This is a genomic window from Acinetobacter chengduensis, from assembly GCF_003664645.1.
GTDB classification, from domain to species: domain Bacteria; phylum Pseudomonadota; class Gammaproteobacteria; order Pseudomonadales; family Moraxellaceae; genus Acinetobacter; species Acinetobacter chengduensis.
On record NZ_RCHC01000018.1, the window covers coordinates 1 to 57,671 of the forward strand.

At 40.1% G+C, this 57,671-nt stretch carries 56 protein-coding genes (1 of these 56 running past the window's edge); 41 read left to right on the top strand and 15 right to left on the bottom strand.

The annotated features are described in order from the left end of the window. Window positions 1-391 precede the first annotated feature (391 nt). The 7 genes from D9K81_RS14130 to hisC all read left to right on the top strand — a co-directional run bounded on the left by D9K81_RS14130 (window position 392) and on the right by hisC (window position 7,416). Window positions 392-1,846 (top strand): RNA polymerase factor sigma-54, encoded by a 1,455-nt coding sequence (locus D9K81_RS14130; RefSeq protein WP_120375567.1) that lies wholly within the window; start codon window positions 392-394, stop codon window positions 1,844-1,846. A 162-nt stretch (window positions 1,847-2,008) separates the two neighbouring features. Beyond that, window positions 2,009-2,341, top strand: a complete 333-nt coding sequence (gene hpf, locus D9K81_RS14135; protein WP_120375568.1) for a ribosome hibernation-promoting factor, HPF/YfiA family — start codon at window positions 2,009-2,011, stop codon at window positions 2,339-2,341. A gap of 135 nt (window positions 2,342-2,476) precedes the next feature. Beyond that, a complete protein-coding gene (ibaG, locus tag D9K81_RS14140) occupies window positions 2,477-2,728 on the top strand; it encodes a BolA family iron metabolism protein IbaG (protein WP_067761938.1) in 252 nt (83 codons plus the stop codon). Between the two features lie 7 nt (window positions 2,729-2,735). After that, window positions 2,736-3,992, top strand: a complete 1,257-nt coding sequence (gene murA / locus D9K81_RS14145; protein WP_120375569.1) for a UDP-N-acetylglucosamine 1-carboxyvinyltransferase — start codon at window positions 2,736-2,738, stop codon at window positions 3,990-3,992. Then, window positions 3,992-4,693 (top strand): ATP phosphoribosyltransferase, encoded by a 702-nt coding sequence (gene hisG / locus D9K81_RS14150; RefSeq protein WP_120375570.1) that lies wholly within the window; start codon window positions 3,992-3,994, stop codon window positions 4,691-4,693. Before murA ends, hisG begins: the two co-directional genes overlap by 1 nt. 193 nt (window positions 4,694-4,886) lie before the next feature. Then, window positions 4,887-6,188, top strand: a complete 1,302-nt coding sequence (hisD, locus tag D9K81_RS14155; RefSeq protein WP_171406941.1) for a histidinol dehydrogenase — start codon at window positions 4,887-4,889, stop codon at window positions 6,186-6,188. Between the two features lie 130 nt (window positions 6,189-6,318). Then, a complete protein-coding gene (hisC, locus tag D9K81_RS14160) occupies window positions 6,319-7,416 on the top strand; it encodes a histidinol-phosphate transaminase (RefSeq protein WP_120375572.1) in 1,098 nt (365 codons plus the stop codon). Between the two features lie 95 nt (window positions 7,417-7,511). On the opposite strand, the gene D9K81_RS14165 is transcribed toward hisC, so the two are convergent. Beyond that, window positions 7,512-8,849 (bottom strand): anthranilate synthase component I family protein, encoded by a 1,338-nt coding sequence (locus tag D9K81_RS14165; protein WP_120375573.1) that lies wholly within the window; start codon window positions 8,847-8,849, stop codon window positions 7,512-7,514. Between the two features lie 251 nt (window positions 8,850-9,100). Here D9K81_RS14165 and filA point away from each other — a divergent pair, with 251 nt between their 5' ends. The 6 genes from filA (at window position 9,101) to filF (ending at window position 17,488) form a co-directional block, all read left to right on the top strand. Next, the gene (gene filA, locus D9K81_RS14170; RefSeq protein WP_121523454.1) at window positions 9,101-10,138 is read left to right on the top strand and encodes a putative pilus system protein FilA; all 1,038 of its coding nucleotides are present in this window, start codon (window positions 9,101-9,103) and stop codon (window positions 10,136-10,138) included. Between the two features lie 201 nt (window positions 10,139-10,339). Beyond that, on the top strand, window positions 10,340-11,173 hold the full coding sequence (gene filB / locus D9K81_RS14175; protein WP_120375575.1) for a putative pilus system C39 family peptidase FilB: 834 nt from the start codon (window positions 10,340-10,342) through the stop codon (window positions 11,171-11,173). Window positions 11,174-11,228: 55 nt separating this feature from the next. Continuing rightward, window positions 11,229-12,398, top strand: a complete 1,170-nt coding sequence (gene filC, locus D9K81_RS14180; protein WP_120375576.1) for a putative pilus system protein FilC — start codon at window positions 11,229-11,231, stop codon at window positions 12,396-12,398. 12 nt (window positions 12,399-12,410) lie between these two features. After that, a complete protein-coding gene (gene filD, locus D9K81_RS14185) occupies window positions 12,411-14,075 on the top strand; it encodes a putative pilus system OmpP1/FadL family transporter FilD (RefSeq protein ID WP_120375577.1) in 1,665 nt (554 codons plus the stop codon). Between the two features lie 14 nt (window positions 14,076-14,089). Continuing rightward, window positions 14,090-15,451 (top strand): putative pilus assembly protein FilE, encoded by a 1,362-nt coding sequence (gene filE, locus D9K81_RS14190; RefSeq protein ID WP_171406942.1) that lies wholly within the window; start codon window positions 14,090-14,092, stop codon window positions 15,449-15,451. A gap of 21 nt (window positions 15,452-15,472) precedes the next feature. Then, window positions 15,473-17,488: a putative pilus system protein FilF gene (gene filF / locus D9K81_RS14195; protein ID WP_120375579.1), complete on the top strand. Its 2,016-nt coding sequence runs from the start codon at window positions 15,473-15,475 to the stop codon at window positions 17,486-17,488. Between the two features lie 95 nt (window positions 17,489-17,583). On the opposite strand, the gene D9K81_RS14200 is transcribed toward filF, so the two are convergent. After that, a complete protein-coding gene (locus D9K81_RS14200) occupies window positions 17,584-18,132 on the bottom strand; it encodes an NUDIX hydrolase (RefSeq protein ID WP_120375580.1) in 549 nt (182 codons plus the stop codon). A 125-nt stretch (window positions 18,133-18,257) separates the two neighbouring features. Between D9K81_RS14200 and D9K81_RS14205 the strand changes: the two genes are divergently transcribed. The 7 genes from D9K81_RS14205 to fghA all read left to right on the top strand — a co-directional run bounded on the left by D9K81_RS14205 (window position 18,258) and on the right by fghA (window position 24,254). Further along, a complete protein-coding gene (locus tag D9K81_RS14205; RefSeq protein ID WP_106986006.1) occupies window positions 18,258-18,857 on the top strand; it encodes a CoA pyrophosphatase in 600 nt (199 codons plus the stop codon). 12 nt (window positions 18,858-18,869) lie between these two features. Continuing rightward, on the top strand, window positions 18,870-19,403 hold the full coding sequence (locus D9K81_RS14210; RefSeq protein WP_120375581.1) for a gamma carbonic anhydrase family protein: 534 nt from the start codon (window positions 18,870-18,872) through the stop codon (window positions 19,401-19,403). Between the two features lie 143 nt (window positions 19,404-19,546). Continuing rightward, window positions 19,547-20,212 carry a tRNA (adenosine(37)-N6)-threonylcarbamoyltransferase complex dimerization subunit type 1 TsaB gene (gene tsaB / locus D9K81_RS14215; protein WP_120375582.1) on the top strand — a complete coding sequence of 222 codons (666 nt, stop codon included), beginning with the start codon at window positions 19,547-19,549 and terminating at the stop codon, window positions 20,210-20,212. Window positions 20,213-20,224: 12 nt separating this feature from the next. Next, entirely contained in the window at window positions 20,225-21,049 is an 825-nt protein-coding gene (locus tag D9K81_RS14220; RefSeq protein WP_120375583.1) for an undecaprenyl-diphosphate phosphatase, read from the top strand. Next, complete coding sequence (locus D9K81_RS14225) at window positions 21,043-21,870, top strand: class I SAM-dependent methyltransferase (protein ID WP_120375584.1); 828 nt, start codon at window positions 21,043-21,045, stop codon at window positions 21,868-21,870. The genes D9K81_RS14220 and D9K81_RS14225 overlap by 7 nt, the downstream gene beginning before the upstream one ends. A gap of 116 nt (window positions 21,871-21,986) precedes the next feature. Next, complete coding sequence (locus D9K81_RS14230) at window positions 21,987-23,390, top strand: C13 family peptidase (protein ID WP_120375585.1); 1,404 nt, start codon at window positions 21,987-21,989, stop codon at window positions 23,388-23,390. Window positions 23,391-23,420: 30 nt separating this feature from the next. After that, a complete protein-coding gene (gene fghA / locus D9K81_RS14235) occupies window positions 23,421-24,254 on the top strand; it encodes an S-formylglutathione hydrolase (RefSeq protein WP_120375586.1) in 834 nt (277 codons plus the stop codon). An 82-nt stretch (window positions 24,255-24,336) separates the two neighbouring features. On the opposite strand, the gene D9K81_RS14240 is transcribed toward fghA, so the two are convergent. Continuing rightward, window positions 24,337-24,624 (bottom strand): DUF2218 domain-containing protein, encoded by a 288-nt coding sequence (locus tag D9K81_RS14240; RefSeq protein WP_120375587.1) that lies wholly within the window; start codon window positions 24,622-24,624, stop codon window positions 24,337-24,339. A 178-nt stretch (window positions 24,625-24,802) separates the two neighbouring features. Between D9K81_RS14240 and rpe the strand changes: the two genes are divergently transcribed. The 9 genes from rpe (at window position 24,803) to D9K81_RS14285 (ending at window position 31,891) form a co-directional block, all read left to right on the top strand. Beyond that, complete coding sequence (gene rpe, locus D9K81_RS14245) at window positions 24,803-25,489, top strand: ribulose-phosphate 3-epimerase (RefSeq protein ID WP_120375588.1); 687 nt, start codon at window positions 24,803-24,805, stop codon at window positions 25,487-25,489. Between the two features lie 495 nt (window positions 25,490-25,984). Then, the gene (locus D9K81_RS14250) at window positions 25,985-26,467 is read left to right on the top strand and encodes a hypothetical protein (protein WP_147395924.1); all 483 of its coding nucleotides are present in this window, start codon (window positions 25,985-25,987) and stop codon (window positions 26,465-26,467) included. A 45-nt stretch (window positions 26,468-26,512) separates the two neighbouring features. Next, entirely contained in the window at window positions 26,513-28,363 is a 1,851-nt protein-coding gene (locus D9K81_RS14255) for a copper resistance system multicopper oxidase (protein WP_120375590.1), read from the top strand. Next, the gene (locus D9K81_RS14260; RefSeq protein ID WP_120375591.1) at window positions 28,350-28,688 is read left to right on the top strand and encodes a hypothetical protein; all 339 of its coding nucleotides are present in this window, start codon (window positions 28,350-28,352) and stop codon (window positions 28,686-28,688) included. The genes D9K81_RS14255 and D9K81_RS14260 overlap by 14 nt, the downstream gene beginning before the upstream one ends. After that, the gene (locus D9K81_RS14265; RefSeq protein WP_120375592.1) at window positions 28,675-29,658 is read left to right on the top strand and encodes a copper resistance protein B; all 984 of its coding nucleotides are present in this window, start codon (window positions 28,675-28,677) and stop codon (window positions 29,656-29,658) included. The genes D9K81_RS14260 and D9K81_RS14265 overlap by 14 nt, the downstream gene beginning before the upstream one ends. Window positions 29,659-29,894: 236 nt before the next feature. Continuing rightward, the gene (locus D9K81_RS14270; RefSeq protein ID WP_120375593.1) at window positions 29,895-30,212 is read left to right on the top strand and encodes a DMT family transporter; all 318 of its coding nucleotides are present in this window, start codon (window positions 29,895-29,897) and stop codon (window positions 30,210-30,212) included. A gap of 88 nt (window positions 30,213-30,300) precedes the next feature. Further along, entirely contained in the window at window positions 30,301-30,618 is a 318-nt protein-coding gene (sugE, locus tag D9K81_RS14275) for a quaternary ammonium compound efflux SMR transporter SugE (RefSeq protein ID WP_120375638.1), read from the top strand. 141 nt (window positions 30,619-30,759) lie between these two features. Then, entirely contained in the window at window positions 30,760-31,428 is a 669-nt protein-coding gene (locus D9K81_RS14280) for a nuclease-related domain-containing protein (RefSeq protein ID WP_120375594.1), read from the top strand. A gap of 97 nt (window positions 31,429-31,525) precedes the next feature. Further along, window positions 31,526-31,891, top strand: coding sequence for an SseB family protein (locus tag D9K81_RS14285; protein WP_120375595.1), 366 nt, complete (start codon window positions 31,526-31,528; stop codon window positions 31,889-31,891). A gap of 51 nt (window positions 31,892-31,942) precedes the next feature. Here D9K81_RS14285 and D9K81_RS14290 read toward each other — a convergent pair whose 3' ends face one another. The 7 genes from D9K81_RS14290 to D9K81_RS14320 all read right to left on the bottom strand — a co-directional run bounded on the left by D9K81_RS14290 (window position 31,943) and on the right by D9K81_RS14320 (window position 38,953). Further along, entirely contained in the window at window positions 31,943-32,875 is a 933-nt protein-coding gene (locus tag D9K81_RS14290) for a tRNA dihydrouridine synthase (protein WP_121523458.1), read from the bottom strand. 153 nt (window positions 32,876-33,028) lie between these two features. Then, window positions 33,029-35,527 (bottom strand): hypothetical protein, encoded by a 2,499-nt coding sequence (locus D9K81_RS14295; RefSeq protein WP_121523460.1) that lies wholly within the window; start codon window positions 35,525-35,527, stop codon window positions 33,029-33,031. Window positions 35,528-35,544: 17 nt separating this feature from the next. After that, on the bottom strand, window positions 35,545-36,177 hold the full coding sequence (locus D9K81_RS14300; protein WP_120375598.1) for a PilW family protein: 633 nt from the start codon (window positions 36,175-36,177) through the stop codon (window positions 35,545-35,547). A gap of 3 nt (window positions 36,178-36,180) precedes the next feature. After that, a complete protein-coding gene (locus tag D9K81_RS14305) occupies window positions 36,181-36,591 on the bottom strand; it encodes a type II secretion system protein (RefSeq protein ID WP_171406943.1) in 411 nt (136 codons plus the stop codon). Next, window positions 36,563-37,084, bottom strand: a complete 522-nt coding sequence (locus tag D9K81_RS14310; protein WP_120375600.1) for a prepilin-type N-terminal cleavage/methylation domain-containing protein — start codon at window positions 37,082-37,084, stop codon at window positions 36,563-36,565. Before D9K81_RS14310 ends, D9K81_RS14305 begins: the two co-directional genes overlap by 29 nt. Window position 37,085: 1 nt before the next feature. Beyond that, window positions 37,086-37,502, bottom strand: a complete 417-nt coding sequence (locus tag D9K81_RS14315; RefSeq protein WP_120375601.1) for a type IV pilin protein — start codon at window positions 37,500-37,502, stop codon at window positions 37,086-37,088. A 641-nt stretch (window positions 37,503-38,143) separates the two neighbouring features. Further along, window positions 38,144-38,953: a cytochrome C assembly family protein gene (locus D9K81_RS14320; RefSeq protein WP_120375602.1), complete on the bottom strand. Its 810-nt coding sequence runs from the start codon at window positions 38,951-38,953 to the stop codon at window positions 38,144-38,146. 138 nt (window positions 38,954-39,091) lie between these two features. Here D9K81_RS14320 and ffh point away from each other — a divergent pair, with 138 nt between their 5' ends. Both ffh and D9K81_RS14330 read left to right on the top strand, forming a co-directional pair. Further along, a complete protein-coding gene (gene ffh, locus D9K81_RS14325) occupies window positions 39,092-40,495 on the top strand; it encodes a signal recognition particle protein (protein ID WP_120375603.1) in 1,404 nt (467 codons plus the stop codon). A 195-nt stretch (window positions 40,496-40,690) separates the two neighbouring features. Then, entirely contained in the window at window positions 40,691-41,272 is a 582-nt protein-coding gene (locus D9K81_RS14330; RefSeq protein ID WP_227602090.1) for an RBBP9/YdeN family alpha/beta hydrolase, read from the top strand. Between the two features lie 102 nt (window positions 41,273-41,374). On the opposite strand, the gene D9K81_RS14335 is transcribed toward D9K81_RS14330, so the two are convergent. Further along, window positions 41,375-42,109: a type III pantothenate kinase gene (locus D9K81_RS14335; RefSeq protein WP_120375640.1), complete on the bottom strand. Its 735-nt coding sequence runs from the start codon at window positions 42,107-42,109 to the stop codon at window positions 41,375-41,377. A 12-nt stretch (window positions 42,110-42,121) separates the two neighbouring features. After that, window positions 42,122-42,877 (bottom strand): biotin--[acetyl-CoA-carboxylase] ligase, encoded by a 756-nt coding sequence (locus D9K81_RS14340; RefSeq protein WP_120375604.1) that lies wholly within the window; start codon window positions 42,875-42,877, stop codon window positions 42,122-42,124. 29 nt (window positions 42,878-42,906) lie between these two features. Between D9K81_RS14340 and D9K81_RS14345 the strand changes: the two genes are divergently transcribed. From D9K81_RS14345 to ligA, 5 genes are all read left to right on the top strand, one after another. Beyond that, the gene (locus tag D9K81_RS14345; protein ID WP_120375605.1) at window positions 42,907-43,719 is read left to right on the top strand and encodes a sulfite exporter TauE/SafE family protein; all 813 of its coding nucleotides are present in this window, start codon (window positions 42,907-42,909) and stop codon (window positions 43,717-43,719) included. Between the two features lie 177 nt (window positions 43,720-43,896). Then, on the top strand, window positions 43,897-44,592 hold the full coding sequence (locus tag D9K81_RS14350; protein WP_120375606.1) for a GntR family transcriptional regulator: 696 nt from the start codon (window positions 43,897-43,899) through the stop codon (window positions 44,590-44,592). Window positions 44,593-44,602: 10 nt separating this feature from the next. Beyond that, entirely contained in the window at window positions 44,603-48,055 is a 3,453-nt protein-coding gene (smc, locus tag D9K81_RS14355) for a chromosome segregation protein SMC (RefSeq protein WP_120375607.1), read from the top strand. A 1-nt stretch (window position 48,056) separates the two neighbouring features. Next, window positions 48,057-48,977, top strand: coding sequence for a cell division protein ZipA C-terminal FtsZ-binding domain-containing protein (locus tag D9K81_RS14360; RefSeq protein WP_120375608.1), 921 nt, complete (start codon window positions 48,057-48,059; stop codon window positions 48,975-48,977). 93 nt (window positions 48,978-49,070) lie between these two features. Then, window positions 49,071-51,107: an NAD-dependent DNA ligase LigA gene (ligA, locus tag D9K81_RS14365; protein ID WP_120375609.1), complete on the top strand. Its 2,037-nt coding sequence runs from the start codon at window positions 49,071-49,073 to the stop codon at window positions 51,105-51,107. Window positions 51,108-51,159: 52 nt separating this feature from the next. On the opposite strand, the gene D9K81_RS14370 is transcribed toward ligA, so the two are convergent. Then, on the bottom strand, window positions 51,160-52,221 hold the full coding sequence (locus D9K81_RS14370; protein ID WP_120375610.1) for an SDR family oxidoreductase: 1,062 nt from the start codon (window positions 52,219-52,221) through the stop codon (window positions 51,160-51,162). A 242-nt stretch (window positions 52,222-52,463) separates the two neighbouring features. Beyond that, window positions 52,464-52,778 (bottom strand): hypothetical protein, encoded by a 315-nt coding sequence (locus tag D9K81_RS14375; protein WP_120375611.1) that lies wholly within the window; start codon window positions 52,776-52,778, stop codon window positions 52,464-52,466. 355 nt (window positions 52,779-53,133) lie between these two features. On the opposite strand from D9K81_RS14375, the gene rlmF reads away from it, so the two are divergent. Together rlmF and ftn are read left to right on the top strand one after the other, a co-directional pair. Beyond that, on the top strand, window positions 53,134-54,108 hold the full coding sequence (gene rlmF, locus D9K81_RS14380; protein WP_120375612.1) for a 23S rRNA (adenine(1618)-N(6))-methyltransferase RlmF: 975 nt from the start codon (window positions 53,134-53,136) through the stop codon (window positions 54,106-54,108). 372 nt (window positions 54,109-54,480) lie between these two features. Then, window positions 54,481-54,945: a heteropolymeric bacterioferritin subunit Ftn gene (gene ftn, locus D9K81_RS14385; RefSeq protein WP_120375613.1), complete on the top strand. Its 465-nt coding sequence runs from the start codon at window positions 54,481-54,483 to the stop codon at window positions 54,943-54,945. Window positions 54,946-55,065: 120 nt separating this feature from the next. Here the strand turns inward: ftn and D9K81_RS14390 are convergent, their stop codons facing one another. Next, on the bottom strand, window positions 55,066-55,629 hold the full coding sequence (locus D9K81_RS14390) for a peroxiredoxin (RefSeq protein ID WP_120375614.1): 564 nt from the start codon (window positions 55,627-55,629) through the stop codon (window positions 55,066-55,068). Window positions 55,630-55,761: 132 nt separating this feature from the next. On the opposite strand from D9K81_RS14390, the gene D9K81_RS14395 reads away from it, so the two are divergent. From D9K81_RS14395 to bioA, 3 genes are all read left to right on the top strand, one after another. Continuing rightward, on the top strand, window positions 55,762-56,091 hold the full coding sequence (locus D9K81_RS14395) for a DUF6176 family protein (RefSeq protein WP_120375615.1): 330 nt from the start codon (window positions 55,762-55,764) through the stop codon (window positions 56,089-56,091). A 123-nt stretch (window positions 56,092-56,214) separates the two neighbouring features. After that, window positions 56,215-56,946 carry an alpha/beta hydrolase family protein gene (locus D9K81_RS14400; RefSeq protein WP_120375616.1) on the top strand — a complete coding sequence of 244 codons (732 nt, stop codon included), beginning with the start codon at window positions 56,215-56,217 and terminating at the stop codon, window positions 56,944-56,946. Between the two features lie 84 nt (window positions 56,947-57,030). Beyond that, window positions 57,031-57,671, top strand: the 5' portion of a protein-coding gene (gene bioA, locus D9K81_RS14405; RefSeq protein WP_120375617.1) for an adenosylmethionine--8-amino-7-oxononanoate transaminase. 664 nt of this gene lie beyond the right edge of the window; the window shows 641 of its 1,305 coding nt (coding positions 1-641); the start codon lies at window positions 57,031-57,033; the stop codon falls past the right edge of the window.

The window sequence follows — 57,671 nt, forward strand, 5'->3', positions numbered from 1 at the left end:
GGGGGAAATTAGCGGGATAAATGTAAATAAAAAAGCAGGATAGAGAATAAAAAGAGAAGAAAAATTAGGGTTTAAAATTAGAAAATGAATCAAGAAAATGGCTTTTATCACATAGAAATATCTTATCTAAAGGGGGGTAAGTATTTAAACGTGAGTATTTGTTCATATACCTTGCATCCAAAGCTGATATCTTTAAATTTTTAATTATACTTATAAGTCAATATATTTTAAATTTATTATAATATATCAATAATTTAATTATACTTATTTAAGTTATGGTTAAAATACACCCTGTTTGATTTTTGTATGTTTTTTAGTAAAAGTATGCTATAAAAAATTAAACGGCATAAAAATTGCTTATAACACGCGATATTTATAGAGGGAAACAAAGATGAAGTTATCGGTTGGAATGAAGGTTGCAAACTCTCTGTCGCTCACGCCTCAGTTGCAACAAGCCATTCGTTTACTTCAACTTTCGAGTTTAGAACTAGAACAAGAAATCCAAATTCAATTAGATAGTAATCCCTTGCTTGAAAAAGTAGAAGAGCAATCCACGGTTGAAAGTTTAACTAATTTGCAGGAACAAGAACAAGATCGTAAGGATTTAACCAATGAGTTAAATGCGGATCACTTACCTGATGATTTACCTGTAGATACGGATTGGGATGATGTGTATACGCATCAATCGACAAGTTTAGGCACACCAGAGTTTGAGGAGCGTGAAGATAATCGACAAGGGCATTTTGGCTTACAAGCACACATGCTTGAGCAAGTGAATTTATTGCATTTTTCAATGGTTGATCGTTTAATCGCGCACTGTATTATTGACGCCTTAGATGATAAAGGTTTCTTAGACTGCGATGTATCTGAGATTACGGCTTCTGTGCAACATCTACTTGATAGTATGGATTATGATGAAGAGATTGAAGACGATGAAGTGATTGTGGTGTTGAAGCATATTCAACGTCTGGATCCGATTGGAATTGGCTCGCGTAATTTGGCAGAATGTTTAACTATACAATTAGAAAGTTTATCGGAAACAACACCTTATCGTAAGGAAGCAATGCTTTTAATGAAGCATTATGAGTTGTTGATTAGTAATGAGTTACCTAAGCTGATCAAGCAAACAGGCTTAAATCAAGAACAATTAAAAGAAGCCGTTTGTTTATTAAAAACACTGCAAGCACACCCTGGAATAGAGTTTGAAAATAAAGATTCAGATTATCAAATTCCAGATGTAGTGGTCATGAAAAAGAATGACCATTGGTTTGTACAGTTGAACCCTGATGTTATGCCAAAATTAAGGGTGAACTCTTTTTATGCAAATATGATTAAGCGCGCTGATCAAAGTGATGATAATCAGTATTTACGTAATCAAATGTTAGAAGCTAAAAACTTTATTAAGAGTGTTGATGAGCGCCATAAAACTTTACTGAAAGTTGCGACGTGTATTGTGGAACATCAGCGTGCGTTCTTTGAAATTGGTGCAGAGGGGATGAAACCTTTAGTACTGCGTGATATTGCAGAAGAAGTTGAATTGCATGAATCAACAGTTTCTCGTGTGACTACCAATAAATATATGTTAACGCCACGTGGTTTATTCGAGTTGAAATACTTTTTTTCTAGCCATGTGGGAACAACGTCGGGCGGTGAAGCATCCTCTACAGCAATTCGTGCGAAGATTAAAAAAATGGTGTCCGAAGAAAATATACGTAAGCCTTTGTCTGATAATGCAATTGCGACTTTATTGAAAGCAGAGGGTATTGATGTTGCACGTCGTACGGTAGCGAAATATCGCGAGTCGTTACATATTCCTTCATCTTCGGAAAGAAAAGTCTTGATCTGATTTTTAAAATCTGACTATTCTAGAGGTTCATTATGACGAAATAATGAACCTCTTTTTTATTTTAAGGCACTGTTCAAATGATTTGATCGAATGGAAATTGCGCGTATCTCTATCAAATGAGCTGTGACTTGCTAATCCTGTAAAAAGGTGAGGGATAGTATTATGCAAATAACCATTCGTGGTCACCACTTAAGTATTACGCCTGCAATAGAACAGGCAATACGTTTAAAGTTTGCTGAAATGACTAAGCATTTAGATCAAGTAAATAGTATGCAAGTAAAATTAAGCAAAGATCATCAAGTTGATAAGCGTTCGAAAAAGGGAAGTTCAAATCATATTGCTGAAGCCATCATTCGAATACCTGGTGCTGAGCTATTTGCCCAAGCAAGTGGGGATGATATGTATTCTTCAATAAAAAAACTTAGCGAAAAATTGAAACGACAGTTACATAAGCATCGAAAAATGCAGTTAGATTACTTACCTTTGGCTATTTAGCCTATATAAGCAACAAAAAGAGGTTCGAATGAGCCTCTTTTTTTATATATATATTGTATGAGACTAATGAATTATTTTTTTTATTTATAGTAAAATGGCAGGTTTTACACCGTTAGTCCTATAAGAGGTCTTGTGATGAATAGTGAACAGCTCACTGATATTTTGAAAGCTGCGTTTCCTGAAGCTGAAGTTGCAGTAAGTGGGCAGGGCGGTAAATTTGACCTACGTATTGTGGATGATCAATTCGAAGGTAAACGTCCCGTTGCTCGTCAGCAATCTGTTTATGCACCATTGAACTCTTATATTGCCAGTGGTGAAGTTCATGCAGTAACAATTCGCGCAATGACTAAAGAAGAATGGCGTAAAGCAAGCTTATTCGGAGCTTAATAGATTAATGGATAAATTCTTAATTCAGGGCGGTGTTACGCTCGAAGGTGAAGTGCGAATTTCTGGTGCAAAAAATGCAGCACTTCCACTTTTGGCTGCGATGATTTTAGCTGAAACGCCAACTACGCTTAAAAATGTACCTAATTTAAAAGACGTAAATACGCTGGTTAAATTAATTGCAGGTCTGGGCATTACCATGAGCTATGAAGGGGATACTGTTGTTGCAGATACCTCAACACTCAACAATCAATTTGCACCATACGAACTCGTTAAAACTATGCGTGCATCTATTTTGGTGCTAGGTCCATTATTGGCGCGCTATGGTAGTGCACAAGTGTCTTTGCCAGGTGGTTGTGCAATTGGATCACGTCCAGTTGACCAACATTTAAAAGCATTAGAAGCTTTAGGTGCAGAAATTGTAGTTGATGCAGGTTATGTTCATGCCAAAGTCGATGGTCGCTTAAAAGGTGGCGAAGTTGTCTTTGACATGGTTACTGTGGGCGGTACTGAAAATATTTTAATGGCAGCGGTATTGGCGGATGGTGTAACCACGATTCGTAATGCAGCGCGTGAACCTGAAATTACCGATCTTGCACAAATGCTGATTGCTATGGGTGCAAAAATTGAAGGGTTAGATACCGATACTTTAGTGGTTACAGGTGTTGAAAGCTTGCATGGTTGTGAGTACTCTGTGGTTGCAGATCGTATTGAAACAGGTTCATATTTAGCGGCAGCGGCCATTACAGGTGGTCGAGTTAAAACCACACATACCGACCCAAATCTAATGGAAGCGGTACTAGAAAAGTTTGAAGAAATGGGTGCAGAAGTTACCCGTGGTGACGACTGGATCGAACTTGATATGATGGGTAAACGTCCAAAAGCTGTGAGCTTCCGTACTTTGCCACATCCAGAGTTTCCAACAGATATGCAAGCACAGATCATGGCGGTAAATGCCATTGGCCGTGGTTTTGCAACAATTTCTGAAACGATTTTTGAAAACCGTTTTATGCATGTACCTGAATTGGCACGTATGGGCGCAAATATTCAGGTCGAAGGTAATGATGCTGTTGTTACAGGTGTAGAAAAACTTTCTGCTGCACCAGTAATGGCAACAGATTTACGTGCTTCTTTCTCTTTAGTTTTGGCTGCATTGGCTGCTGACGGAGAAACTTTAATTGACCGTATTTATCATATTGACCGCGGTTATGAAGATGTAGAAGCAAAATTACAAGGTTTAGGCGCCCAAATTAAGCGAGTAAGTTAATGAGCGATATGAGAAACGATGATCCGAACTTTGACGTAATGGGCAATTTTGATCATGGTTTAACTTTAGCGTTAAGCAAGGGACGTATTTTAAAAGAAACGTTACCTTTGCTTGAAACGGCAGGGATTAATCTTTTAGAAGATCCTGATAAGTCTCGTAAATTAATTTTCCCTACCACCCATAAGCACGTACGTATTTTAATTTTACGTGCTTCGGATGTACCAACTTATGTGGAAAATGGTGCAGCTGATATTGGTGTGGCGGGTAAAGATGTGCTCATGGAGCATGGTGCACAAAATGTCTATGAACCACTCGATTTAAAAATTGCAGTGTGTAAGTTAATGACAGCGGGTAAAGTTGGCATGGAGCGTCCGCAAGGTCGTTTAAAAATTGCCACGAAGTACGTGAACTTAACACGCCAATACTATGCAAGCTTAGGTGAGCAAGTCGATGTGATTAAATTATATGGTTCGATGGAACTTGCACCATTGGTGGGTCTAGGACATTACATTGTAGACGTTGTGGATACGGGTAATACTTTACGTGCCAATGGTTTAGAGCCACTTGAAGAAATCTGTAAAGTGTCTTCACGTTTAATTGTAAACAAAGCAAGTTTCAAGCGTAAGCAACAATTGCTGAACCCAATTCTTGCGCAACTTGAAAAAGCAGTTGAAGCGCGTGAAAATGCTAAAAAAGCTTAAGTTTGCTTGAGCTATAACGAGAAAAGCCGTCCATTGGGCGGTTTTTTTTATTCCGCAATGTTAAAACTTAAGCGCGATGCTTTCTCTATTGTTATAAAAGTTATTTTCAATAAAACTCATGTACTCACATACAGATAGATAACCACAAAGCTCACTAAAACAGGTAAACTAAAGTTTTCCAATACATTACCTAGTGGGTAAATTGATGCGACGTTTATCGACTCAAGATCAAAACTTCAAGCAAGCTTTTGCTGACTTGTTAGCTTTTGAAACTGTGAATGATCCAGAACTTTTAAAAACCGTTGACCAAATTATTGCTGATGTTCGTCAGCATGGCGACGCTCACGTACTTAAGCTCACACAGCAGTTCGATCGACATCCAGCGCATCAATTTTCAGACTTAGAGCTTAGCCAAGAACAGTTAAAAGCAGCATTTGATGGCTTAAGCACAGAGGTGCGCGAAGCTTTAGAAATGGCCGCCAATCGTGTACGTGAGTTTCACCAAGCACAAAAACAAGACGGCTGGACCTATGTGGATGCCTTAGGCAATACCTTGGGGCAAAAAGTGACACCACTTGATCGTGTGGGTATTTATGTTCCAGGTGGTTTAGCTTCATATCCATCTTCAGTACTAATGAATGCTGTACCTGCGCATGTGGCTGGTGTGCCTGAAATTATTATGGTGGTTCCTGCCCCGAATGGCGATTTAAATCCATTGGTGTTGGCGGCTGCTTATCTAGCAGGTGTATCTCGTGTATTTACCATTGGTGGTGCACAAGCAGTTGCGGCTTTGGCTTATGGCACAGAAACTATTCCCATGGTCGACAAGATTACAGGACCAGGCAACCGTTTTGTAGCTGCGGCTAAGCGTGCGGTATTTGGTCAAGTTGGCATTGATATGATTGCAGGACCTTCTGAAATTTTAGTCTATGCAGAAGGTGATAATAATGCTGAATGGTTGGCGATGGATCTATTGTCTCAAGCTGAACATGACACTGTGGCACAAGCTGTGTTTATTACACCAGATGAGCAACTACTCAACGATGTTGCACACTGGATTGAAAAGCATTTAGAAGCTTTGCCAAAAGCGGAAATTGCCCGTACTTCAATTGAAAACCGTGGTGCATTGGTACTGGTCAAAGACCGTGCTGAAGGCGCTGCATTAATTAACCAAGTTGCACCTGAACACTTAATGTTGTGTTTAGATGAAGCTGAATTAATGTCTGAAAGTATTCGTCATGCGGGTGCTATTTTTATGGGACGTTATACACCAGAAGCAATTGGTGATTATTGTGCAGGCCCGAATCACGTGTTACCAACATCAGGTACAGCACGTTTTTCATCTCCACTCGGTGTTTATGATTTCCAAAAACGTTCAAGCTTGATTATGTGCTCTGAAGCTGGTGTGAAAAGCTTAGCAAAAACTGCAGATGTTTTGGCACAACAAGAAAACTTGGATGCCCATGCACGATCAGCACGTTACCGCTATCAGTAAGCCACCAAGTCATAATGATTAAGAAATAACATCCCTCTCTAAATACGCTTTAAAGCAAAATTTTAGGGAGCTGAGGAGAGGTATTTTCCTCACTCGCTCCTAAAAAGAGAGGGAACCAAGAGAAAAGAAAATGTCGAAGATTACCACTGAACAAAAGCGCTTTTGGAGCCCAGACGTACGTGAGTTGGAACCGTATGTCCCTGGTGAACAACCTAAAATTCAAAATTTATTAAAGCTCAATACCAATGAAAACCCGTATCCACCCTCACCAAAAGTGGTTGAAGCTGTTCAAGCTGTATTAGCAAATTCAGCAGATGCACTGCGTTTATATCCAGATCCTGATGCTTCAGCATTGAAACAAGCCATTGCTACGCAGCAACATGTTGCTGTTGAAAATGTATTTGTGGGCAATGGTTCAGATGAGGTTTTGGCGCACATTTTCAAAGCATTTTTTGTACAAGAACTTCCAATTCTTTATCCAGATATTACGTACAGTTTTTATCCGGTGTACAGCCAGTTCTTTGGAATCGCTAGCAACACCAAAATTTTGCCGTTAAATGATCAATTTGAAATTGTTGTTGATGATTATAAACAGCCGAATGGCGGGATCATTATTACTAATCCAAATGCTCCAACCAGTATCGCACTGGGTATATCTGCAATTGAAGAAGTATTGCAAGCCAACCCAAATTCTGTTGTCGTGATTGATGAAGCGTATGTTGACTTTGGCGCGGAATCTGCTGTAAGCCTCGTGGCAAAATATGAAAACCTCGTAGTGTGCCAAACGACGTCTAAGTCGCGTTCTTTAGCTGGCTTACGTGTTGGTTTTGCTATTGCTCAGCCACATTTGATTGCAGCACTTGAAGCAGTAAAAAACAGTTTTAACTCGTACCCTATTGACCGTTTTGCAATTGCGGCAGCTGTTGCTTCATTTGAAGATCAAACTTATTTTGAAGCACAATGTGCTAAAGTTATTGCGAGCCGTGAGAAGTTAGTTGCAGATCTAACTGCACTTGATTTTCAAGTATTACCTTCAAGTGCTAACTTTATTTTTGCAACTTTAGCAACGAAAGATGCTGGTGAATTAGCAACTGCATTGCGTGAGCATGGTGTGATTGTTCGTTATTTCAATAAGCCACGTATTAACCAATATCTACGTATCACCATTGGTACAGATGCTGAAAACCAACGTTTAGTTGATACGTTGAAGAATGAAATTTTAGTTTAATAAAATCTTAACCCTTACGAAGTAATGCTTCTCCTCTCTTTTTAAAGGGAGGTCGGGAGGGATTAAAAAAGCGACTCAATTGAGTCGCTTATTTATTAAGGTTGATGCCATGTGTTGAGCAAGTTCAACATCGCTTCAACTTTGTCAAAGCATTCTTGATATTCAGCATCACAATTTGATGCGATTGTAATACCACCACCGGCCCAAACAGAAACATGGTCTTGATATTTTTGTATCGAGCGGATCAAGATATTCCAAGACCCTGTACCGTCATGATTAAAATAACCCATCGAACCACAATAGGCACCACGAGGTGCGCCTTCAAGTTCTTCGATAATTTGCATCGCGCGGATTTTGGGTGCGCCAGTGATTGAGCCACCTGGTAGGGCAGAGATTAATACATCAAATGGATTTACATCGGGTTTTAAGCGAGCTTCAATTTCACTCACCATGTGATGTACTTGATTAAAGCTCTCAATATTAAATAGCTTAGGAGTTTTTACCGTTCCTATTTCTGCATACACGCTCAGGTCATTACGTAGTAAATCTACAATCATGACATTTTCAGCCATGTCTTTTTTAGATGTTTTCAGCGTGTTTTTGGATTCAGTATCCAATATTGGATCTGTATAACGTGGCATGGTGCCTTTAATCGGTTTAGTTCTTATTTTGCGTTCAGCTTCAAAATCAATAAATAATTCTGGTGAGCAACTTAAAAGCTCAAATTTGCCAACTCTTAAATAGCCCGCATAAGGTGCATCAGTTAAGTCCCATAACTGGAAAGCGGTGTCTAAAAGCAAACCTGTTGCTTGCGTCGTAAATTCTTGTGTTAAGTTAATTTGATAACAATCGCCAGCCTTAATGTAATCTTGAACTTGATGAAAAGCCTGTTGGTACTGCTCAAAACTCCATCGCGCTTGAAGTGGCTGATAAAGCTCAAAAGTAGAGGTGTAAGTGTCTTTATTTAATAGATCTAATAAAACTTGATATCGCTGCTTTGCATTAGAATGATGGCTGATGAAGGTCCATCCTTCTGTGCTGTGCTTTAAATAGCTACTAAAGCGTCCAATAAACAACGCTGGTTGTTTTTTATGGGCTGTTTTGACTTGTGTTGAGGCTGAAAAGTCATAGCCAATAAAGCCGAGTAAGCCACCATTAAAACCAGATTGTGGTTCAGCATGATTAGGCTGAAAACAGAATTTAGGTAAAGATGGAATGGGCAGTACATAATAGGTATCTATATCGGTCTCAATGTAATGAAATGTTTCATTATTTTCGTGAGTAAAGTATTCATCAGCAAACAGACCAATGGTCGGTTGAGCGTCATTATTCAGATAAACGACATGGGATAAGTCAGCCAAAGCAGATAATATCTGAGTTGCAGACAAGTTGTGCTTTAAAATGAGTCGTTGATAAACAATCTGATTTTGCATAAACCTAAATGTGCATGGGGCTAAACGTAGCCATAGTGTATATCAATGTGTTTATGAAGTATGAGTAAATACCGTTTATCGGCGAACTCTAAATTGCGACCAACAACAGTTGAACAAAAATTAACACAGAGCTACTGTAGTCATGCGAGCAAGCTACTCAAGGAATGATGTTGGCGCTGCCATAAAACGAATAAGCAGCAAAAAGCATTGAGTGGTTGACAATCATAAAAAATACTCTTGGGAGAGTAACAATGAAAAAATTCACTAAACTTGTTTTAGTATCTTCAATGGCAATCAGCGCAAATGCAATGGCAATGCAAGCAATGGATTATGCAGCGCTTAGCTCAACAACAGGTCAAGACGGTATCAATATTGGTATTGGTATTACAAAAGTCCAAATTGATAAGCTTTATGTTCATGATAATGATGGTTTGTCTGCATCAGCAACGAATAAAGTTGAAGGGGTTTCTGTAACAGGTGTTGGTAGTGGAGGCCCTACTTTCTCTGATCCTAAAGAAATCTCGAATGCTGCAATTGTAGGCGGTAGTGGTACAGCAGGTGCACTTGCGATTGATGGCATCACAATTACTGCCAATAACGCATCTTTACTAAACTCGCATAATTTAATGGATTTGCAAATTGATTCTGATGCTGGTGCGAATGGCGCATTCTTGAATATTGCAGCTCAAGTTTCAGGTCTAAATATTAAAATTGGTGAGATCAGTGTAGCTGCATCAGGTGATGCTGCAACAGGTCGTCGTGGTATAGTGGCAAATTCTCAAAAAGCGATTTTGTCAGGCTTAACCATTACAACGGGTCAAATGGCAGCTAATATTCAATTAGGTTCTACACCACAAGGTGCAATGATTAAATTGAATACAACTATGCAAGGTGGTTTGACAATTTCTGATCTTGGTATTTTAGATAATGCTGGTGGTGGTCAGATTACTTTAGGTAAATTGAGTGTTGCGGATGCGCCTGATGCTGGCTCAACAACGTCGTCTGGCAATTTAACAATTGCTGCTGATGTAGCAGTAACTGATAAAGGTTTAAAAATCACTAGTACTCAAAATGCTTCTGGTACGGACATTTATGTGCAAGGTATCGCTTTAGGTGCTAAACCTCTGGATAGTGATTGGAAAACTACATCAGGTACTAGTTCAACTTTATTAGCTCGTGGTAGCTCATTGAAAGGTTCTATTGGTGATGTTGAAGTTCAAGGTTTAAAAACTTGGTATGATGCTGGTTATACAAAGCAAGGTTCTATTATTACAATTACAGGTCGTTAATCCTGTCGTGATTTATAAAAGCGCGTGAATTTCACGCGCTTTTTTTTACAAATAAAAGATGAAATACATCAAAAATATAAAAAAATAGCTGTTTTTTTTTGCAAAAAAAGGTATCTTGCAATTAGACATGGAAGTAGAGCGTTAGCTCTAAAATAATGATAAAAGGCACATCAACTGCCGATAACTAAAAAGTTAGAAGATATGTTAGAGATAGCACTAGGCTCGGCATTGATGTATTACTTTGCCAAAGAGTCATTCGATATAAAAGAAAAGCCAGCCGGAGCAGTGTATTACACTGAAACTCTGGATTCACGAAATGATTCATTTACCCGCATGCACCGTGAAACGGTAAAAATTAAACCTGCAGTCGAAGACCAATTTCGTGGCATTGTCCGTCAAGCATACGATTATAGTTGTGGTTCTGCTGCTTTAACCACATTGTTAAATGGTTATGTGGGCGCCAAGCTAACAGAACAACAAACCATGAACGGTTTATTGAAATTTGGTGAAACTGAAAAAATTGTAGAACGTCGTAGTTTCTCTTTACTTGATATGAAGCGCTTTGTGGGTGCTTTGGGATTAGAGAGCGGTGGTTATCGTGGTGAGTTTACCGATTTGGTAAAACAAGGCGAGCCCGCTATTGTGCCTATTTCTTACGCGGGATTTAAGCACTTTGTGGTGTTTAAGGGCTATAAAAACGGCCGTGTTTATGTAGCTGACCCAGCATTAGGTAACATTAGTTTTGATGAAACTCGATTTAAAGAAATTTGGGAAAACAACACACTCTTTTTAATCAATGTTGCACCAAATAAACGCCAAACTATGCTGGCATTAAATGAAGCAGATATGCGACATGTCGATGACGCAACAGTCAATCGCTATGCTTTTGTAGACTTACAATACCCTCAGTTTTACATGGATAAAATTGCAGATAAAGCATCGACGATTCGACTGGATAAAAATATGAATGAGTCGTCAGAAAACTATGGGCAATCGAACTATAACTTCCTAAGACTTTACTATAAAAACAAGTAAGGCCAGAACTTAAGTTATAAACAGATTAAAAAAATAAAAAGCGGTGGTATGGAAAATGAATAGTAAATGGATGAACAAAACCTTATTGGCAGTCAGCGTTCAAATGTTGATGGGGGTTGCTTACGCAAATGAGCCAGCTTTGGGTGGGTATGATGCCGTTGAGGAGCAGGCAGTTGCTGAAGATACAACACTGGGTGGTTATGACAGTGTTGATGAAACTGCTACAATACCAGCAGATTCTGCGACGCAAGCCGAAGCGCCAGTAGCACAAGTGTCAGCACCAGCACAAACTTCGGATGCTTCTGCTGCACTTCAAAAGCAAGAGGGCGATGCAACACAAGAGGCCAATCTTCAAGAAGTATTTACGTCCAATGAACGCCAATATTCCTTAATTAAAAAAGGTGAGATCTCTTCATATTACGATATTGATTATACCTATTATCGTGATACACAACTTGATATGGAAATGGCTGAAGGCCAACTGTATCAATTACGCGTGCAAGAAAATGCAACGCATTCAATGACCAACACCTTTACTTTTCAATATGGTGTGCGTGATAACTTAACGTTTACCGCGTCACTACCTTTGGTGACTAAAACGGATCTCTTGAAAGATACCTCAACAGCAGGTTTAGGAGATATTGCACTAGGTGCGCGTTGGGAGCCATTCCCTTTAAAGGCAGGTCGTTTACCACTAATTCTATTTGGTAACTTATCGACTAAAACAGGCGATAGCCCATACGAAGTCAATGCGACGAATGACCTCGCAACTGGTAAGGGATATTACTCTGCAGGGGTTGGTGCAAGTACACGTAAGTACATTGATCCTGTTGTATTGTTTGCGTCTGTTTCTGCGAACTATGGCTTTAAAGAAACGGGCTTGAATCAGCGCCGTGGTACCCGAGTGATCACTGATTTTGAACCAGGTATTAGCGGTGGTTTTGCTTTTGGTTTTGCGTATTCGTTTAACTACGATGTGTCTTTGACCATGTCGTATCAACAAAGCTTTAATACTGGTTCTGAATTTACCTATAGCAGTGGAGAGTCATATTCTCCAGCAGATCAAACCAGTTCAACGCTTGCATTTTCTTTAGGTGTGCGTGTTTCACCAGATACGATTGTGAATGGTACGGTTGGTTTGGGTTTAACAGAAGATGCACCAGATGTTTCATTGGGTCTTTCATTCCCACTTGATATTTTAGGTTTCGGCAAGAAGCTCCGCTAAGAGGGTGTCCGTATGAACTATGTTCGACTGCGTCCGCTCGTTAGCGCGATAATTTTAACGGGATGTTCCAGTGCTACATTTGCACAGCTGGGAACAAACTTATCGGTAGATGTGCGCTCTCTTGCCTTAGGTAATGCTGTTACAGCAGACCCACCAGGCATTAGCGCGGTACATTTTAACCCAGCAGCTTTAACCAAAATTGAAGGTTTGCAAACAGATCTTCAAGGGATTGTTGCAAATTTTGATATTCAACGTGAATTCTCAGTTCCTGCGGGCTATAACGTTTTTGGTTATTCAGATGACCCAATGGTTTGTAATGATGGACCAGAAGTAGCAGCAGACTTATGTACAGACTTTAAAGGAACAGTTAAAGGCGATGTGGAATATGCAAGTTTGTATGTTCCAGGTCTGAAGAAAATGATTGATTTGGGTGCAGGTACACCTGTAGCTGCCCCTACAGCAGGTATTGCATATAATCCACCTGGCTCTAAAGCAACATTTGCAACAGCAATTTATGCACCTTTAATTGCGGGTTTTGGTGCTGAAAATGGCAACCCTGGTAATTATATGGGGCAACAGGTTGCCCTTGAGCGTATTACCTATTTATCTCCAACGATGGCTTATCAAGTTAATGATGAATTATCAATTGGTGGTGGTATTGGGATGTCCTACCAAGCAATTGCGTTAAAAACGGATTTACGTTTTCCAAACGAATTGATTGGTATGCTTCGTATGATTGACGAAGTTGTTTGTACGCCATTTAAAAATAATTCCGACATTATTACGGATATTTTGTTACTCGGGATGTGTAATGCTCAAGAGGGCATGAACCCGTTTAACAAATTTGGCCAAATGCAACTCGCACTAGAGCAGTCCCTCAGCCCAAGCTATAACTTGGGTGTGCTTTGGGAGCCAAGAGAAGATTTTAGCTTTGGTTTGGTCTATCAAAGTGCTGCAAAAATGCGTTTGAAAGGTAAATATTACATTGAAAACGGGAATGCATCGCAAGAGTTAATTAAAGGGCTGATGTCTTCACCGACAGGGCAAATTTTAGCTGCGATTTTAGGCTTTCCATCGGCTGTCCCTGCCATTGAATCTGGCTTAGTTTCAATGGATTTTGAATATCCTGCACACATGCAAGCGGGTATTAAATACAAAATCATGCCTGATCTACAAGTCAACTTTGATATTGGTTGGACGGATTATAGTGCGTGGGATAAATTCGCTTTCGAGTTTGATCGTCAAATTTCAGCACTTAAAATTGCAAAATTATTGTCTTCAGACATTGGCGATACGTCTTTAGCACTACCTTTAGGTTTTAAATCGCCTTGGAACTTTGGTATTGGTATTGAATACTCAGCAACAGATCGTTTAAAACTTCGCGCAGGTTATGAGCCACGAACCAGCTCGATTCCAGATGGCAAGCGTAACACCATGGTGCCCATTAATGGCGCGCAATTGTTTGGTTTAGGTGTGGGCTATCGTTTTGATGCCGATACTGATTTGGATTTATCTGTTGGTTTCTTACGGAGCCGAGATAGTATTCCTGCAAATAGCAGTAGCTTGGCCAACCAAACAGGGGTAAATAATATCTTACTAAACCCTTATGCTGGTTTAAATGTGAAGACAGATACCAAAATTACTATTTTAGGATTGAACTATAGAACACGATGGTAGGACTAGTATTCAGGATGAATAAAAAGCACTTGTTGAACGCGATGCTGATGATGGGATTAGCACAGACTTCAAACATATATGCGGAAGGCATATTTCATACCATTATTGGTCCAGATGGACGTCCAATGGTGGTACAGCGCCCAGATCTTCCAATTAAAAAGAAGGTAGAGGTGAAGAAGGAGAGCCCTGTCTTAACTGGCGAAGCGAGTGTACAACCTGAAGCCCCATCTTATTTAGATCCTGAGCATGAAGCGCATGTTCAGGATGTCGTTCGTGGTTTAGCTGGCAAGCGCCCTGCACAAATTGTGCAAGGTGTAGCGCAAGAACAACATCAACAACAAATGAAGAGTACAAAAAAAGATGCTCAGCAGGCGGTGGCGAATGAAGAAAAGCGTATTGATCATGCTAGCTCAACGCCAATACCACAGCGCGACGTTATTGAGAAACAGGTTGAAAAGAAGTTAGATGCACCAAAAATTACAGTTGTTAATACGCCTGCAACTGAAGATCTGACTGTGGCTAAGCCAAATCAGACTACTGAAAAAGTGTCAAAACAAACAATTGAAGCGTCATCAAAAGTAGCCGTTGAAAAATTGCCGCAAGCCTCTGTAGAGCAACAGAAAAAGTTGGTGAAACTTCCACCAATGCCTGAAATTGTACAAGATCAAAAGCATAAGCAACTATCTACCATAGATGGCGATACTTATGTGAATAACGAATACTTAGAAGAAAAAGAGTTTAATCTTGAAGGTAAAAAGCGTTTTTATGCTATGCCTGAAGGAGTGATTGATCCTAAAACTGGCGCCACACGCATGCAGATGGTTGAGCGTGAAAAAGGTGTAGGGCAGTCTGTAATTGATAACTTATTTAAGAAAAACCGTGCGACTGATGATAAGCCGATCGTGTTGTCGACCAGTTACTACAGAGTATCTAAAGCAGATGCGATTGAAGGACTTGGGCAACAGTGCTTTAGCCAAAAACAATTGCTAAAAGCCAAATCATTAAAAGCTCATCAAGATACAAATTTATGGCCACGTGCACCAATTAAAGCTCAATTTGACTTTGAAGTGGTTCAGTTAGATGCGGGTATCAAGAATATTGAAATACATTCTTATGCATCTAAGAAAAATAACCCTGTATTCTATTGGCCTTTTGCCGTATTTTTAGATGCTAAAGGCTGTGTAATGGAAGGCGCAGGAGGTTATAAGAATAATGATGCTGATGCCAATCATTTATACAGAGAAAAAATTGAAGGGGTATTACAAATTCCTTCAGACACAAAATATTTGTTACTCACTCCGCTTGCAACAGCAATTGATGTCGATGAGCGTGTATTAAGTAATCAAGGACAACTTAAATTAATTGCAATCCGTTAAGGATATAAAAAGAGAATCAGGATGAAAAAAATATATGCCTTACCTTTTGCAGTCACTGCACTGGTTACTGCATTAAGCGGTTGTGGTGGTGAAAGTGCGAAAGTTATTCCAGAAACTTATGATAGTAGTACTGTAAACGGTGCATGTAAGAGTGCCAGTGAAAACTGTGTAGAATTTATTTTAGATTATCCTGTGGACGGCATAAATTTTACCTGTTCTAGTGATAGTAAAAATAAATTTGTGACCCTGTTTGATGCCAGTGAAGGTGTATCTTCTGGGGCGTGCCGTGTTGGTGATACGGTGAATTTTTATTTACAGGGTGAAAAAGACAAGCGCATAGAACTGGGTAGCGTACAACTTGATAATTTGTCTAAAGTGGCAAGTGCGAGTACACCTCCACGCCTAACATTAATTGATTTAGCTTCTGGTATGACTAAGCAACAAGCGCAGAGCATTAGTCCAAATGATGCAACGGTCAAAGTTGCGATGCGTTTAGCCATGATGATACAAGCGCTCGGCATGAAAAATAATCAGGTTTCGTCTGCAACCGAAATTCAGCCTGTTTATATTGGCGATAGTAACCGCCAAGCGATTGAAAGTTTAGAGGCAAGCGTAACCACAGCAACTTTAGTCGGTTTCAAGGATGATGAATTTAGCGCTTGGTTAAATCAATGGCTAGGTCAAACACCCATTAGCACAACTGAAGCATTTTCATTGATTGAAAAGTTAATGAACATTTCAACCGCTGCCGTATATCAGCCTGAATTTGCTTTATTTTCTACAGAGCAAAGCTTGATTAGTGCCTTGAGTGGTTCAAATGGTTTAGTCGGCTGTGATAAGGATACCTGTTCGCCGTCAGATAAGACCAAGACGAATATTTTTGGTCACTTTTTATTGATGACTGATCGTCAAGGCGTAACATTTGGTAGTGGCTTACAATGGCGTGGTAAGGTTGATGAGTCATTAAATACCATTGGTGGTACCAATGCATTGCTCATGACCAAGGTCAAGCCTAAGCAAATGACGGCTTCACCGCAAGAGACATGGATTGATCCTTTAACTAAAGAAATTGATCAGGCTCGCCAATTTGGCTTTAAGTTTGATGTTGATGAAGCGGGTGCACAGCCACTAGTCATTACCCAAGGTAAATTGTTGGCAAACAAAATGGTTGTGGGTACTGGTGGGAATTTGTATCAAACGCTCACCAATAAAAAAGAATCTGAAATTACCAGTGCAGATGCTGCTAATTATGGTTTATGGAATCAAACAGTCAATGGCACGCTATATAAAGGCACATTAGATTTGTATAAGTTGTACCCGTTGTCTTATTTGGACAAAAATGTATTTAGCACTCAAGCCAACACCCCAAAATCAACTTATGTTTTCCCATTGTATGCGGACTTAACGTTTAAATTTAATGATACTACGGTTAAAACAGTCAAACTTGGGATTGTGATTGACCGCAATGGCGATATTCGGACCAATATTAAACCGAATGTGCCAGCGAATATATTTGATACGGCAATTGGTACTGTCGATTTATCTACAGATGATGCTACAGGATGTCGTGGTCAGGATGTGTTAAATAAATATACTATGATTGATGATCAGAATACGCAGCAATATCGTATTGGTACCGTCACGCGTACGTTTACGAAAGGTTCTAAAGTGACTCCTGAAACTATCTCGCTACGTATGATTTTGGCGGATAAGGCCTTCGGTACGTTGAATGGCGCCTTAATTGGGATGAATACCACCATTCAAACGTCGACAGATAGCTCGACCAGTATTGTGGTCGGTGGTGCATTATTACAAATGGCGAACTTACTTTCTGCATCTGCGGGTATAAAACCAAGTGGCGTGGTGATGACAGACTCTGCAAACCAAAAAGTACGATGGGCCAATAGTTTTGCAAGTTTTAACGGAACTTATAGTAATAGTGTGCCGACGGATACAGAATCTAAAGAGATTGCTAAACTGGCTGGTGGTGAAATTACATTAGATCTTGCACCATGCTATACAGTTAAAGCGAAATAAATTCGTGTAGTTAGCACAATTTTAAAAACCCATCTTCGGATGGGTTTTTGCATGAGAGAATGTTCATTCTTGATGAATAACAACGTAGCGCCGTATTAACCTGTGTGGTCGAGACGTGTGCCTAGGGTTTCTAAATGGGTCTCAAAATTCCCTGTTTTACGGTCCGAAAAATAATGTCGAAGAGTACGCTCAACACTTGGAAATGCTAAATCATTCCATGGAATTTCATCTTCGCTAAATAAGCGAGACTCGATGGTTTCTTCTCCAGAGCCAAACTCGCCACCGACCAGCTCTGATTTAAATAAAACGTAGATTTGGCCAATACGTGGAATATTGTACATGCAGTAAAGTTGTTGAATATTGACTTCTGCTTCGGCTTCTTCACGTGTTTCACGTGCAGCACCTTGCTCCATAGTTTCAAATAATTCCATGTAGCCTGCAGGAAGTGTCCAAAGTCCATAACGTGGCTCAATGGCACGTCTACATAAAAGGACTTTATCTTCCCAAAGTGCAAGTGCACCGCAAATCACTTTAGGATTGACATAATGGATGGTATTGCATTGTGTACATACACGACGGACTTGGTGATCGCCAAGGGGAATTTTTTCTGCTGTTTTATGTCCACAGTTACTACAAAAATTCATATTCATCGTCAATGATAAAGTGAACGATCAGCATAACTGAAAAATAAATGTTTAGCATCATTTCTAAACACAAGCACTAAAATTCGGCTATGATGAAATGATTGAAAAAATAAGGATAATGACGAATGGATGATCGTTTATTGACACATGTGCTGCAGCAAAGTTTACGCTTTTCTCGCCGTACCCAACCCGCACAAGCGGCGGTGTTAATTGCGATTACCAATGAATCGAGTCCTAAAGTTTTATTAACCCGCCGATCAGCCTATTTAAATAATCATGCGGGGGAAGTGTCTTTTCCTGGAGGGAAGCGTGATCCGAACGATACCAGTAATATTGTGGTGGCGTTACGCGAAGCGCAGGAAGAAACAGCGCTCAATCCTTTTGATGTGCAATTGTTGGGTGAGTTGCCCATGCAAAAAGCACGTAATGGCATGCTGGTAAAGCCTGTGGTGGGTCTGATTCCACCTCAGGTTGAGCTGATTGCACAGCCTACAGAAATTGACCGTATTTTTTTCGCATCTTTGCAAAAGTTAATGGATGCACCGCCTATTCCTTATGAAGTACGCTATGCCCATCAGTCCTTGTATTTTCCAAGTATGCGGGTAGAAAATGAAATCGTGTGGGGACTGACAGCACGTATGTTGGTGTCTTTATTTCAATATGGTCTCAATTATCAAAAAGAATGGCCATTTTTAGTTAACTCACCTGTATTTAAAATGAAATAAAACGAGTGCACTATGTTCTACAAATTTGAAGGGCATTGCCCGAAAGCGATTATTCGTCCTTGGGATGGTTGGGCTGCAGAGAATGCAACTGTTATTGGTCAGGTTGAATTGGGTCAGCAAGTGAGTATTTGGTTTGGTGCGGTGATTCGTGCGGATAATGCCAAAATAAAGCTGGGTCATTTTACCAATGTGCAAGAAAATGCTGTATTGCATACCGATGCAGGTATTGAGATGCAGATTGGTGAATATGTCACGATTGGACATCAAGCCATGCTACATGGATGTACAGTTGGAGATAACAGCTTAATTGGCATCAATGCTGTAGTACTGAATCATGCTGTGATTGGTAAGAATTGTATTATTGGTGCCAATGCGTTAATTCCAGAAGGCAAGGTGATTCCAGATAACTCTGTAGTAATGGGTTCACCCGGAAAAGTGGTAAAAACTTTAGATGATGCGACGGCTGCAAAATTAAAAATGAGCGCATTACATTATGCTTCCCACTTTTTAAAATTTAAAAATTTAGAAGTGGTGCATGTGGATTAAGGACGCCGTAGACTGCGATTAGCTTGGATGAATGCATCATCTCTTATAGGTTACATATCTACTCACAGAGATTTCCTCGCGCACTAGGCATGAGTGGAGTATGATATTGGTCATTTTTCAGATTGACTTAAATAAGGTTGTGCATGAAAGTGCTGGCACTGGAAACTGCGAACGAGCAGTGTTCCGTATGTATTGCAGAAGATAATCAAGAACTCTATTTCCAATTAGATGCGCGTGCTAAAGCACAGACGCAAACGATTTTGCCACTTATTGAGCAAGGTTTTAAAGAACTAGGTATTCAAGCAACTGATTTAACTGCAATTGCGTTTAGTCGTGGTCCGGGCTCTTTTAGTGGTGTACGTATTAATGCTGCTGTAACGCAAGCATTGGCATGGGCCAATGATTTACCTGTTGTGCCAGTATCGACTTTACAAGCGATGGCACAAGCTGCCTATCGTATTGCGGGTTTAACAGCAGTGACTGCTGTGCTCGATGCACGAATGAAAGAAGTTTATATTGCAAGCTTTGAATTAGATGATGATGGCATTATGCAAGCCATCGATGAAGAACAATTATTAAGCTATAGCGAAGCTGAGCAGTGTGTAAAATTTACAGTTATTGGCTCGGGTTCAGCTTTAGTTAAGCCAGAACAAGTACAGTACGTCGCAGTTAATGCAACGGCGCAAGATATTGCGACGATTGCAAATGTACAAGCACTGAAAAAAAATTGGGTAAGTGCTGAATATGCACTACCTGTGTATTTACGCGATAATGCCTGGAAAAAAATTCCAGAACAAGGCAAACCATAATTAGGAATAGGTATGGATCTTTTACTGCTGCTTAAAGCGGCAATCATGGGTATTGTTGAAGGTATTACAGAATTTTTACCTATTTCCAGTACGGGCCACTTAATTCTGGCATCTGAATTAATGGATTTTTGGACCAAAGAGAAAAGTGATGTCTTTGTCATTGCGATTCAAATGGGTGCAATTGCTGCAGTTATTTATGAATATTGGTCGCGCCTTTGGGGTGCTGCGACGGGGATGTTCACAGGTGAACCCAAAGGGCGCCATTTAGGTTTTAGTTTAATTTTAGCGTCGATTCCAATTGTATTGGTGGGCGTCACTTTTGGGCAAACAGTGAAAGATTTACTGTTTAATGATATAGCCGTGGCGATTGGTTTGATCATTGGTGGTTTCATTATTATTTGGATTGAAAAACATCCACCTAAAGTGAATGCACAAGAAGTTGAAAATATCAGCTTTAAAGAAGCGATTTATATTGGTTTAATTCAAGTATTATCGTTAATTCCAGGTACATCGCGTTCAGGTGCAACCATTATTGGTGCAATGTTCTTAGGTGTTTCACGTAAAGCAGCGACTGAATTTTCTTTCTTCTTAGGTATTCCTGTAATTATTGGTGCGGGTCTTTTAGATTTGTATCAAAGCTATCATGTGTTTACATCTACAGAAGATTGGGCTGTGTTAGCTACAGGGTTATTGGTCTCATTTATTTCGGCATTGGTGTTGATTCGCGTATTGGTGGCTTATGTTGCAAAACGTGATTTCATGGTCTTTGCATGGTACCGAATTGCATCTGGTTTATTAATTTTATTATTCGTAATGACAGGCTGGAAATTATGGTAAGCGTTATTCGCTTATACACAGAAGCCGAGTTTGAAGTGAAAGCACAGCAGTTCTCTGCTGTGCTTTCTTCACGTGGTGTAGATGTAAATATTGAGCTGACAGAAAAGCTCAATGCACGATTTTTTAGACAACATCCAGATTTGGCTTTATGTGTAGATGCTGACGGCCTCTGGCTATGTGCTAATGGCATGAAAATGCAACCCGATTGGAAGGCGGAATCTGGACGTTTAAAACGTGCGTCGTTGAAGTCTGAAATGATTGCTCGTGCATGTAATTTGTCTGAAAAGCCTCGCTTAATTGATGCAACAGCAGGCCTTGGGCACGACAGTTTGTTAATGGCACATTTAGGTGCAAATGTGACCTTGGTTGAACGTCATCCCATATTATTTACACTGCTGGAAGATACACAGCAACGTGCCCTGTTGGATCCTTTCCTAAAGAGCACCGTACAAAGAATTACATTGGTCTTTTCTGACTCGGCAGATTTTTTGCAACAGCAAGCGACAACACAGCAATTATATGATGTGGTGTATTTAGACCCGATGTTTCCACAGCGTGACCAAAACCAGCAAGCCATCAAAAAGCAAGCACAAGTGAAAAAACAAATGCAGTTATTGCACATGCTTTTGCCTGAAGATGGTGAAATGGATTTAGGCGACAACCTTTTGGCATTAGCACAAAAAGTCGCGAAGCGAGTGGTGGTGAAGCGACCTCGCTTGGCTGTGTTTTTAGCAGATCAAGTGCCGAATCATCAATGGCAAGGAGATGCTTGTCGTTTTGATGCCTACTTCCAGCTCGAACATGAGACTAAAGTTTCATAATTGCTGTAAAAAACACCAAAGATTTGCTATATATTTGAAAAATAGCATTGATTAAAACCACATCAGGCATAAACTTACAAAGCAAATTAGCGAGCCACAGCTGCCTCTGAATTTCTATGATTGACTTCAAACCCTCCATTAACTTTTGGCATGATTTTAAAAGCAACCAAACTGCAGGTATGTGGCTGTTTCTCGGTTCGAGAGGCTCCCTTCAGATTGTTCGCCCATCAATTATGCAACTGGTGTTTTGGGGGATTTTAGGAGGCTGTGCCAATAGCTTATTTAGCTGGTTAAGCAGTGGTCAAGCAGGGGTATTTAACCCGCAAGGTTTAATCAGTTATGCACTTTGGCCCTTTATTGCTTTAATCGTTGGTATTTTCTTATCGCAACGTATTAACAATCCACGTTTAATGCTGGTACCCGCATTATTGTGGTTAGTGTTAGATACGCACATTATGATGTTCCAGTGCTTGATCCAATTTATGGGGGATCAAGACTATCTGCCGTATATTTTGTATGACTATATTCCGACCTTATTTATAGGTCTGTTTGTTTGGCAAAGTTTGGCTGTGGTGTGGGTATTTTCACGTGAGTTGAAATGGCCGTGGTGGGAGCGTGCGCTGATTATGTTAGCGACGCTATTTACTTTGGTTGTTTGGCAAATGTCGGTCAAAGACCAGCCGATTTGGAAGGTTGAAGAGTTACCGCCTGTATTTGCAGAAGATGCATTTTATGCACAAAGCCGATTACTGAATAAATCGTTAGACGCTGTTCAATATGGCGAATTTGCCCAGTCGCATTGGTACTTTTTAGGTGTGGCAGGTGCAAGCTATCAAGATGTATTTATGTATGAAATCGAACGTATTAAAGAACAGTTTGATACTCGATTTGGTACTTTTGGGCGTTCGGTTGAGTTAATTAACCATCCTGCAACGCGCACAGAAATTCCAATTGCTTCTAAAACCAGTATGGAGCTTGCATTACGCCGTATTGGTCAGCAGATGAATCGTGAAAGCGATGTACTATTTTTATACATGACCTCGCATGGTTTACCTAATGTATTTGAAATGGAAAATGCACCATTGGACTTGGCTCAAGTCGATCCAAAATGGTTGCGTGAGACTTTGGATGCATCGGGGATACGTTGGCGAGTGATTGTGATTTCATCGTGTTACTCAGGTAGTTTTGTACCTGCACTTCAAGATGAAAATACGCTCATTATTACGGCTTCAGCAGCAGATCGACAGTCATTTGGCTGTTCAAGTGAATCTGATTATACTTATTTTGGCCGTGCTTTCTTTGATCAAGCCATGCGCGAACAAACTTCAATTCAAGGTGCATTTAACCAAGCCAAAGACACCGTGGCGAAATGGGAAAATGCACAAGGTTTCGAGCCTTCTGAGCCACAATGGTCAATTGGTAAAAATATGCAGTTTATGTTGCCACAACTTGAGCAACGCCTATTTCCACCTGCAACGACTACACCAGCACAGCAAGAGTCCATTCAAGCCAAGCTTTAATTTAGCCATCTAATGCATAAAGGAAGAAACATGAACCTTATACAATCGAATCAATGTTTCCAAGGTGAGCAACGAATTTATAGCATTGAATCGAATGCTCTAAAAACTACGAGCCGTTTTGGTATTTTTCTTCCTGCACAGGCTTTGGCGGGTCAAGCATGCCCAGCATTATTTTATTTGGCGGGTTTAACTTGTACTGAAGAAACCTTTGCTATTAAAGCGCATGCGCAGCGCATGGCTGCAGCGCTAGGCTTGATTTTAATTAGCTCAGATACATCACCAAGAGGTGATGAAGTTACAAAAGGCGATCATTGGGACATCGGTCAGGGTGCTGGTTTTTATATCAATGCGACTCAAGCACCGTGGGCAGAACATTTTCAAATGGAAAGCTTTGTAGCAGACGAATTATATGCGTTGATCACACAAGAATTCCCTGTGGCTACAGGTCAAGTCGGCATATTTGGCCACAGTATGGGTGGCCATGGTGCTCTGACCTTAGCACTAAAATATCCTGAAAAGTTTAAATCAGTTTCTGCATTCGCACCTATTTGTGCACCTAGCCAATGTCCTTGGGGTGAAAAAGCATTTTCGGCCTATTTGGGCACAAATAAAGACACATGGCTTGCACATGATGCAACGGCACTGATTGAAGCTAAAGGTGCATTGTTTAGCGATATTTTAATTGATCAAGGTTTGCAAGATCAGTTTTATAGCCAATTAAATCCAGCGTTATTCAGTCAGGCATGTGCAAAGGTTGGACAGACGCTTAGCTTACGTGAGCATGCGGGCTATGATCACGGGTATTATTTTATTCAAAGCTTCATAGATGAACATTTACAGTTTCATGCTGTACAACTACAGTGATGTAATTCAAAACAAAAGCCAGACATACAGTCTGGCTTTTTTCATGTATCTAAATCAGCATCAGGGCTGATCGAGCAAGAGCTTAAGAATGAAGCCAATTTGCATGCAGGCTTTCTTGTCCCATTCGGATAAGATGATCCAGTACAACATTTTCTAAGCGCTCAAGATCAACATTTTCTTCTTTAGGCTGAATACGTACTTTAAGGATGCCAGCTTCGGGTTGGAGAAAAATTGTAGCTGTAGGCATAAAAATACTGAATAGCTCCGCTTCTTCAGTAGTTTCAAACTTATGTTTCCAATGATTTAGCAATCGTTTTGCGATTCGTGCTGGTTGTGCAGATACAATCTTCGCTTCAGAATATTGATGCATTTTAAAACTCTACAGATTAGGTAGATGATATTAATGAATAGTAATTGATTCTCATTTATTATTGTAGCGTTAATTTTCAACACAGCGTTTTATTCATGCGATTTTGTTAGAGTAAGGCGATGGAAAGCAGCTTTTGCTATAATAAAGATCGTGAGATTTATATAAGCCAGGTTTTTCCATGTCCAAGCCATTTTTAATTGCACCTTCTATTTTATCTGCAGACTTTGCTCGCTTAGGTGAGGAAGTTGAAAATGTACTCGCTGCAGGTGCAGATGTTGTTCATTTTGATGTGATGGACAACCATTATGTACCCAACCTAACATTTGGTGCAGGTGTGTGTAAGGCACTCAAAAAATATGGCATTCAAGCGCCAATCGACGTGCATTTAATGGTTTCACCAGTAGATCGTATGATTGGTGATTTCTTAGAAGCTGGTGCGGACATTATTACTTTCCACCCAGAAGCTAGCGATCATATTGACCGTTCTTTGCAGTTGATCAAGTCGGGTGGTGCAAAGGCTGGTTTAGTGTTTAACCCTGCAACGCCTTTACATTATTTGGATTATGTACTCGACAAAGTTGACCAAGTGCTGTTGATGAGTGTGAACCCAGGTTTTGGCGGTCAAAAATTCATTCCAATGACGTTGGAAAAATTACGCCAAGCACGAAAAATTATTGATGCCTCTGGCCGAGACATTCGCTTAGAAGTGGATGGCGGTGTTACACCAGCAAACATTCGTGAAATTGCTGAAGCTGGTGCGGATATGTTTGTGGCGGGTTCTGCAATCTTTGGTAAGCCAGATTATAAAGCTGTGATTGATGAAATGCGTTTAGAGTTAGCACAAGCAGGTTCAGTTCAGGTATAAGATTTTCCACTTAATCCACATTGTCTTGTGGATAACTTTATGGATATCTGTGTAGATAACTAGGTGGATAACTCAGTGGATAATTTGTTTAATTAATAAGCGTTTAAAGCTCAATGGTTTAGTAATTAGACAAATAATGTATAAAAATGACTCAACTGAGTCCTTTTTATACATCTGAAGTCTTTAAAAATATGGGCTTTTATTAATCTGGTGTTTAAAAAGTAGCTGTTTAAAAAATAACTTTATTGTTTTAATCAGAGCAAATTTTAAGAAATAGAATTGATTAAATTAAATTTAAAAAACTGTGTATAACCCATAAAGAACAGGTTTTGCTTTATGTGGATTATTCGGGATAGAATGGGCTAGGTTGAAAGTAAATCTTGTGTGTCACGCAAGGTGAATTAGACATTGGGGTTGAGCAGGGTGCTTCATTTTTTGTATCGACATTGTGTATTTGTCACGTTGATGGCTTTTGTCATCAGCTGGAGCAGTGCCGTGTCTGCAAAGCAAATCCCGATGCAATATCTAATGTCTATTGATAAGATCGCTCTAAATACACATAAGGTTGATCCGAAAACAAATCCTGCAAATGTTGACGCTGAATTGGTACAGCCAGTAGCTGATCATGGCTCAGTGCATCAGATATCACAGGCTCAGCAACACCTGACTGAGCATGTCGCATCGAGCATGTCTATGTCGGATTGTCATCAGCAATCGAGTCAGTCATCTCACACTGGTGCGACCAAGGCAATGCCACTGACACATTGTGATTTATCAAATACTACGCTTAAACATAAAGATGATTGCCAAGTCTGTGAGCAATGGCATTGTCAAATGATGCTGGTTGCAGTTGAATTGGTGCCCAATGAATGGCTCAAACCACTTTCAGTGACTTTTAAATCCTCCCTTATCAGCCCTTATGCTGCACAGCATTTACAGGGCTATTGGCAAGAAATTTTACGTCCTCCTAAAGCTTAATCTTGATTTAAAACGCATTTTCGCAATTTAAACAAAGGTTAAGTTATGTCTACAGTATTTAAATACCTCATGCTAGGGTCTTGTCTTAGCATATCCGTAGGATCGTATGCAGCGGTCAAAGAATATCAGCTCAATATTGATGAGCAATGGGTTAATGTAACGGGCAAGCCTGTAAAACGCATTACCGTCAATGGCCAATTTCCTGCGCCACAGCTCGAATTTGAAGAAGGCGATGAGGCTGTTATTCGTGTGAAGAATCATTTGAAAACACAGGATTCATCTATTCATTGGCATGGGCTTTTACTGCCTGGCTTGATGGATGGTGTGCCGGGGTTCAATGGTTTTACTGGAATTTCTCCCAACAAAGAATTTGTCTATAAATTTAAAGTACGCCAAAGTGGCACTTACTGGTATCACGCTCACTCTAAGGGCCAAGAACAAGACGGCTTGTATGGGCCTTTGGTGATTTATCCAAAAGGCAAAAAGCCCTTGACTAGTCATGAGCAAACGCAACGTGATTATGTGGTCATGCTGTCCGATTTTCATGAAAAAACCAGTGCAGAATTACAAAAAAATCTAAAAATTTCCGCTGAGTACTATCAAAATCAACGTGAAACACTGTCCGATGTGTGGAAGCAGGTTAAACGTGATGGTGTAAAAGCGACATGGTCTGATCGAAAAATGTGGAATCAGATGCGAATGCTTAAAACGGATTTGTCTGATGTCACGGGCTATACCTTTTTAGTGAATGGTAAAACGCCTGAACAAAACTGGACTGGAATGTTTAAGCCCAATGAGAAAGTTCGTTTACGTTTTATTAATGCCTCAGCCATGTCATTTTTTGATGTACGAATACCGAATTTAACGATGTCCGTTGTCAGTGCTGATGGCCAAGCGGTAAAACCAGTCAATGTAGATGAATTTCGTATTGGGACAGCAGAAACTTATGACGTAATTGTGCAACCCAAATCAGCACATTATCAAATTGAAGCGGAGTCGATTGATCGTTCAGGTTTTGCGGTAGGAACATTGCGTAATGAGTTAAGTCCAATCATGCAGGGCATTCATTTGCCTCAAGCTCGTCCTCGTGCCTTGTTAAATATGGACGATATGGGACATGGATCTTCTGATCATGGTGCGATGGATCATTCCCAAATGAATCATGACGCAATGCCTGCGATGGATCATTCCCAAATGAATCATGATGCAATGCCTGCAATAGATCATTCTCAAATGAATCATGATGCAATGTCTACGATGGATCATTCCCAAATGAATCACGATGCAGTGCCTACGATGGATCATTCCCAAATGAATCATGCTTCGTCTGAAACAGCACAAAGTACAGCACCTGTGTATGGCTGGGCTAATGCATCTACACCCAAAGGAGATAAGGCATTACAGTACAGTGATCTTAAATCTTTAAATCCGCAGGCGGATACCCGAGAACCTACGAGTGAATTGGTGATTCATCTTGGAGGCACTATGGAGCGCTATATTTGGACCATCAATGGTAAAAAATTTAGCGATGCTGAGCCGTTAAAGGTGAAATATGGCGAACGAATTCGGGTGAAATTTGTCAATGACAGCATGATGGCGCATCCAATGCATTTACATGGCATGTTTATGCAATTGGAAAATGGCCAAGTTGCATCTGATATGCCCAATAAGCACACGATTATTGTGCCACCCGCAAAAACAGTCACTGCACTACTTACCGCAGATGAATTGGGAGAGTGGGCAATTCACTGTCATCTGCTTTATCACATGAGTGCAGGCATGATGAGTAAATTGATCGTTGCTAACGTGACAGACGCAAATGTGTCAACTTCAGCGCTACAAGCTCAACCTACCGTACCAGCGACATCACAAGGAGATGCACATGCGCACCATTAATTCGCGTTTCTCACAGGTCGCTGGTGTATTGGTGATGGCTATGAGTAGTGGACTTGCAATGGCTCAGACACAAGTACAGTCAAAGGACCAATCATTTGATATGGCTTCTATGGATCATGCACATACGTCGCATCAGGACATGCCAGCGCATTCAATGCCACATACAGACATGATGCATCAACAGGTTGAGCAAAAACCACAGCATGCAGATAAACAAAAGCCACAGCCTTGTCAGGATCAATCTGTTCAGCAAGTGCAAAAGCCACAATGCAAAAATGCTTCAACACATTCAACCGAGAAGGAGAAGATGCATGTACAACATTAATCTTTTCTCGCCAACTGTACTTGCTCAGTCAGTACTTGCCACCACATTAGTTGTGACAAGCGGGTTGAGTCAGGCGAATCTGTCTGCTCAAGCACAGATGCCAATCATGTTGGATCAGCAACATTCACATCATAATATGATGGATATGGAGTCCGTATCTGAACCGAAGGCGGTTATGAGTGCGGACATGGCAATGTCAGAGCATTCTTCATCGTATAATCAAGTAACACATCAGCAGGGTAAGTCAGATTCATTGCAACATAGCGATGAGCAAATGCCACATGAAGGGCATGATCACCGTAAAGAACATGGCGCTCAGGTTTATGCCGTGACAACGCTTGATAGCCAATGGCAGCTAAATAATGATGATCAGGCAATGTGGAAAACCGAGTTTGAAACAAAAATAGGAACTGATGAAAATAAGGTTTTTTTTAAACTTCATGCAGATAAGGCCGAATCAGAAGATCTGGACTTAGAGGCAAAATTGTTGTACAGCCGTATGATTTCGGACTTTTGGGACGCACAAGTAGGTGTGCAGTACCGCGCTGAAAAGGTGCAACTAAATGCACAGAATAAAGACACGGAAGAAAATCTAGATGCGGTATTTGGTTTACATGGGCTTGCGCCATATTTCTTTGAAACCGATGCTTATTTTTATGTAGGCGCAGATCAATACGCTGCATTTAGTTTGGAAACTGAGCGAGACTTATTGTTAACGCAGAAGTTGATTTTAAAGCCCTATTTAGATTTAACCGTTATTTTCAGTGATGAATCTAAATATGCCCAAAAAACTGGCTTAAGTCGTGCGACTGCTGGTTTAGAGGCACGTTATGAAATCAGTAAAAAAGTGATGCCTTATTTAGGTATTGCTTATGAATATAGCCAAGGTCATGCAGAAAATTTGTGGCAAGCAAAAGCTCCATCTGATCAAGCATGGTTATATGGTGCGGGTATACGGTTTAAATTTTAAACCTAATATACGTATCAACTTGGCTTGAATTTGTATAGGTCTTTGAATACATAAATTCAAAGGCCTACTTTTTGTAGGTTTATTTTAGGTCATGAAATGTAAAAAATGCCCTAAAATGTCTCAAAAATAGTTATGATTGCACCATTAGAAGGAGGAACGACCTCCCTCATTTTTGCCTAATGTAAATATGAGAAAAATCGTCAGGACGACCTGACTCTATAGAAGGAGCAGGCATCGTGGCTTGGATAGTTCTCGTTTTTGCAGGTGTTTTTGAAATTATTTGGGCATATACCATGAAAATGTCCGAAGGTTTTACAAAACTTGGTCCTAGTATTATTACATTGATTTTCATGGTATTAAGCTTTGGCATGTTAGCTTACGCCATGCGAAGCTTGCCTTTGGGAACAGCTTATACTATTTGGACAGGCATTGGCGCGATAGGTTCTTTTGCTGTCGGAATTTTTGTTTTAGGTGAACCAGCTACCGCTTTGCGGATGTTGGCTGCAATACTGATTGTTTCAGGCTTGGTGCTAATGAAACTTTCATCGTCTTAATATGTATTTTAAGTGTCATCTCAAATTGAGCTGGCACTTTTTTGTATCAATTTTTTACATTTTAATTGTTCAACAGGGTAAGGGTAGAATGGCTTGGGTTGTATTGATTGTGGCGGGTATGTTGGAAGTGGTTTGGGCATATTGTATGAAAGTGTCCGATGGATTCACTAAGCTCACCCCAAGTCTATTGACGCTCATTTTTATGATCGCGAGTTTTGCTTTATTGTCTTATGCCATGAAGTCTTTGCCCTTAGGTACAGCCTATACCGTTTGGACTGGAATTGGTGCAGTAGGCTCATTTGCGGTGGGTATTATATTTTTAGGAGAGCCAGCCTCTGCCATGCGAATGCTGGCAGCCGTTTTGATTATTTCAGGATTAGTGCTGATGAAGCTCTCTTCAGCTTAAAGTGAAAGCCAGACAAAAGGCATAAATGATGTTAACGCTGAGATTGAATATTGACAAACATAACGACTTTTAAAAATTGATATAAAATAATGAATTATAGGTATATGATGCTGTTGAATAAATAATACTCAATATAGATAAATGAATATTACACAAATGTTGATGCCTTTATTTGCCCAAATGTGGTGGCTGATTCTGTTTATGGTTCTCGTAGGCTTATTTAAAGCATTTAAGCCTTTTTTGAAGGGAAAGTTCGGCGAGTTCGCAGTGAGTGTACATGTCAAACTTTATTTAAATAAAGAACAATATATATTATTAAATGATTGCACATTCCCTGATGAACAAAATCAGACCACGCAAATAGATCATATTTTATTAAGTCCTTTTGGTATTTTTGTGGTGGAAACTAAAAACTATAAGGGTTGGATTTTTGGCGGTGAGCGTCAAAAAATGTGGACACAAAAGATCTATAAACAGAGCTATAAATTTCAAAATCCATTGCATCAAAATTATAAGCATCAGAAAGTTTTACAACAGATTTTGAACGATATTGTAGAGCCAGATTTGATTCATTCGATCGTGGTTTTTATGCCTGACTGTGAGTTTAAAACAGCCATGCCTGACAATGTATTTCGTGGCGCACGCTGGACAGATTATGTGAAGACCTTCCAACAACCCTGTATATCCGCAATGAAAATCAAACGTATTCAGCGCCGCTTAGAACAGGAAGTTTTAGAAAAATCTTGGAAAACACAGCGTCAACATGTAAAGAATGTACAGCAGGCACGGCAAGATCGTTCCATGAAGTGAATGCTCGCTGAGGCAATGGTGATATCATCGCTGTTTGTGCTTTGCCGTTCTTTTGTTATGATGCGAGGCAATAATAATAAACTGAAAAACACAACAAATGACTACAGCCAACCTAGCAAATTTATTTTTACAGGCCTCAGAGAACCCGGAATTAACGCCAGTATTTTTACAGCAGTTATTAAACGTAGAAATCTACGCCTTAGGTTCTGAGCAAGTCAATGGGCGCTATCAATTTCGAATGTTACAAACAGAGCAGGGGGAACAGGCAATCCCGTTCTTTTTATCTAAAGAGATGATTTATGCAGATTTAGGTGATGAGCCTTTTGTACATTTGCCCGCACGAAAATTGTTTGAAATCACGCAAGGTGCAATATTGGTTCTGAATCCAACTTCAGATGTTTCCAAAGAGTTTTCGCCACTAGAAATAGACTTTTTGCTACAGACAATGCCCCACGTGTGTTAAATGATATATAGCTCAAAATAAAAAAGGCCCTTCCGTTCGAAGGGCTTTTGCTTATTGATGCTGTTGGAGCTTTAGTACAATATCAGCCAGTGGTTTAACTTTTTTCACGTCATCCCAAAGAAGCTTAGCTTCAGGATAATGTTTGGACATCATGCCAAGCCATTGTTTATAACGTCCCACCATATTGATTTCTTTCTTGTAGGGGCCACTCAGGAAGCGGATTTGGAGCTGAATCAGTTCGTCCCATGTAATGAGCGCATCATCGGTATTTTTACGAATGCACTGTGTAATATCTGGTGTTGTTACGGCTGCGCGCCCAATCATTAAATCTTCACAGCCAGATTCTAGCTGACACTGTTTAGCATCCGCATTGGTCCAAATTTCACCATTGGCGATCACATTAATTTTTAAGCTTTCGCGAATGGGTTGCAGTAAGTCCCAAAATGCAGGCGGGGTATAACCATCGGCTTTTGTACGTGCGTGAACCGTTACCCATGTAGCACCAGCATCTTCAATTGCATGCGCATTTTCTAAGGTAAAGTTGCGATCGAGATAACCGAGACGCATTTTCGCTGACACAGGAATATGTGCAGGCACAGCATCACGTACAGCTTTTACCAATTCATGCACGACTTCTGGCTCATCCAACAGTACAGAGCCGCCACGATGGCAATTTACAGTTTTAGCCGGACAGCCAAAGTTCATGTCAATTGCTGGCGCCCCGAGTTCTACTGCTCGTACCGCATTGGCAGCCAGCATGTGTGGATTATTTCCTAAAAATTGCACATGTACAGGTGTGCCTGAGGCTGTTTTACCTTCGGTTAATAGTTCAGGGCAATAGCTATGATAGACGTGGTCAGGCAAGACAGAATCAGTCACACGAATGAACTCAGTTACACACCAGTCAAAGCTTCCGACGGATGTGAGTACATCACGCATAATAGGATCTGTTAAGCCTTCCATGGGCGCAAGAACAAGTTTCAATGTGACCTGCCTATGTCATAAAATCGAAGGCTGTTATACGGTTTTTTGCTGATGATGTCTAGCAATGTGCAGGATATTTCCATATCTATTCTTATTACATTGGCATAAAAAAGCCTGCTCAATCACTTGGAATGAGCAGGCTGTATACGGATTTCACAGGTATCTAGACCATTGTACTTTAGAGCTTGCTGCTTTTAAGCCATTGCCTGTATTTGGTGTACCTGATCCATCGCTATTTTTAGATGGGACCGTAATTTTTGTGCCACCCATCACGTGGTTAGCAATCAGACCGCCATCTACACCTTGAGTCGCAATATTGCCTATAATAGCATTGGCATTATTTGTAATCCCGCAGGCTGCAGAGGTTGTTACGCCTTTACGACTTAGCACATCGCCATAAATTCGGGTACATGCACCAATATGAATTTGATCATTTGCCATTAATGCTACACGGCCTAAATCTAATTTATCAATTGACTTACCGTCAATAGTGACTTTTTTATTGGTTTGATCAGGATTTTTGTCCATATTTAAAAGGAATTCATTGTCATTTTTACACAGGTTCACTGGTACTAAATAGCGCTCTGACAATGTTGTTGGTGTTGTCGCAGTAATTGTAAGATCAATGTTATTTACGGTTTTTAAACGGCGGTTACAGATCAAACCAACTTTGTCGGCACCTTCACGTACAACTTCATAAGGGGCATAAATACGCGGAGAGAAGGCGATAGACCAAATTTCTCCTTCTGCTAAGAAGCTATTGGTATAGGCATTCGTTAAGCTGTCAGCTTGCCAGTTGGCTGCGCCTGCGAACTCTAAAGTACCTTCAAAATACATGATCCCAGGTGCGAGTGTGGCATTGTCCAGTGAAGATGGATTCATAATCGAGCGTACACGCCATCTATTTAAAATATTGCCATAACCGTAATCGTCATCTATTCCTAGGGTTTTGCCAATACTAATTCGAGGCAGATAACCAATGATTTCACTGCTGCATTTTCCATTGGTCACAGTAAGACAAATCGCTCCAGTATAAGTTTTTCCATTAAATGTATAATCACCGATTGAAAAGCCTTGAGAGTTGATAGATTGTTTAGTTCCATCGGCATTCAAAATATATTGACTATTATTTTCATAAATATAAGTCAGCGTATTCGCTTTGTTTTTTAATTGGTTGAGGTATACGCGGTCAAACTTGCCACTTTTAGTGAAAATATAGTTGGCTTCTTGTTTGTAGACGGTTACATCAACTTTAGTTTCAAATGCTGTACTGTCACTAATACCTTTCCGTATGCCTTGCTCATTAATGGTCACAGTTGGAGCTGTCATTACATTAAAAAATGGAGAAAGCTGAGTTTGTTTCTTATAAGTAGAACCGGATGTAGCAAACAAAGAAACATCAATATCTGAGCCAACGACATAAATATCTTTTGCACTTGCTCCAAGCCCAATCACTTGAACTTTTCCTGCAGATTTAATATGACCAGCATTGCTACCAGTATGCACTTCAACATTACCTTTTGCTGTAATGTCATCGGTTTTACCACCTAGCCACAGCTCAACAGCTCCTAATGTTTCTATGTTTTTAGCGCGGGCATTAACTCCTGTTACAGTAACTTTTCCGCCAGCTTTAATATTACCTGCTGTATTATCGGTGTGAATCTCAACTTCACCTTTAGCAAAAATATCTTGTGATTTACTTCCAGTCCATAAAGAAACATCTTTATTCGATTCAATTTTTCCAGCTGTAGCCCCAGTGTTGAGACTGACCCAGCCATTGGCTTTAATATCTTTTACTGTTGAAGCGCTGATGGTCACATTGCCCATGGTTTCAATATTGTCTGCTTTAGACCAGCCACTAAGCTCGACGTTGCCAATGGATTGAATATTTTTAGCTGTTGCACTTGTATAGAGAGTTACAGTGCTCAGCGCTTTGATATCTCCAAAATTATCGCCTGTTAATAATGTAACTTTTCCTCTCGAAGTGACATTAATAATGGCATCACCGCAGTTTTGAGCGCCACAATCGATGTATACATCTCCAGTTGCATTGATATTCAGCTCAGAAATATTTTTGGTTTTAAATAGAAGATTGAGAGCGAGGCTGCCGTCAACATTGAGTGTCACTTTGGCATTTGGTGATTCAGACTCGATTAACGTCGCCCCTGTAAATACGGTGTTGCCACCGAAGTTAATTGCGCTATTTTCGCTGACAACAGCAACTGTTCCATTAGTTAAGGTCAAATTATAGATTACTTCAATAGTCGTTGCCGCTTGAGAGCTTAAGTTGTTTGAACTGATATTTGCAGTAACCGTACAGGCTGCTCCTTCAGTTGTACAGCCGGAAACACGGATATTTTTGGCAATAATTTCTTTTTTGTTTGCATCAGATCTTAGGGTAATGCTTCGCCCGTTCAATGCTGGAATATTCGTTGCATTTATTTTGCCCTGATTCAATAAATATTCTTTAAATGCACTTACACCAGCCCAGCCCATAAGCTGTGCATTGGTTTGTGCGTGAGCTGCCACACCTGCTTCACGGTTAGTGACTAAGGTTTTTGCGACAGTTGCTGTAAGCAGCATGACAGTGATGCCAATGAGCAATACTAGAAGTACGGTTGCCATGCCTTGCTGTTTTTTTAAAGTATGCATTGCTCATCCCTCACTTTCTAAGTTGAAGTTATATTGTTAAGACAGATTACATTTTGAATATTTTGACCAATTCCAGTCATATACTGGCGTGTTGCTGTGAGTGTAATTTGCTTTAGCCCAGTGCCAGATGCTTTTTCAATACCAAATGGGGAGCATCCAGTGCCTGATGTAATCGCATATTGATAAATAGGTGTAGCTGTACTATTTCTTATGGCTATAATGGATTGATCTTTTTCCCATGTTCCAGATGTAATAGCTTCTGTCGTACCACACGCTGTTTTTTTCAAAAGGACAAGACGATGAATTTTTTGTCCATCTTCTGTTGTAACAACCTCGCCAATTCCCTTACATTCATAGGAAAGTGGTGTTGTATTAATTTCTTTCACTGAACGCCAAAAAATTGCTGGATTACCAGAATATGTGCCTGAATCAATATCCGATTGTTGACCAGAGCCGAAGCCGGCATTTTGGACATATTTTTGAATAGTTAACATACCGGATTGTAATTGTGCATCGTATTCGGCATCTTGCGTTGAACTTACACTCACTTGAGTTAGCTGTTTAAACAACATGAGCATGGTGACCATACACAGCATGGCAATTACTATTCCAACAAGTAGTTCGATAATCGTAAAACCATTTTTTGGCATGATTTATCTCCCGACCATATAACAGTTATCACTTGCCGTTCCATTTGCACAAGTCTGAGCTTCAGCAAGAGTTGTACTTACAGCAAGTACAGGCCACTCTGTTTCTGTTGTACCCATATTTATTTTTTCAATTGCACATGCTGTGTAGTAGGTCTTGCCGGCTAATACGAAGCTGTCTTTGTTTACAGCAGTGCAAACACTACCTGTGTTAGTATTATTGAGCGCATTTTGTAATTTAGATTGCATCATATTAATAATAATAAAATTAGTATTTAGGTCTTTTTGTGCTGTCAGCATTTTACTAATTGCAGCTCCACTACCGAGAATTACGATAGAAAAAAGCATAAGGCCTACCAAGGATTCGAGTAAGGTAAAACCTTGCTCTTTATAAGATATAGATGTCAGCTGTTTCATCATTTTTTCCTACCTTAAATGCTGTTGCTAGGTCACTTGAGCACCCACTACCTGAAACAAGTACGAGTACACCAGCAGAATTAAAAGAAATACACTGAAAGCTATATGTTCCTTGTTTAATCAAAATACCTTGAGAAAGTGGAAAGGTACGTAATAAGGTATTACTGCTTGCTGATGGGCTAGAAGGAATCTCACATACATTTGTTGAGTTAAGTGCTGTACGAATAATATTTAATGTATTAGTTGTACTATCTAAACAAACGCTCACGGATGAATTGCTAATTAACTGATTATTGGTATTTCTGAGCGCTGATGCTTTCGCTTGTGTTACAGCTGTTTTAAAGGTGGTAAGTGCACTATTTACTTGGCTTCGATCGACCCAAGTGCGTGTAAGTGAAGAACCTAGCATTAATAAAATAGAAAATAATGCGATGGTAATCATCAGCTCAATGAGCGTAAAACCTGTTTGTGTAGTTGGATGCTGTATTTTCATATCATTTCATCCATTCAGTGACTGAGCCACAACCTGAGATTGTTTTTACACTCTGATTATTCAGTGTGAGGGTACAGCCAGAAACTTTAGTTTCATTGCCAGTTGCAGTAAGTGTGTATGTAGAGCCATCTGTAGATACATATTGATACTCAAATGCATTTGAAGATGGTGCCCAAGTTTTAAAAACCGTATTTGCTGTTAAAGCACTGCTTGTAGTAAGTGAAGCAGTAGGATAATTAAGAGTGCGTTGATAGTTATTCTCAGCAGAAAGAGATAATGCGATGAGATTTGATTGCGCTTCTTTAATTTTTGATCGAGTGATGTAGTTTTGATAACTCGGAATCGCGATAGATGCCAAGATCGCAATAATCACCACAGCAATAATTAATTCTATTAAAGTAAATCCGTTCTTATTCATATTTACCTCATCACGGTAATTAATTTTTACTTGTCTGTATTTGAGAATGTTTTTAGTTTAATCATGAAACACTATTTGCACAATAGTGAGAAATACATCTCAAAAATGCAACGATAAAGTAAAGTAGTTTAAACTTATGTAAGTATTTGTAAATGAAACTGTATATGTTTAAGTAATATTCCAGTTTATTTTATTGCTATTGTTTTTGATTAAATTTTATTTGTCATTGAAATATATAGATTAAAATTTATTAAAATGCGTGAATAAGAAAGTTAAATTACTAAATTTATGATTTTATTCTACCTGTTGGTGTTTGTAGCTATAAATATCGTACTTTTAATTTTAAATTGGTTTTATTTTTAAATTTAATTAAACAATATAATTTGCTTTTTGGTTGATTATGCCAATCAATTAGAGGTTAATTATGTCGTAAAGAAAAATGATATTGAATTGAATTTTTATATAAGTCTCAGTATATGGGGCTTTGTTGATTTATTTGTCATATTTAAAAGTTTGATTATAATTTATAAGCGACAAAAAAAAAGAGCACATTTGCATATACTCTTTTTTTAATCTACTCAATATATGTTCAAATTGTTAATTAAAATACTTGAAAATTATCTTTTACAGCATGTAACGCATTAACGGCCTAAAATCATTTCTAAGACAATTTTAGATCCAATGAAGCCGATAGCAAGTAGAAAAAAGCCGATGATTGTAAAACGAATGGCTTTTTGTCCGCGCCAGCCAAATTGATAATGACCAATTAAAAGTGAACCATATACAAACCATGAAACGATACTAAATGCTGTCTTATGGGCAAGATGCTGGCCAAAGAAATTATCAATTGTGAAAAATCCAAAGCCTAAGGCTAGGGTTAAAAGTATAAAGCCCGCAATTAGCATATCAAAAAGCAGTGATTCCATGGCTTGAAAAGAGGGTAACAAGCTTACCCATACCCGACGCTTTTGTTTGTTTTTGAGTTCACGGTCTTGGAACCAGAGCAATACGGCGTGAATGGTTGCCATTAATAGAATGGCATAGGCCGAAAGCGACAAAATAATATGGATGTCTAAACCCAAAGAATTTTGACTGATAATCAGATCGTGTTTACTAAAGGCAAAACCTAATATAAGGCCTGTGGCCGCAACGGGTATGCCAATTAAATTGAGGGCAAGTACAGGGCGATAGGTACTAAATAGAATACTCAGCAGTAACATCAGTCCAGAAGTGAAGGACAAAATGTTAAAGACATTATAGTTAATGCCTGCTGGTGTTAGCATGTCATTCAATAGAACACCAGCATGTAATAACAGGCCTAAAGCTAGAATAAGGCCAATAAACCAATGGTTTGGGCTACGTTTAGACATTAAGTGTATGAACAGATACCAAAAAGAGGTGGTATAGGCGATTAATGCTAAGATCGTATAAACCAAGGGGAGACTGATCATGTCAAACCTTTTTCAGGATGATGAATATTCATTTATATAATTTCTGCAAGAACTAAAGTATCCTATAGCATTCTATGCATAAATTTTCTATTTTAAGAAACAATTTTTTGCTCATGGCTATTTTAAGCGGAATTTGCAATGTTTGATACCTTAACAGAACGACTCACGCAGAGTTTAAGAAATGTTACTGGCTCTGGGCAGCTAACCGAAGATAATATTAAAGATACGTTACGTGAAGTGCGTATGGCACTTCTTGAAGCCGATGTGGCGTTGCCTGTAACTCGTGAGTTTATCGCGAAAGTTAAGGAAGAAGCATTGGGCCAAGAAGTGATGACTCAGTTATCGCCAGGCCAAGCTTTCGTCAAAATCGTACATGACGAATTAACAAAAATGATGGGTGAGGCGAATGAAAGCCTTGACCTTGCGGCTAAACCGCCAGTTGTTGTGTTGCTTGCAGGTTTACAGGGTGCGGGTAAAACTACAACAGCTGCAAAATTAGCGCGTTTCTTACAAGAACGCCAAAAGAAAAAAGTTGCGATGGTGTCTGCCGACGTTTATCGTCCAGCTGCAATTAAACAGCTTCAGACCGTTGCGGGTGAAGTTGGCGCAATTTTCTTTGAATCTAGTGCAGATGAAAAGCCAATTACCATTGCTAATCGTGCAATTGAACAAGCAAAAATTCAATTTGCTGATGTATTAATTGTCGACACAGCAGGTCGTCTACATGTAGATGACGACATGATGGACGAAATTAAAGAGCTTCATGCGGCGATTAAGCCAACTGAAACTTTATTCGTTGTCGATGCGATGACTGGTCAAGATGCTGCCAACACTGCAAAAGCGTTTAATGATGCTTTGCCTTTAACGGGTGTGATCTTAACGAAAACTGATGGTGATGCCCGTGGTGGTGCGGCGCTTTCTGTTCGTGCAATTACTGGTAAGCCAATTAAATTCTTAGGTATGGGCGAAAAGCTTGATGCCTTAGAGCCATTCCATCCTGAACGTATCGCACAGCGTATTTTGGGTATGGGTGACGTGCTTTCTTTGGTCGAAGAAGTTGAACGTAAAATCGACAAAGAAAAAGCCGAAAAAATGGCGAAAAAACTGCAAAAAGGCGGTAGCTTCAACTTTGAAGATATGCTGATGCAGTTTGAGCAAATGAACAAAATGGGCGGCATGATGGGCTTCTTGGATAAATTACCGGGCATGAGTAATGCCGGTATTCAAGATGCGATTGCGCAGGCGAACCCAGAAAAACAAGTGAAAAAAATGGAATCGATTATTCAATCGATGACGATTAAAGAGCGCCGTAATCCGGACCTTATGAACCCAAGCCGTAAAAAACGTATTGCAGCGGGTTGTGGTATGGAAGTTTCTGAAGTGAATAAACTGATTAAGCAACATGCCCAAATGGCGAAAATGATGAAGAAATTTGCCAATCCATCGGGTATGGCAAAAATGCTGAAATCATTGAGCGGTATGCAGAAACAATTTGGTGGTGGCGGTATGGGTCCACTTTTTGGTAATAAAGATCCAAAGTAAATTTGGAAATCTAAAAAGGCGCTTTATGCGCCTTTTTTATGATTTTTTAATGCCATGGATATGAAAAATAATTGCTATTAACTGTGGGTTTAGTCTTGTCAAAGCAGTTAAAATCAAGCCACAATGGTATTTAAGAAATACACAAAGACTGAAAGATTCAGGATTATCATTAATTCAACATAAGAATTAAAAGCGATGATTAAAACAAGTAAAAAAAATATTTATATTGTGCATGGCTATCAGGCTTCCCCCAATGATCATTGGTTTCCTTGGCTGAGTAAGCGCTTGAACGAGGTAGGTCATGTATCCAAACGTGTAGTGTTGGCAGAATCTGAACAGCCTAATTTTGAGTATTGGCAAAAGTTTTTGTCCTTACAAATACCACAACTCGATGAAAATACTATTATTGTGGCGCATAGTCTCGGATGTTTAACGACTTTGCATTATTTAAGTACATATTTTGCAGCGCATAAAACCAAGATTAAAGCAGGCATATTTGTGGCAGGGTTTATGTCACCTTTAAAGGCAGTTCCAGAACTGAATGGCTTTATTCAACAAGCTAAACTGAATCGGTTGTTGCTGGTCAAAGGGATGCCTTTGTCTGTATGTTTACTTTCAAGCAATGATCCTTATGTGCCACCGCCTTTAACCTTACAGTTGTCAAATTTAATTCAAGCGCAGAATATTGAAGTGAAAAATGCAGGGCACTTTATGGCACAAGATGGTTATACCGAGTTCGAGCAAATGTGGGAAATATTACAACCTTTATTGACTTAAGCTTTGTAATGATTTGCTTTGCGCATCTCTTTTGAATGTTAAGAAAAAGGCGAACAGAAAATAGGTTTTCTGTTTGCCTTTTAATTTTGATGAGTCAAAAATTTACTGTGTGCTGTGTTGCAAATAATGTTGCAGGCCTTTAAGCAATAAATCATTTTCAATACGTGGAGTATATGGGCTTAAGTATTTGGCAAATAATGCCGCATCTCCCCCTGTTAAAATCAGCTGGCTTGGATATTTTTCTAAGACCTTTTCAATGGTACTGAGTAGGCTCAATAAAATGCCATGATGGACCGCATCAATGGTGTTTTTACCGGGTGAAAGCTCATCAAAACAGGCATCTGGAATTTTAATGCCTTTGGTGTTTTGAATGAGTGAGTCTCGTTGCAAATACAGATTAGGTAAAATATAGCCACCTAAATGCTGATAACCTTCAGATAAATCAATGGTGAGTGCTGTGCCACAGCTAATAACGCAGTAGTGTTGTTCTGGATTGTCAATCACGGCTAGCATTTGTAACCAGCGGTCGATACCTAACTTAGTAGTATCTTCATAGGCACAGCGTAAGCCTTGAAATTCTGCATGTACTTTTGCAAAAGTCACAGGCACATTTAAAAACTTGAGTATCTTTTGAATACGATCATTATTTTTTTTGTCCTGCACCGAAGAAATGCCGACCTGTTGTAAATTCAAATTTTTAAAATGTTGAATTAAACCCAGTAAAAGCTCTGCAGGAGATTGCAGGTGTAACTCTGCTGCATGCTCAATAATCTGATCATTTTGCGTGATCCAGTATTTTAGACGTGTGTTACCAATGTCGAGCCATAAACTTTTCATATCAGACATCTCTTAGGCTTTAGACTTTAAGCGTAAACGGCCTTGGAAAAAGTGTTGCACTTCACCTTGCTGTTGTATTTCGATGGCACCATCATTTCGAATACCTAAAAAGGTGCCTGTAGTGAGGCCTTGTAAGTGCTCAAACTCAACCATCTGATTTTTGAAGGACGCATAATGATTAAAGCGTGCAGCCAAGTTGGTGCAACCGTGACTGAACCATTCACCAGCTTGTTGAATTGCCAGATATAATTCTGCCGTCAGTTGGATACGGTTAAATTCGCTTAAGCCCAATTCTGTCAGAGAGCTAGTGGCTTGATCAATGCTTTGCTTAGATAAAGGAAGTACATTCAGACCAACACCAACAACGGCTTGGTGTGCATTGAGGGGTTCAACCAAAATACCGCCCCATTTCCCTTGCGTGCTATAGAGGTCATTGGGCCATTTTACTTGTAAATTTAGAGGCTCTAGGCTCGGCATTTGTAGGATATTTAATGCAATTTCCAAAGCTAAACGTCCATCAATAGGTGTTTGCGTATTGAGCAATGTGCTTAAATAGATATTTCCTTCAGGAGAAACCCACTGGTTTTGACGTTGGCCTCGGCCTTGGGTTTGCCGAATACTGGTTACCAAGACTTGCTGAATACCCTTGAGGGCAATTTCGCGAACATCATCATTGGTTGATGTTGTCACGGGTTTGAGTAATAAGACTTCTGGCAGTTGATTGGCTTCAGTCAATATTTGTTGCAGTTGTCGCGTCTCTAAATCCATTTGAATCTGAGAAATGTGGAATAGTGTACATGGAGTTAATCATATATTTGCTGATTGGTGCAATCGCTGGTTTTACTGCGGGGCTCTTTGGTGTGGGTGGCGGTTTAATTATCGTGCCTATTTTGTACATTGTTTTTAGCCAAATGAACTACGATCCTTCAGTGATCATGCATCTCGCTGTTGGTACATCCTTAGCCACAATCATCGTCACCTCTATTAGTTCTGTGTCTGCACATCACAAAAAGGGTGCAGTGTTATGGAATGTATTTGCCAATTTAGCCCCAGGTTTAGTGTTGGGTTCTTTTCTAGGTGCTGGGATTGCCCATTATTTATCGGGTCAGGGCTTACAGTTACTCATTGGTGGCTTTGCAATATGGGTCGCATTTAAAATGTTTCGTGGTGCACATGTCCAAATTGATCCATCACAGCATTTACCTTCTACTCCCATACAAATGCTTGCAGGGGGTGGTATTGGAATTGCATCTGCGATATTTGGGATTGGTGGAGGAAGTTTAACTGTACCGTATTTAAACCGATGTGGTGTGGTGATGCAAAAAGCAGTAGCCACTTCTGCGGCTTGTGGTTTACCTATTGCGATAGCAGGTGCGCTTGGTTTTATGTGGTTTGGTCAGCAAGCCCAAGTAGCGCTTCCTTATGCGATTGGATATGTGCATATTTATGCTTTTATTGGCATTAGCGTGATGAGTTTTATTACGGCTAAATTAGGTGCGAAAGTTGCACATCGTCTATCGGCAGCCATGTTAAAAAAATGCTTTGCAACATTACTCAGCGTGGTAGGTGTTTATTTTATATTCCAAGGAATTTTACATTTTTCACTCTGATTGCAAGCGAAAGTCACTTGAAAGCGCCAAGGATGGCGTTATAGACTGCAATTGACTTTATAGACACAAGATTGTCCTACAATGTTATGGTAATGTCGTGTAAAAAGCAGTTAAATCGAACCAGATTGCAATAAAAAATAGCATCTCATGCATCAATAAAAACAAGATAGGAATAGTATGCAGCCACAAGAAGCGGACAGCTTGTCGGAGCAAATTGCCAAGCATATCAGTGAACAGATCATTCGCGGTGAATTGGTGGAGGGAGAGCGTATCCAAGAATTACGCATCTCTGCTGAACTTGACGTGAGCCGTGGATCTGTCCGTGAAGCTTTGCTTATTTTAGAGCGTACACAGCTCATTGAAATTTTCCCCAGACGCGGTGCGATTGTATCGGAAATGTCGGCCTTACAGGTGCGTGCATTATTTGATATGGCGTCCTTATTGCTGGGACAGATCGTACAACGTGTATCTGAAACATGGCGAAGTTATGAAGCAGAGCGCATTCAGCTATTATTAGAGCAATTGAGCATCGAAACTCGACAAGGCAATGCCGAAAAGTTTTATGATTTGATCTTTCAGGCTATGGCACGCCAGCATGAAATGGTCGGGAATGCATATTTGATGCGTTATTATCAGGAGCTACTTCCTTCATTGCGTCGGAGCTATTTTTTAACCCTGAACATTTCGCGCAGAGAACTACAAGAATCTTTTGAGTTGTTTAAGATGGTTTCGGATGCAATTTTGATTCGAAAGGCACAACAAGCCACTTTATTTATGGAAGATTTTTGTCGACACTTAAGGAACCTTGTGTTGGAATCACTGACCAGGATGAAACAAATCGAACTCGCGTGGGCTAGACGTTCACGGCGTTAATCAGGACATTATGCGTTTAAGCAGTTTAAAACTTTCTGGCTTCAAATCTTTTGCCGATAATACGACTTTACACTTTAAAGATAGTCGCACCGCTGTAGTAGGCCCAAACGGTTGTGGTAAATCCAATGTGATTGATGCCATTCGTTGGGTGATGGGAGAATCGAGTGCACGCCAGTTACGTGGCGGAAGCATGCAAGATGTCATCTTTACTGGTACAGCAAAGCGTAAACCTGTGGGTGTGGCCAGTGTAGAACTGCGTTTTGAAAACACCTATGGCAAATTAGGTGGTGCGTACAATGCCTATAATGAATTGGCCGTGCGTCGTCAGGTCAACCGCGATGGTAAGTCTGAATATTTCCTCAATGGCACCAAATGTCGCCGTCGTGATATTACCGATATCTTTTTGGGCACAGGTTTAGGGCCACGTTCATACGCGATTATTGAACAAGGCATGATTAACCGCATGGTGGATGCTAAGCCTGAAGAAATGCGGGTGTTTTTGGAAGAAGCTGCGGGTGTATCGCGTTATCAAGCGCGCCGCCGTGAAACCAATGTGCATTTAGAGCACACCACACAAAATTTATCACGCTTAGAAGATATTGCGACCGAGCTCAAATCACAGTTAAAAACATTGCAGCGCCAGTCGGAAACGGCTGTGCAATATAAAACGCTCGAAAAGCAAATTCGAACGATCAAAATCGAAGTACTGTCTTTTCAGTGTGAGCAAAGTAGTCGCTTACAACAAGAATATACCGTTCAAATGAATGATTTGGGCGAGCAGTTTAAATTGGTGCGCTCAGAACTGAATACTCTTGAGCATGATTTGGCTTCGACCAGTGAATTGTTTCAGCGTTTAATTCAGCAGTCCACGCCCCTACAAACTGAATGGCAACAAGCTGAAAAAAAATCTGCTGAATTGAAAATGACTTTGGAGCAAAAGCAAAGTTTATTTTTGCAAAATTCTGATAGCTTAGTGCAACTCGAACAGCAAAAAGCACAGACCAAAGAACGTTTGCAATTGTTAGAGTTACAATTGGAGACGTTGCATCAGCAACAAGAGGATTTAAATGCTCAATTGGCAATACAGGAAAGCCAAGGGCAAGAAAAAATACAAAATTTAAGTGACTTAAAAGCGCAACACAGTATGGCGCAGCAACAGTTTGAGCAAGTCAAAACGCAAGTTGAAAAGCAACAGCAAAACAAGCTCCAAATGCTGGCACAGATAGAGCAACTAAGTAAAAATATCAGTCGCTTAGAGCAACAAAAATCCACCTTGCAGCATCAAGCGTCGCAAATTTTAAATCAAGCTCAGCAAGATGAACTAGAACAGCTTGAGCAGAACAAGCAAGACATTCACGAGAAATACCAACTTACTGAGCAACAGGTGGTGGTGTTCAGCACCGAGTTGGAACAGCTGAATGTACAGCAACAACAGCAAAAAGCACAGGTGCAACAGTTAAAGTCAGACATTCAGGTCTTATTGTCTGAACAAAAAAACTTAAATCAGTTGCTCACCAAAGCGACACCTAAACAGCAGGCTGATACGGTGCAATTGATGCAGTCACTGCAATTGTCTGCTTTAGGCAAAGCGCATGCAGGTTTGATTGAAAAGTTTTTGGCTAAATGGCTACATGCGCAGGTTTTAACAGTTACAGATACTTTTCAAGAGGGGCATGCACGCCAGTTAAAAGCTAAGGCTGATCTGCCACAGATTCAATTGGAGCATTTAACCTGTTTAGCCACATGGATTGATGCACCGCAATATTCGCTTTGGCAACAGGTTGCGGTAGCTGACGACTTAAATACAGCACTGCGCTATCAAAGCCAATTAACCGCAGGTCAGTCGATCCTAAGTTTGGATGGTTATCATGTTGGGCCAGATTGGGTGATTGGTCTAGATTATGATGAAGACAGCCAAGCAGGCCAAGGTGCATTGAGCCATCGTATTCGTTTAGATGAAATTAGCGAGCAATTGCTACAGCTCAATGTGCTTTTGGTCCAAGCTGAAGCGAAACTTACTGAGTCTGTAGAACAATTAAAGCAAGCACAGCAACAATTACAGGCTACGCAAACACAGCTGAAACAACTGCAAAATGACTTACAACACGCCGATGTTGCGATTGTTAAAGTCCAAAGTACAGCGCAAGCCTTTGCATTACAAAAGCAACAATTATCTGATCAGTTAATTCAAGTTGAGGCACAACTTGAAGAAGATGCGATGCAAAAAGATGATTTAGATATCGACTTGCATGCATTGAATATGAAGCTAGAACAGAGCTTACCTCAATATAAAACTTTGCAATACCAATTAGATGAGTTGAATCAAAGTTTACAACAGCGTCAACAGTCGACACAGCATGCACAGCAAGAGTTAGAGTTGATTCGTCGCCAAGTGTTGCAGGCCAATCAGCAAATTGAGTTGCTCGAAAAAGACAGCGTATTTTTAAAAGCACAGCGCTTGCAAATTCAGACGCAGATGGAACACGCACAGCAATTTGTCGATCCAATCCAGTTAGAACTGCCAATTTTACAATCACAATATAGTGAACAAGCTGAAATTACAGCCAAGCTCCAAAAAACATGGACAGACTGGCAACTTGAGCTGAATAATGTACAGAATAAGCAACGTGAATTAACTGAACAACGTCATAGCCATCAACAGCAAGACGAAAAACTCAGAACTGAACTTGAGCAAAAACGTTTGGCATGGCAGTCGGCACAGTCAGACTTACAGCATTACACTGAGCAATTGAAAGAAATGAACAGTGAAATGCTGACAGGCTTAAAGATTGATATTGTCAGTCATCAGCAACAGTTAGAAAAAGCGCAAAAGCAATTTGAAAAACTCGGTGCAGTGAATTTAGCGGCTTCAGCAGAATATGAAGAAGTCTCAAAACGCTACGAAGAACTGAGCCATCAAATTGAAGACCTAAAAAAAACGGTTGAGCAACTACAAGCCGCCATGAAGAGCATTGATCAAGAAACACGTAAGCTCTTTATGAATACTTTTGATCGAGTGAATACTGAATTACAGGAATTATTTCCAAAAGTCTTTAATGGTGGGGAAGCCAGCTTGAGCTTAGAAGACGGTTGGCAGTCTGGTGTTAAATTAATGGCACGACCACCGGGCAAGCGCAATAGTTCACTGGCTTTGCTTTCGGGCGGTGAAAAAGCTTTAACTGCTTTGGCATTGGTGTTTGCTATATTTCGTTTAAACCCCGCACCATTTTGTGTATTGGATGAAGTTGATGCGCCTTTGGACGATGCCAATGTGGGAAGATTTTGTAATTTAGTAAAAGAACTTTCTGAACAAGTGCAATTCATTTACATTACACATAATAAACTGGCGATGACCATGGCAACTGATTTGCTCGGTGTGACCATGCCAGAACCGGGAACTTCTAAATTGGTGACAGTCGATTTAGAGCAAGCAAAAGAATACGGTTTAGTTGCGGAGTCATAGTATGGAAATTACCACAATCCTTGGGATTGTTGTTGCAGTGGTTATTATGCTACTGGGCATTCGATTATTGCTGAAAAAGCCAACAGAAGTAGCACCTTCGTTGGAAACGGATTTACATATTCATCCTGACTCGCAGCAACCTGTGATTCCGCGTCATGTGCGGGAGCAATTGCAAACCGACCCAGAACTGCGTAAAGAGCCAGTATTATCAGAAGTTGAAGCACCAGCAGACGCTAAAGCAGAGCAGGCTGACCCCGTTGCAGAACCAATAGCAAATGAGTCGAGTGAACAAAAAGCTGAAGTTCAAACAGTTCGTGAAGTGACGGTAAGTACGGCAGTCATTGCTGAAGCAGTGAAAGCAGAAGAAAAATCGCCAGAGCTCAGCCTCAACCAAATTGAAAAAGCTGAAATTTCTGAGTTTGAAGACGAAAGCAATATTTTAGATGCACATTTGCATGAGCAAAAGTTGGTCGATGAAGAAAGTGCGTTGGCAACAGCAGAAACCTATATTGCTTTAAATGTCTATCCAGACAGTCGTGCATTGTCGGGTGAAAAAACCCTAAAAGTACTCATGAAGTATGGTTTGCGTTTTGGTGAAATGGCATGTTTTCATCGTTATAGCGAAGATGATAGCAAGTTATTGTTCTCTGTATTACAAATTGGTAATGACGGTGCGGCAGCGGGTTTTGATTTAGAAACATTGTCTACTGAGCAAGTGAAAGGCTTAGCATTTTTCTTAGCATTGCCACATAGCGATGTACAAAATGCGTTTGACACGATGGACAGTATTTCTCGTCTGATTGCACGTGAAATTGCTGGAACTGTGTATGATCAAAATAATCAGGAATTTACCCCGCAACTACGTGAGCACTGGCGTCATCAGGCGATTGATTATCGTATAGGGCAAGCAGTAGAAGCTTAAGATTTGCAACAGCCTGCACTGATTTTTATAATGTAGGCCAGTGATAGAATGTTTTAAGGGCGGCAATTTACCGCCCTTTTTTATGGTGAAGATATGACACAACCGCAAACGGTCATTGCGCAAATGCGCCAGTTGATTCAAATTTTGGCGCAGCACAATCATGCCTATTATGTAATGGATCAGCCGACCATTGAAGACAGTGAATATGATCAACTTTTTCACCAGTTAAAAGCGCTAGAAAGCCAGTATCCCGAATATGTCCAAGCAGATACGCCGACGAACAAAGTCGGTGGCAAGGCGCTTTCAAAATTTGAAAGCGTGACTCATGCTGTACCTATGCTTTCTTTGGGTAATGTGTTTAACCAAGAGGATTTATTTGCCTTTGCGCGCCGTATTGAAGAACGTTTACCTAACCAAAAAATTGAATATGATGTTGAGCTGAAATTTGATGGCTTGGCGATTTCCTTATGGTATGAAAATGGCGTGTTGGTCCGTGGTGTAACCCGTGGTGATGGCGAGACAGGCGAAGACATTACGCAAAACGTCAAGACGATTCGTAACTTACCCAAAGTGCTATCATCAACATCAGCGAACATTCCAACTTTGTTGGAAGTGCGTGGCGAAGTACTGATGCCAAAAGCGGGTTTTGAGAAATTGAATGCAGAAAATGAAGCAAAAGGTGAAAAGACCTTTGCTAACCCACGTAATGCGGCTGCAGGCAGTTTACGTCAGCTTGACCCAAGTATTGCCGCATCGCGCCCTTTGGCTTTTTATGCTTATGGAATTGCACAATGTGAGCCGAATCATGAGCAGACAACCATGTCTGACAGCCTCGAGTGGTTAACACAGTTTGGTTTTGCAGTGGGTGAGCGCCATTTTGTGTGTGACAGTATTCAAGCTGTACAACAAGCCTATGAGCAAATTAATGCAGAACGCCCAGATTTAAGCGTTGAAATTGATGGCATGGTCATTAAAGTCAATAATTTGAAACAACAGCAGACTTTAGGCTTTTTAAGCCGTGAACCACGTTGGGCAACAGCGTATAAGTTTCCTGCGGTAGCCGCGCTTACGACAGTTGAAAACATTGATTGGCAAGTTGGCCGTACAGGTACGTTAACACCTGTAGCACGATTAAATCCTGTGTCTGTGGGTGGTGTAACGGTTTCAAATGTGACACTACATAATATTGGTGAAATTCACCGATTAGATGTACGCATTGGCGATACGGTAAGTGTGTACCGCAGTGGTGACGTGATTCCCAAAGTCGAAAAAGTTTGGCCAGAATTTCGTCCTGTAGATGCTATAGAGGTACATTTACCTGAGACATGCCCAGTGTGTGCATCTCCAGTCGTGATGCCTGAGGGTGAGGCATTGGCACGTTGCGCTGGTGGTTTATATTGCGCAGCGCAACGGATTGAGGCCATTCGTCATTTTGTTTCTCGTAAAGCCATGGATATTGAGGGCTTGGGCGACCGCTGGGCAGAGTCATTGTTGCATTTGGACTTACTTAAAGATGTCGCTGATATTTATAGCTTGCATGAGCATCGTGACAAATTGCTAACCATTGAAAAAATGGGCGAAAAGTCGGTTCAGAATTTAATTGATTCCATTGAGAACAGCAAAAAAACCACTTTGGCTGCTTTTATTTATGCACTTGGGATCCGCGGTGTCGGTGAAACCACAGCACGAATGTTGGCCAATACTTTCCAGACTTTTGAGGCCGTACGCGCTGCGGATTTGGACGCTTTAAAGAAAACGCCTGATGTCGGTGATATTACGGCAGAATGGATTATTGATTTCTTCCAAGCACCACATAACTTAGAAGTAGTAGACCGTCTATTGGCAGCAGGTATTCACTGGGATGCGCCTATTGCGCCAACACGGCAACCTTTAAATGGCGAAAGTTGGGTGGTTACGGGTACGCTCAGTACTATGGGACGTGATGAAGCAACACAATTGTTGCAAACCTTAGGTGCTCGTGTCAGTGGTAGCGTATCAAGCAAAACCAAATGCGTGGTTGCAGGTGAAAAAGCAGGTTCTAAGTTGGAAAAGGCTGAAAAGCTGGGTATTCCTGTGATGAATGAAGATGAATTTATTGAGCTCATGAAAAGCCATGGTCAAATTCAATAAAAGATAAAAGCCATAAAAAACCGCCTCAGGGCGGTTTTTTATGCGGTGTTATTTAAGGGATATATTTTTTGACCACACCATCATCAAGCAATTGTTGGAAATGTTCAACTAGACTGGCCTCAATATTGCGGTAGTGAATGCCTAATTCTTTTTTGCTTTTATCGGCATTAAAATAAATGGGGTAACCCATATTGAGCTCAACAAAAGATTTAGAGAAACCCGCCAAAGGACCAAAGAGTTTAAAGGCAGCTTTGGGCAATTGGTTACGTGGAAACGGAAATTTAGGGCCAAAATGGCGCCGTAAAATTTGTCCCATTTCGAGTAGGCTGAGTGTGCCACCACTAATAATATAACGGCCTTCTGCATTTGGGTTGAAGGCTGCTTCTAAGTGCGCATCTGCTACATCGCGCACATCAACAATGCCGTTCCACATAGGCGGTACGCCTGCAAGCGTCATGCCATTGGCAAATTGCTCGAGCACTTCAACGCTACCTGACTTTGTCATGGCTGTTAGTGACGGGCCAAGCACCAAAGCTGGATTCACACAGACCAAGCTCCAGCGATTTTGTGCCTTTTGCATCTCCCAAGCTTTACGTTCTGCCATGACTTTTGAATATGGATAAGGCTGATGTGTCTCGGAGCTGGTGGTGTTCCAGTGCGATTCATCAAATTGGTTATGCGCAGTATGCTGAATGTCTATTGCATCGCCATAGGTAGAGGCAATGCTTGAAGTCACTACCACACGTCTAACGCTGTCTGTGCGATTGACACTGTTTAACACATTTTCGGTGCCTATTATTGCGGGCTCAATAATGTCCTTCACGGCATCTTTATAGTTAGTGACTAAAAATGGCGAAGCCATGTGAATAACAATTTCACAGCCTTGCATGGCTGTGTCAAAGGAATTCGCTTCAAGTAAGTTGGCTTGGAACAGTTGCAGTGAACCTGAGCTTTGTGCCGCAATTTTTTCTAAATGGGCAAAACTCTTTTTCTTATTTAGATCTCGAACAGTGGTATGTACGGTGTGTCCTTTTTCGAGCAATTGTTTAATGACCCAGCTGGCAATATAACCAGTGGCGCCTGTAACAAGTATCGGTGCTGTCTTGGTATTCATGTTCTTCGACTTTAATTGGCTTATTTTTTATCATATTGAGAATATTGAGTGTTGTCTTTGATTAATTTGAAAATATATATTTTTAAAAAGGCGAAGATGGGATGAATGTGGGATAGATGCATATTATTATGGACGCAAAATTTCATAAATAAATGGATAAAGATTCAGATCTAACTTGTGCGCTTTAATTTAAGGCCTAGATCTTAGGTCGAGGCTTCTTCATTTGTATAACCTCCATTATGTTAAATGAGTTCAGTCATTGCGATAATAATATCCTCTTCATTGAAAAGATAACCATCTGGAATTCCTATTAAGTCTATTCCACCAAGAAATTCTATGCCTTTCCATACCTTATCTTTTTTTTCATTAGGTATTAGAGTTAATGAATCATTATCTGATGCTGATATTACTGAAAAAGCCCATACACTTGCTTCCTCTCGAGTCATTCGATTTTGACGTACGTCCTCAAATACTGATCTCACTTGATCTAATGTCACTTCCATATAATCAACATTCCAAAATGTATGGTTATTTTTTAATTTACCTAAAATTAACATAATACGTTACCTTATACGAAATGCTATTTTTTATTCCATATAAATCATTGTTTTATGCTGGTGTGAAAAGTTCAATTATCACCGATTCGGCTTTTTTGTTGATTCTTCATATTCCGCGATTATTATTTAATCAATGTTCCACGGTTTTTTTTAATGAGATTTAATGCTAGAGCGAACAAAAATGCCCAGATAAAATAAGAATAGACTTCTAAGTGGTTATTGCTTTTGCAGATAGATAAAGAAAAGGATTAGGGCGTCATTGAGCGTTAAATTCACGTACAATATCGATTAATTTGCAGGTATCAATCCTGCTTTATCAGATGATTCTGTTCTCCCGTTGATTATTGGCATACACATGGCGCAAGCAAAGAAATCTTTTCCGCAGCAAAAATCGGAATTACATGCACGAAATCTGCATCGCAGTCGTTACGATTTTCCTCAGCTCATCAAGAGTTGTCCGGAACTTGCACCTTTTGTCAGCCCAAATAAATATAACGATTTATCGGTAGACTTTTCTGATCCAAATGCTGTGAAGATGCTGAATAAAGCATTGCTCAAGCACTTTTATGGGATTCAATATTGGGATATTCCAAAAGATTTTCTTTGCCCGCCTATTCCAGGTCGAGCAGACTATATCCACTATTTGGCTGACTTGTTAAGTGCCAACAATAAGGGGCAGATTCCAACAGGACATGCTGTTCAAGTCTTAGATATTGGGGTGGGCGCGAACTGTATTTATCCAATCATTGGTCATCGGAGCTATGGTTGGAAATTTGTCGGCTCAGACATTCATTCTGCATCGGTTAAAAGTGCTCAATTTATTGTGGAGGCAAATCTGAATCTGCGTAAAGGGATTCAGATTCGATTACAGAAGAACTCAAGCCATATTTTTAAAGGCATGATCAAATCCACAGATCGTTTTGATTTGACCATGTGTAATCCGCCATTTCATGCCTCACAAGATGAAGCAAACGCGACGGCCACTCTAAAGTTAAGAAAATTGGGTAAGTCGGTTGATCGCACCAAGGTCGTTTTAAACTTTGGCGGTCAAAAAAATGAACTCTGGTGTAATGGTGGTGAAGAACGCTTTGTCTGCCAAATGGTACAAGAGAGCATACAGTTTGCTGAGCAATGCCTTTGGTTTAGCACGCTAGTTTCCAAGAAAACAACATTGCCAGTGCTCTTAAATGCTTTAGCGAAGAGCGGAGCGGTGGATGTGAAAACCATTAAAATGACGCAGGGACAAAAAGAAAGCCGTTTTGTCGCGTGGACTTTTTTAGATTCAGCACAACAGCAAGCGTGGAAGAATGCGCGTTGGACTACAGCTTAAGCTTGTCTTCGCTGAAAATATTCGCCTTGTCTTTGAATGTAATGCAGAAGCATGAGTACAGTGCTATCTGTATATAAATCCAACAACTCAAGCGTGGTATGTTGAATCAATCAGGTGGCGTTGGTGCTAAATAAGAAGCATTGTGAATAGTTACAAAATTAATCAGAACTTATTTTTTGAGCAATTGAGTCGTAGAGCGTATTGAATATTACACAAGCTCTTATTTTTTATGTAAAAATTAGTTTGAATTGAACTGTAAATGCGTATGTTTATCATTTAAATTATATAAAAATCATAAACTTACACATTTTTGTTTTTGCAAAGGCAAGCAAACTTGTCCATAATATTTGAAAAGGGTATGGAGTTTATAAAATGCGTGGCAATCCAGAAGTCGTAGACTACTTAAATATGTTGATCGGTGGCGAACTGGCTGCTCGTGATCAATACCTGATTCATTCGCGTATGTATGAAGATTGGGGCTTAAGCAAAATTTTTGAGCGTATCGATCATGAAATGCAAGAAGAAGCACAACATGCAGATGCGATCATCCGCCGTGTATTGTTTCTTGAAGGCACGCCAAACATGAAGCAAGATGATTTAGAGATCGGTACAGATGTCATTTCTTGTTTAAAGGCTGATTTAGCACTTGAATATGCAGTACGTGAAAAACTCGCAAAAGGCGTAAAGCTGTGCGAAGAAAAAGGCGATTACATTACACGTGATATGCTCCGCCAGCAAATGTCAGATACTGAAGAAGATCATACCTATTGGTTGGAAAAACAATTGCGTTTAATCCAATTGATTGGTCTGCAAAACTATATTCAGTCGCAAATGTAAGATGACTTCATCAACGCCTTCTCCTTAAGGAAGATGTTGGGATGAGGTGGAATAAAAGCCTTTAGTTAAGTGCTAAAGGCTTTTTTGTTACCTGTGGTTTTGTGTAGCAATAATTTATTCTTATTTCTTAGAAATTTTTTGAATGTCTGACAACACTTGAGTGGCATGTGTTTGAGTATTTACACTGCTGTAGTGATAAACCACTGTACCGCTGGGATCAATTAAGAAGGTTTCCCTTTTTGCGATTTTAATAATGCCTAAATTACGAACAATGCCAAATTGATTGGCCAGTTGATGATCATTGTCCGCTAGAATCGGAAAATTTAGCCCTAACTTTTGAGAAAATTTCTGATGAGAAGCAACATCATCTAAGCTTACGCCAAGTACAACGGCGTTATTTTTTAAAAATTGTGGATACAAGCTCTTAAATTGATTGGCTTCTTGAGTACAGCCGGGTGAATCATCTTTAGGATAAAAATATAAAACCAGCCATTTTCCTTTGTACTGGCTCAGTTCATGCCATTTGTTGTTTTGATCTTGTAGTTTAAAGGCAGGTGCAGGTTTTCCCACCCACTGTTTTTGGTCCGCTGCGCTCAATAGAGGATTTTCAGCATGCGTGCTCACAGAGAGGAAGGTACTGCATACGGTGACTAAGCTCAAAAAAAACGGCTGGAGAATATGCATATACAGCGTACCTAGTATGGATGTATTTTGATCTTAGCAAATTTTAAAGCGAACTGCGTGCAGATCATTGGCCATTATCTTATTCATGCATACACTGAACAGATAAATAGCTTAAGAATAAAGGTAGTACAAATGACGGATGTAGGTGCAGTACTGATAGAATTAAAGCCACACGTCATGGAGAATGTAGACGCATGGAAAGCAGAGCTAAATCTGCGTCAAGCAGAAGCTAAAGAAACATTAAAGGCTGAGGGTGTATATGTTGAATCTTGGTTTCATGTCCCACTTGAAGGCAAAGATTATTTAATCGCGTATATGCGTGCAGCGGATATTGCTCGAGCACAGCAGATTGGGCGCGAAAGCCAATTTCCAATTGATGCAGTCCATAAAAAATTTAAGACGAATTGGAATCGTGTTATTCCTACATCGTTATTGGTTGATTTAGAGCAACCCTTTGAATGAATAATAGTGGTGAAGGCTATAATGCTATTGAGCTGAACCCTAAGCTACTGTTGTTTTTGGATAGGGTAAAAATTAAATCAACATTCTATACTGTGTCATCGTTTATCAATTTTCGAGTTTGCATTGAATCAGCGTATTTTACTTATTACGGGTTGGGGCGGTGGTACTCAACTTCTTCAGCCTTTACAACAAGCTTTAATCCAGCAAGGCCACGATGTTGAGCTGATCAACATTTTTAATGCACTCGATCCAATTGTATTGCAACAATATACCGAAAAAGCCCGTGCATTTGATGTCATTTGCGGTTGGTCTTTGGGGGGGCAACTGGCGACTATTTTAGTAGACCAAGTCGCGCAACATTTTGCTGAGCATAAGGTGCTGATCACACTCGGATCAAATCCATGTTTTGTGGCGAATGCTGAGTGGTCAACCGCAATGGATCAGCCTACATTTCAAAGTTTTAAACACTCCTTTAAGCAAGATGCAATTTCAACCTTAAAAAAATTCGGTTTTATGGTTTGTCAGGGTGTGGCAAACACCAAGCAAGATTTCTTAACTTTGCAAAGTTTAATTCGAGCTCAAAATTTAGATACCTTAAGCAAGGGTCTTCATTGTTTGGAACAATTAAATAATGTCAGTATCTTGAAGAATTATACAGGCTATCAGTTTCATCTATTTGCAAAACAAGATTTTTTAGTTAGTTACAAAGTTGAGCATAATTTGCGTAAATTTGCTGGAGAATTTTTTAAGACTGAACTGGTAAGTGGCTCTCATGGCTTTCCATTATTTGAATTTGAATCTATAAGTTGCAAAATCTGCCAATATTTACTGCAAATAACCCAAACAAATAGATAACTGGTCTATCTCGCAATTTATTTTTGACTCCTGTAGGTTTAACATGCAAAAAAATGCAATGTAGCCTTAGGCGTGGAGTAATGGATGACCGAATTAACCGATCTAGAGTTTGATCAGCAACACATTTGGCATCCTTATACGTCTATGACCCAGCCGTTGCCAGCATTTAAAGTCAAAAAAGCTTATGGTGCGACTATTGAGCTGGAAGATGGACGCCAACTCATTGATGGTATGTCGTCTTGGTGGTGTGCGATTCATGGTTATAACCATCCTGAATTGAATCAGGCAGTAACGGATCAGTTACAGCAAATGTCTCATATTATGTTTGGTGGTCTAACGCATGATCCAGCCATCCAATTGGCTAAAATTCTACTTAAAATTACACCGCCGAGCTTAGATAAAATTTTTTATGCAGATTCGGGTTCTGTCGCAGTGGAAGTGGCATTAAAAATGGCCGTGCAATACTGGTCATCGCTCGGTGAAACTCAAAAGACCAACTTTGTGACACCGCGTTCGGGCTATCACGGCGATACATGGAATGCCATGTCGGTCTGTGATCCTGTAACAGGGATGCATCAAATTTTTGGCTCAAGTTTGCCAAACCGTATTTTTGTGCCAGCACCACAAATTGGCTTTTATGAGGCATGGGATCAAAGCGATATTGCAGTGCTTGAACAGACATTAGCTACACAACATACGCAAATTGCAGGCCTCATCTTAGAGCC

Excerpts from the sequence above, each read along its gene's own strand:
- ibaG (WP_067761938.1), top strand. The coding sequence starts at position 2,477 with ATGAATAGTGAACAGCTCACTGATATTTTGAAAGCTGCGTTTCCTGAA.
- D9K81_RS14300 (WP_120375598.1), bottom strand. The coding sequence starts at position 36,177 with ATGCCAAAAAATGGTTTTACGATTATCGAACTACTTGTTGGAATAGTA.
- hpf (WP_120375568.1), top strand. The coding sequence starts at position 2,009 with ATGCAAATAACCATTCGTGGTCACCACTTAAGTATTACGCCTGCAATA.
- D9K81_RS14225 (WP_120375584.1), top strand. The coding sequence starts at position 21,043 with ATGGTAAGCGTTATTCGCTTATACACAGAAGCCGAGTTTGAAGTGAAA.
- D9K81_RS14280 (WP_120375594.1), top strand. The coding sequence starts at position 30,760 with ATGAATATTACACAAATGTTGATGCCTTTATTTGCCCAAATGTGGTGG.
- filD (WP_120375577.1), top strand. The coding sequence starts at position 12,411 with ATGAACTATGTTCGACTGCGTCCGCTCGTTAGCGCGATAATTTTAACG.
- murA (WP_120375569.1), top strand. The coding sequence starts at position 2,736 with ATGGATAAATTCTTAATTCAGGGCGGTGTTACGCTCGAAGGTGAAGTG.
- D9K81_RS14205 (WP_106986006.1), top strand. The coding sequence starts at position 18,258 with ATGGATGATCGTTTATTGACACATGTGCTGCAGCAAAGTTTACGCTTT.
- D9K81_RS14370 (WP_120375610.1), bottom strand. The coding sequence starts at position 52,221 with ATGAATACCAAGACAGCACCGATACTTGTTACAGGCGCCACTGGTTAT.
- D9K81_RS14395 (WP_120375615.1), top strand. The coding sequence starts at position 55,762 with ATGACGGATGTAGGTGCAGTACTGATAGAATTAAAGCCACACGTCATG.
- D9K81_RS14260 (WP_120375591.1), top strand. The coding sequence starts at position 28,350 with ATGCGCACCATTAATTCGCGTTTCTCACAGGTCGCTGGTGTATTGGTG.
- D9K81_RS14360 (WP_120375608.1), top strand. The coding sequence starts at position 48,057 with ATGGAAATTACCACAATCCTTGGGATTGTTGTTGCAGTGGTTATTATG.
- filE (WP_171406942.1), top strand. The coding sequence starts at position 14,090 with ATGAATAAAAAGCACTTGTTGAACGCGATGCTGATGATGGGATTAGCA.
- D9K81_RS14130 (WP_120375567.1), top strand. The coding sequence starts at position 392 with ATGAAGTTATCGGTTGGAATGAAGGTTGCAAACTCTCTGTCGCTCACG.
- D9K81_RS14390 (WP_120375614.1), bottom strand. The coding sequence starts at position 55,629 with ATGCATATTCTCCAGCCGTTTTTTTTGAGCTTAGTCACCGTATGCAGT.
- D9K81_RS14210 (WP_120375581.1), top strand. The coding sequence starts at position 18,870 with ATGTTCTACAAATTTGAAGGGCATTGCCCGAAAGCGATTATTCGTCCT.
- tsaB (WP_120375582.1), top strand. The coding sequence starts at position 19,547 with ATGAAAGTGCTGGCACTGGAAACTGCGAACGAGCAGTGTTCCGTATGT.
- D9K81_RS14335 (WP_120375640.1), bottom strand. The coding sequence starts at position 42,109 with ATGAAAAGTTTATGGCTCGACATTGGTAACACACGTCTAAAATACTGG.
- D9K81_RS14265 (WP_120375592.1), top strand. The coding sequence starts at position 28,675 with ATGTACAACATTAATCTTTTCTCGCCAACTGTACTTGCTCAGTCAGTA.
- ftn (WP_120375613.1), top strand. The coding sequence starts at position 54,481 with ATGCGTGGCAATCCAGAAGTCGTAGACTACTTAAATATGTTGATCGGT.
- D9K81_RS14330 (WP_227602090.1), top strand. The coding sequence starts at position 40,691 with ATGATTAAAACAAGTAAAAAAAATATTTATATTGTGCATGGCTATCAG.
- filB (WP_120375575.1), top strand. The coding sequence starts at position 10,340 with ATGTTAGAGATAGCACTAGGCTCGGCATTGATGTATTACTTTGCCAAA.
- D9K81_RS14350 (WP_120375606.1), top strand. The coding sequence starts at position 43,897 with ATGCAGCCACAAGAAGCGGACAGCTTGTCGGAGCAAATTGCCAAGCAT.
- D9K81_RS14165 (WP_120375573.1), bottom strand. The coding sequence starts at position 8,849 with ATGCAAAATCAGATTGTTTATCAACGACTCATTTTAAAGCACAACTTG.
- rlmF (WP_120375612.1), top strand. The coding sequence starts at position 53,134 with ATGGCGCAAGCAAAGAAATCTTTTCCGCAGCAAAAATCGGAATTACAT.
- D9K81_RS14220 (WP_120375583.1), top strand. The coding sequence starts at position 20,225 with ATGGATCTTTTACTGCTGCTTAAAGCGGCAATCATGGGTATTGTTGAA.
- D9K81_RS14315 (WP_120375601.1), bottom strand. The coding sequence starts at position 37,502 with ATGAATAAGAACGGATTTACTTTAATAGAATTAATTATTGCTGTGGTG.
- D9K81_RS14345 (WP_120375605.1), top strand. The coding sequence starts at position 42,907 with ATGGAGTTAATCATATATTTGCTGATTGGTGCAATCGCTGGTTTTACT.
- ligA (WP_120375609.1), top strand. The coding sequence starts at position 49,071 with ATGACACAACCGCAAACGGTCATTGCGCAAATGCGCCAGTTGATTCAA.
- hisG (WP_120375570.1), top strand. The coding sequence starts at position 3,992 with ATGAGCGATATGAGAAACGATGATCCGAACTTTGACGTAATGGGCAAT.
- filA (WP_121523454.1), top strand. The coding sequence starts at position 9,101 with ATGAAAAAATTCACTAAACTTGTTTTAGTATCTTCAATGGCAATCAGC.
- sugE (WP_120375638.1), top strand. The coding sequence starts at position 30,301 with ATGGCTTGGGTTGTATTGATTGTGGCGGGTATGTTGGAAGTGGTTTGG.
- filF (WP_120375579.1), top strand. The coding sequence starts at position 15,473 with ATGAAAAAAATATATGCCTTACCTTTTGCAGTCACTGCACTGGTTACT.
- smc (WP_120375607.1), top strand. The coding sequence starts at position 44,603 with ATGCGTTTAAGCAGTTTAAAACTTTCTGGCTTCAAATCTTTTGCCGAT.
- D9K81_RS14230 (WP_120375585.1), top strand. The coding sequence starts at position 21,987 with ATGATTGACTTCAAACCCTCCATTAACTTTTGGCATGATTTTAAAAGC.
- ffh (WP_120375603.1), top strand. The coding sequence starts at position 39,092 with ATGTTTGATACCTTAACAGAACGACTCACGCAGAGTTTAAGAAATGTT.
- D9K81_RS14320 (WP_120375602.1), bottom strand. The coding sequence starts at position 38,953 with ATGATCAGTCTCCCCTTGGTTTATACGATCTTAGCATTAATCGCCTAT.
- filC (WP_120375576.1), top strand. The coding sequence starts at position 11,229 with ATGAATAGTAAATGGATGAACAAAACCTTATTGGCAGTCAGCGTTCAA.
- D9K81_RS14200 (WP_120375580.1), bottom strand. The coding sequence starts at position 18,132 with ATGAATTTTTGTAGTAACTGTGGACATAAAACAGCAGAAAAAATTCCC.
- D9K81_RS14285 (WP_120375595.1), top strand. The coding sequence starts at position 31,526 with ATGACTACAGCCAACCTAGCAAATTTATTTTTACAGGCCTCAGAGAAC.
- D9K81_RS14255 (WP_120375590.1), top strand. The coding sequence starts at position 26,513 with ATGTCTACAGTATTTAAATACCTCATGCTAGGGTCTTGTCTTAGCATA.
- D9K81_RS14295 (WP_121523460.1), bottom strand. The coding sequence starts at position 35,527 with ATGCATACTTTAAAAAAACAGCAAGGCATGGCAACCGTACTTCTAGTA.
- D9K81_RS14375 (WP_120375611.1), bottom strand. The coding sequence starts at position 52,778 with ATGTTAATTTTAGGTAAATTAAAAAATAACCATACATTTTGGAATGTT.
- rpe (WP_120375588.1), top strand. The coding sequence starts at position 24,803 with ATGTCCAAGCCATTTTTAATTGCACCTTCTATTTTATCTGCAGACTTT.
- D9K81_RS14305 (WP_171406943.1), bottom strand. The coding sequence starts at position 36,591 with ATGAAACAGCTGACATCTATATCTTATAAAGAGCAAGGTTTTACCTTA.
- D9K81_RS14240 (WP_120375587.1), bottom strand. The coding sequence starts at position 24,624 with ATGCATCAATATTCTGAAGCGAAGATTGTATCTGCACAACCAGCACGA.
- hisC (WP_120375572.1), top strand. The coding sequence starts at position 6,319 with ATGTCGAAGATTACCACTGAACAAAAGCGCTTTTGGAGCCCAGACGTA.
- fghA (WP_120375586.1), top strand. The coding sequence starts at position 23,421 with ATGAACCTTATACAATCGAATCAATGTTTCCAAGGTGAGCAACGAATT.
- D9K81_RS14340 (WP_120375604.1), bottom strand. The coding sequence starts at position 42,877 with ATGGATTTAGAGACGCGACAACTGCAACAAATATTGACTGAAGCCAAT.
- D9K81_RS14310 (WP_120375600.1), bottom strand. The coding sequence starts at position 37,084 with ATGAAAATACAGCATCCAACTACACAAACAGGTTTTACGCTCATTGAG.